Genomic DNA, 41,872 nt, shown 5'->3' with positions numbered 1-41,872 from the left:
CCCCCCCCCCCCCCCCCCCCCCCCCCCCCCCCCCCCCCCCCCCCCCCCCCCCCCCCCCCCCCCCCCCCCCCCCCCCCCCCCCCCCCCCCCCCCCCCCCCCCCCCCCCCCCCCCCCCTCGAACTCAGCGCTGGTGGCGAACCTTGTCAGGCGTCCGTGGAGACACACTTCACGGCGTCACCCGTAGCTGCACCGGCAGTCTCCGGTGCTCAGCTCTCGGAGCCGGAGATGTTGACCTGCCAGACGATGCCGAAGCGGTCGGTGAAGCTGCCGTAGACGTCGCCCCACATCTGCTTCTCCAGCGGCATGGTGATGGTGCCGCCCTCGGAGAGCTTCTCGTAGGCGCTGCGCAGCACGGCGTCGTCATCGCCCATGAGGGACAGCGTGACGTTGTTGCCCTGGACGAAGCCCTCGGGGGACATGCCCTCGATGACGTCCGAGACGTAGAGCTTGATGAGGTCGGTGACCTCGAGGCTGCCGTGCATGATCTTGTCGGCGCTGGGGTCGCCGTCCGGGACGGCTCCGAATTCTCCGAAGGTGGCGAACTGGGGCGTGGCCCCGAGGGCCGAGCCGTAGAACTCGAAGGCCTCCCGGGCGTTGCCGGGGACGTTCAGGTAGGGGTGCAGGGCTGCGGGCATGATGTCCTCCTCCACGAAGGGCGCCGACGCGGCGTCGTGCGCTCACCGGAAGCGTAAGCGCGGGGGCCGACGGGCGGAGGAGTTTTCGGGCAGCACGAGCCGGAACGGTAGGCGACGCGCCGTTCCGTTCCACTGATCCGTGCCGCTCGCGGCATGTTTCGGTGGAATGGGCGCGTAGGGCCGCGTGTCGTGCTGGTGGCGGGGCACGCTGAGCCGCGTGTCGTGCTGGCGGTGGGGGCGCTGGGCCGCGGGGCGCGCTGAGCGGCGGGGGCGCGCTGAGCTGTGGGTAGCGCTCGCTCTTCCGGGCGCTCAGTCCTCCGGGCCCTGGCCGGCGTCGAAGTTCTCCTCGTACACGCGCTCGGCCTCCTCGAGCACGGAGGGCTCCAGCCGCGCGATGGGCTCGACGTTCGTCATCAGCGGTTCGCAGTCCGGCCCGTTGCCGACGCGCTCGCCGCGCAGCACCCACGCAAAGCGTTCCGGGTTCTTCTCCGCCAGATCCTTGTACTGGCACAGCTGCCGGGCCAGCCAGTCGGTGACGGGCCGGGTCCACCACGACTCGGGATGCATGGGGTTCACGGACAGCCCCGGCATCTCCAGCCCACTCTCACTGTCCATGCTGCCGCCCTCCCGGTCCGCATCGGGACCCTCTGAGTAGCGCAGGAAGAGCTCGGGATTCTCGCGCAGCTCTGCCTCGAGCTCGTCGAGCGACCCGATGCGCCGCATCTCGGTGGACATGTGACCTCCAGGTGTCGTTCTTCTGCGGGCCGCCGAGCGCGGGGCGGGGCACCGTGATGATCAGAGATTCTGACTCAGACCCCGGCCCGCGCGCGAGACGGGAGACGTGCCGGAGCCTCCGAGCGGGCCGGGAGCTGACAAGGCCGCCCCGGGGCCCGAAGGCACCGGGGCGGCCCCGAGGGCTGGCTGCTCAACCCTGCGAGTCACCTTCGGCCTGCGAAGGCCGCAGCGGGTCCGGATCGAAGTGCTCGCCGTCGTCCTGCTCGGTGGGCTCCGGCTCGTCGCTGGCGTCTCCCGCCGGCATCAGGTCCTCGTCCGGTTCTCCTTCGGCCTGGGACGGCCGCGTGGGCTCCGGATCGGTATGGCCGTACTGGTTCTCCGTCATGACTCTCCTTCCCACTGGTTCGCACAGCGCGGGCGGCGGTGCGTGGTCACTGCTTGTTGAACGTGTCCTTGACGGCCCCGGTGGCCTTCTCGATCGGGTTGGGCTTGTCGGTGGTGCCGTACAGCCGCGGGTCCGGGCGGGTGGGCTCCGGCATCGGCGCGGAGGTCGTCGGCCCGTCGTGGTAGCTGAACTCGCCCTTCCCGTCGGGCGTGGGGCCACTGGCCCAGGAGCCCTCGGAGGCCGCCTGACCGTCGGAGAAGTTCTGGTACTGGTAGGACGCCTCGCGGTACTCGTCATTGATCGGGAAGTTGCTCGGAACAGGCATCTGCTCGAGGCCCTCCTCCTGCAGCTCACGGGCCGCCGCGGTCCACTGGTTCTGGTGCATCGTGTCCCTGGCCAGCAGGAACGAGAGCAGATCGCGCACGCCCGAGTCGTCGGTCATGTGGTACAGCCGAGCGACCTGGGTGCGGCCCTGCATCTCGGCGTTGGCGTTGGAGGTGAAATCGGCCAGCAGGTTGCCGCTGGCGGTGATGTAGCTGCCGCTCCACGGGTTCCCGTTGCTGTCCACGGGGCGTGCCCCGGCGCCGGCGACGATGGCGTGCTGGACATCCATCCCGCCCACGACGGCGGCGATCGTGGGATCGGACTGCACCGCGTCCTCGGTCACGCCCATCGGAGCCTTCTCCAGCAGCTGGGCGATCATGGTCGCGAGCATCTCGACGTGCCCGAACTCCTCGGCGCCGATCCCGTAGAGCAGGTCGCGGTACTTGCCGGGGATGTGGGTGTTCCAGGCCTGGAAGCCGTACTGCATGGCGACGGTGATCTCGCCGTACTGGCCGCCGAGCACTTCCTGGAGCTTGCGGGCGTAGACGGCGTCGGGCTTGTCGGGAGTGGCCTTGAACTGCAGTTCCTGCTTGTGGAAGAACACGGATCTTCTCCTTCAGGGGCGATTCTTTCGATCCAGTCGCTTCGCCGGCGATCCGCGCCAGGCGTCGTCGGCGAAGCGGTCAGTGGTGCGCCCGCGAGAGCGGGGCACCGACGAAGAAGTCAATGCCGCCCGTGCTCAGCGCCTCCGTACTGGGTCGCGGTGGCGGTGCGGCCGGGCCCGTGGCGGGGCAGGAACGACAGGCCGATCATGGAGACGCCGAGGATGAAGTGCAGCCAGTCATCGGCCGTGTTCAGCGGCACGAAATTGGCCATCGAGTGGTCGCCGATGACGAGCCCGTAGATCCACAGCACCAGGTATACGGCGCCGCCGACGAGGAAGTAGAGGCGAGCCAGGGAGGGGCGGCTCGCCAGCGCGAGGCCGGCGATCCCGTAGAGCAGGTGCACGACGTTGTGCAGGATCGAGACCTGGAAGATGCCCATCAGCATCGCCTCGGAGTGGTGCCCGGCCAGCTGCATGGAGCCGACGTCGGTGGTCAGGCCGGGGATGAATCCCGCGATGCCGACGAGAAGGAAGATCACGCCGTACACCAGGGAGGCGATCTGGATGGGGGAGCGGCCGGTGCCGGGGGTGCGGCCGGCGGATGAAGCGGGGTCGGGTCGGGCTGTGGTCATGATCGGTCCTCTGCGGAATCGAGTCATCGTGGGTGTCGCGGTGCGGCGTCGACGTCTCGGGAGAGGGGCCGGCTCCGACGGGTCTGCGTCGGGGGCTGGTCCCATTCGCCAACGTAGCCACGCCGCGAGGGGCCGCCAAGGGTTCCCGACCGGTCGGACCGGATATCGGCAGGAGACTGGCCGGGGCGCGCCGGGCGGGGTATGTCAGCTCGATGAGGTCGAGGCCAGCGGCGAGAAGTGCTCTGCGGCTCGTGGCCGTGGTGCCGTCGGCCGGCGGTCGACGTGCGGGTTCCGCCGAGATGGCCGGGGGCATAACGGTCGGTCGTGGGGGTTGAGAAGCGGCTCTCACTGTGCATAACGTTTTGGTCACGAGCAGATAGCTCGGCCGGCCGTCGGCCGGCGGACATGAAGGGAGTTCATCATGGCTGATCAGAACAACCCCGGGCAGTTCGGCAATCGGGACGACACGGAACAGCAGGCCAGCCAGGGCGGTCAGCAGAGCTCGGGCAGCTTCGGCCAGCAGAACTCGGCCGATCCCAGCCAGGCCGGCCAGCAGGGCGGCCAGGAGAGCTCGGGCAGCTTCGGCGAGCAGAACTCGGCCGATCCCAGCCAGGCCGGTCGCGAAGGCGGCCAGCAGAGCTCGGGCAGCTTCGGTGAGTCGAACTCGGCCGATCCGAGCGAAGCGGGCCGCCAGGGTGGCCAGGCCAGCTCGGGCAGCTTCGGCGAAGAGAACTCCGCCGATCCCAGCCAGGCCGGCCGTCAGGGCGGTCAGCAGAGCGGCAACAACTGATCACTCCCGAGGGCCGCAGCGGCCCTTGACCCCGAAAGGGGACGGCCATCCGGTCGTCCCCTTTCGCACGTCCCGCATGTCCACGCACCGAGGGTTACCGAGCGGTGGCCTCTCGCGCACGGAGGGAGCCCGGCCGACGATGGCCGGGCTCCCTCTGTGCGTGTGACTCACGTGCGCTGCGGTACGTGCTTCAGGCCGCAGCGCGGCGGGGGTCGGTCGGCGGGTTCCCTCTCAGCCCATCGCGGAGAGCAGGTCGGCGCACGCCTGCTCGCAGCGGCGGCAGGCCTCGGCGCAGACCTTGCAGTGCTGATGCATCTCCGCGTGCTTCTCGCACTCCTCGGCGCAGGCGGCACAGGCGGTTCGGCAGGCCTCGAGCAGCGAGCGGTTCAGCTCGACGTTCTTCCCGGTCTGACGTGAGAGCACCCGGCCGGTGGTCTCGCAGACGTCGGCGCAGTCCGAGTTCAGACGGATGCACTGACGCAGGTCCGCGACCATGTCCTCGGCCAGGCAGGCGTCGGCGCACGCGGTGCAGGTCTGGGCACATTCGAAGCAGGCCTCGATGCACTCGGCCAGCTTCTGCTGATCGATGCTGCCGAGGTCCTTCGGGTAGGTCTCTAGCATGGAACTGACGTGGTGGGTCATGATCTCGCTCCTTGTCGTGTCGTCCTTCCGAACGGGCGCTCGACGGCCCGCTGCCTGGACCGTAGTCAGCAACAGGTCAGCGGTGGAAGGTTCTGGGGCGGGACCTACCGAACGGTGGCGCGCAGGCGGACGGGGACGATGCCCATGCTGGCGCGGGCGATCACTGCGACAGAATCTCGAAGGCCAGGATTCCCGCCATCGTGATCATGAGGAGTCCACCGGCGGCGTGCACCCAGCGGAGGGAGTTCTCCGACCGCGATAGCCATCGCCGTGCCCGGTGGGCGCTCTCGACCCACGCAGTATCCAGCGCGACCCCCACGACAACAGGCACCGCGGTGAGGGTGAGCAGCTGCAGCAGGACGGGAATCCCCGACTGCGGCGGCAAGAATGCCGGTACCACCGTGGCGAAGATGATGACCGCCTTGGGATTGCTCACCCCGACGACGTAGCCAAGAGCAAGAGGACTCCGCGCCCGTCTCGGATTTCCCGCCGAAGTTGGCTGCTCCTGGACCTCGATGACGGCCCGGCCGGCTGCCTTGCGTAGATAGCCGACACCGAGAGCGCAGAGAACGACCGCGCCCGCGATCCGGAGCGCTGTGCTCACGACGGAGAACGTGGCCAGCATGGCGCCGAGGCCGACGGCGACCACCAAACCGACCGTCAAGGTCCCCAGGGCATTGCCCGCGACGCCCCGCAGCGCGGGCACTCTCCCATTCGTCAAGGCCTGGCCGACGAGGTAGAGGATGCTCGGGCCCGGCACAGCGATCAGGATCGCTGAGGTCACACCGAGTCCGATCGCGGCGGACAGCATCTATCTACTCCTTCGCGTCATCGTGGCCATTTCCCAGTGTGCGCCATCGCGCCGCTGTGAAGATCGTGGCCAGGGCTAGAGCGAGGGCCGGAAGGAGCAACAGTCTGTCGACGCCGAGGGGTCCTGCGAGCACGCCGGCGAGCGCGTTTCCCGTCGCCCCGAACACCAGTCCGACGGCGACGAGCAAGGAATAGCTCCTTGCGATCGCCGGTCCCGCCGCGACGACATCGAGCAACGCCGACTTCACGATCGAGCTCGGCGCGCCGGTCAGACCCGCCCCGAACATGGCCAGCACGACCAACCATGGCTGCCCGGAGGCAAGAAACACCAGGAGCGCGAACGCGGTCACGGTGGCTTGAGCGAGTGACAACTGCCTGCTGCGGGGACCCGGCCATGTGCGTGCGCCGAACGCGAGAGCGCCGAGGACCTCGCCGAGTGCGAGGGCGGCGAAGGCGATGCCGGCCAGCCCGGCGAGACCGGCGTCGGTCATGATGCCGGGGATGGCGACGGCGGTCATCCCGGCGGCGAGTCCTTCGAGGCTTGCCGCGGTCAACAGAGTGTGCAATCCGGGCGAACTTGCGGAGCGAACCACCGGGCTCTCGTGCGAGGCTGCTCCGCGCCGGTCGCTGGTCAGTGCGTACATGGCCGTGGCTGTCAGGATCATCAGCGCCGCGATGCCGACGGCCAGGACGGGTCCGTGAAGGAGCAGTGACAGCGAGACCAGGACCGGACCGATCGTGACGGCGCCCTGGAACAGTGCCGAGAGCAGCGCATAGGACGTGCCGCGCAGCGTTTCGTCGGCCAATGCGTGCGGCAGCCAAGCGCGCACGGCCGTGGTGATGGCCGGGATGGCGACCCCGGCGATCCCGGCCGTCGTTGCCACGACCCATATCGGACCGGCCAGCTGCCCCGCCGCCCCGAAGGCGAGAAGCGCGGCGGTGCAGGTTCCGCCCGCGGCGAGGACGATCGGACGGGACCCGGCCCGGGCCATCAACGGGCCTTGGGCGGTGAGGCCGGCGGCGTTGCCGAGACCGAAGAGGCCGCTGACCACGCCGGCGGCGCCCAGCGTGCCGGTCCACTCCTGGACGCACAGCACGATCGTCAGCGAGAGCATCCCCAGCGGTACTGCACTGAGGAACACGGCGATGAGCCGGGGTGTGACGTGGCTGGTCAGCAGGACATTCGAATAGGGTCCGAGCACGGCATGCCTCCATGGAGGATGCCCACCCACCCGGGAGCCGAACTCCCTGAACTGACGAGGCGCCGGTCGGCGCTCGTGGTGAGGACGAGACTAGCGCGCCACGGTGATGGTGGCGAGAGCCAGGGGAATGTTCCTGTGAAGGATCCGCCGCGGGAAGGTGCTTGCGCCGTGGAGCGGACCTACAGCGCCGTGGGGCCGAACAGCGCGCTGACCGAGTCGCCGCTGTGGATCCTGCGCACGGCCTCGGCGAAGGCCGGGGCCACGTTGAGCACGCTGAGCTTGGGGTGGTCCTTGCCTTGGCGCGGAACCGTGTCCGTGGTGACGATCTCGTCGACCTCCTCGGCGGCGCCGATACGGTCGAGGGCGCCGTTGGAGAAGATCCCGTGGGTGCACACGACGCGGACCCGCCCGGCACCCGCGTTGCGCAGATGCTCGAGGATGGCGATGACCGTGCTGCCGTTGGCGATCTCGTCGTCCAGGACGATGATGTCGCGGCCGGCGACGTCGCCGATCAGGGAGGTGATCACGACCCGGTCGTCCTCGAAGCGCTCCTTGGCGCCCGCGGCGACGCGGGCACCGATCCGGCGCGCGAACGCGGTGGCGCTCTTGGCGTTGCCGAGGTCGGGGGAGACGACGGTCGTGTTCGAGTGGTCCTCGCCGGAGAAATGATCGGCCAGTTCCCGCAGCGCGTGAAGCTGATCGGTCGGCATCCGGAAGAAGGACTGGACCTGCGGGGCGTGCAGCGTCATCGTCAGCACCCGATCCGCTCCCGCGGTGGCCAGCAGGTCCGCGACCAGGGGGCCGCCGACGGAGATGCGCGGGGCGTCCTTCTTGTCGGAGCGGGCGTAGGCGAAGTGCGGCATCACCACGGTGATCCGTGAGGCGCTGGCCCCGCGCGCCGCGTCGATCATCAGCAGCAGCTCGACGAGGTGCTCCTGGACCGGGGCGGCGATGGACTGGACGAGGTAGACGTCCCGCTCCCGGCAGTTGTCCATCAACTGCACTTCCAGGCAGTCATTGGCGAAGCGCTGCAACCGGGTGTCGCTGAGCGGCACGCCGAGCCGCTCGCACATCAGGGCCGCGAACGACTCACTGGCACGGCCCGCGAACACCCGGATATCGCTCATACGGCCCACGGTACAGACGTCGCGGTGCCGGCCGCAGATGGCCGGTTGGGGGCGGCCCCTCGCTCCAACTCGTCAGGCCCGCATGGGCGTACCGCGAGCGGACCAACCGCTAGGTCCACGATGGCTTTGCGACATGCCCGCTCCCGTCCGGGCCGGTGCATACCTTTATGGCCTGGGCTTTCACGGTACCGCGATCGTGGAGAGGGGCGACTGCGGCCAACGCATCGCTGGGTCGGTACGTGAATCGCCGACGCACAGGGCCATAGACTCCGGGCGATCTGTTCCCGGCCGCGCGTCGATGACCGCGAGATGAGGACCTCAATGCGCCCGCTGACGTGCCCGCCCACCGTTGCGCGACCCGCTGCAGCGCCACGGATGTTCGTCGGAACCGGGAGCGAGCGATGCTGACCCCCACGGCGCGCGGACCCCTCAGCGAAGCGGTCCTGGACGCGATGCGTTCGGGGGAGACCGCACGGGCGGGGTCGGTTCCCGAGGCCGACGGCCCTGACGACGTCCAGATCGCCCTGTGGTCCCTGTTCGAGCTGCACCACCGCGGCTTCGACGATGTGGCCGATGAGCTGGAATGGGACCCGCATCTGATCGGCCTGCGACGACAGCTGGAACACCGCTTCGAACAGGACCTCCGCGACCGCGCCCCTGAATTCCCCGAGCCCGGCGACTTCGCCGAGAACTTCTTCGCCTTCGTCGCCGGCCATGACGGCCCGTCGGTCGTGGGCCACCTGCAGAGCGCGGCCACGGCGGACCAGATGCGCCAGTTCCTGCGCCACAAGTCGATCTACACGCTGAAGGAATCCGACCACACCACGTGGACGATCCCGCGGCTGACCAACCGGGTCAAAGCGGCCGTGGTCGAACTGCAGTACGACGAGTACGGAGGCGGCGACCCCAACCGCCTGCACGCCCAGCTCTTCGCGCGTGGCCTCGAGGCCAGCGGCCTGTCCTCCGAGTTCGGCGCCTACATCGATGAGGCCCCGCTGGAGATCCTCGAGCAGGACAACGTCATGAGCATGTTCGGCCTGAACCGCCGGCTGCGGGCGGCGTCCCTCGGCTTCCTCGGCGCTTTCGAGGCCACCAGTTCCGCGCCCTCCCGCAAGGTCGCCCGAGGTCTGGAGCGCCTCGGATTCCCCGCGGAGATCATCGAGTACTACACCGAGCACGTGGAGGCCGACGCGGTCCACGAGCAGCTCGCGATCCGGAACGTCTGCGGCACCTTGTTGGAGGAGAACCCCGACCAGTACGAGAACATCTACTTCGGCGCCTGGGCCTCGATGCACGTCGACGATCGCTACGCCGAGCGGATGCTCGCGGAGTGGGCCGCATGAGCGCCGAGGCGGAAGACGCTCACCCCGACGTCGTCCTGTGCCCGGGCGGCCCGATGCTGCTGCGCGGGGAGCACGTCATCCAGGACGCGGACGGCGAGGAGCACCGCACCTGGCGACCGGTCAGCGCCGTGTGCATGTGCGGGGGATCGGCCATCAAACCGTGGTGCGACGGCACCCACAAGGTGATGCGGACGAAGCGGCCGTCGGCCTGAGAGCGACGCCTGAGGCCCGTAGAGCAGCGGGGCCAGCGTCGGTCTGTTCACGCTGCCTGAGGGCCCGATCAGGGCGCGACCACTGCGTCCGAGTGCGCCCCGGGGCGCACTGCGCCGTGATCCCGAGGCCCCGAATCGTGCGGCTTTCACGGCGACGCTGCGGCGGGACAAGCGTCATGGCCCCGGCCTCGCTCAGGGCCAAATACTTCGCCGGATGTCCACGTTGCAATCGCCTGGCTCGTTCCCCATGGTTGGCGCGAATCGGAGAGCCGGAGTCATCGGGTAACCAGGCGAACACAGCAGGTCAGACACTTCGAATGGGCGGTGAAGGCATAACTCGCCATCGGAGCTCACGCCACGGGATCGCGCAGGATGGTGCGCAGGGTCTCCTGCGGGGTCTCACGGGTGAAGCCGTCGAGATGGAGCTCATGATGCGGGCCACTGCGGTGAACCCCGCGCTCCTGCGCGAATGTTCCGAGGCGCTCGAGGGTCTCGAACTCGCCCGCGAAGGGGCCGTGGTGCATGACCTGGACGACGTCGTGCTCGGGCGTGGTGTGCAGCGCGATGACGTCTTCGCGCTGATCGTGAGTGCTCGCTGCACGAGTTCGCGCGGCGTTCAGATCCTCGGTCGTAGTGGTGTCGGGAATGGCCGCGAGCACTCGGTAGAGGAGTGAAGGCACGGGGTTGACGGTATAGAAGTCCGCGATCTCGACCGGGGCCGAGCTCTCCGGGTACCAGTACTGGATCTCGATCACGGGGCGCGACTCCCCGGTGACCTGGCGTGCGACGTCGCCGATGAGAAGCATCTTGCGGTAGAACTCGTCGGTCCCGGGGGAGCCGGTGCCGGCGATCGATACGTACGTCATGGCGGGAACGCGGACGACTTCGGGGTCGTCCGCGGCGTGGAGATGCGGGACTGTTGTCATGGGGTCGGTGCTCCGATGTTCGGTCCGCTCCGAACGGAGCTGTGGGACATGGGGTTCCTGGCGAGTTTCACTGGGAAGGATCGGTGGGGGCGGTGCGAGCGATCGTGGTGTCCAACCCGGCGCGAATGTTCGCCATGGTGTCGGTGAAGGCCTGGTCGATGTCGATATCGAGCCGCTCGGAGAGGACGAAGGCCCACCACAGCGTCTCGGCTAGCTTGTGCTTCAGCTCGGCTTCGCTGTCGCCGTCGATCTCCCACGTCCCCTCGTGTGCGAGAAGGAGGCGGCCGATGTAGCCCACGTCCTGCGAGAAGCCGAGCATGAGCTCGTGCAGAGACCATGTCTTGCCGTTGAAGCGCTGCTCGAGGATCTCGTAGAGGCGTCGAATCTCGAGTGCTTCGTCTCGGGCCGGGGCGAGGCGGGCTGATTCGGTCATGGGTGGTGCCTTTCGTCGTGGGGTGTGAGGCGGTAGTCGGGGGTCTTCACGGATCGGTCGTCCGGACGAGGGTCGACGCTCGCCGGGCCAGAGCCACCAGGTCGTGCCGCGATTCGCCGTCGGCCGCGCGAATGGCGAATCCGGTGGTGAGCGTGATCAGGAATCGGGCGAGCTCCTCGGCGTCCTCCTCCGAGGGGAGATCTCCCTCGTCGATCGCGCGCTGGAATCGGTCGGCGAGGCGTCCCTGGATCACCCGTCGGTTCTCCGCGAGCAGTGAGAAGGCCTCCGTCTCATCGGTGACCATCGCCTGGACGGACAGGCAACCAGGAGGTTGCCCGGGGGTCGTCACCGCCTTGGCGTTGCCGGTCAGGAACGCCTCGGCCACCTCCCTCGCGGTGGGTTCGGCCAGGGCCTGCTCGACGTACCCCATGTTGCGGGCGATATAGCGCTCGAGCGCTGCCCGGAACAGTTGTGCCTTGTCGCCGAATGCCCGGTACAGGGCGGGTCGACTGATGTGCATAGCGTCCGTGAGCTCTGCGAGTCCCGCCGCGTCGTATCCATGCCGCCAGAACGTCTCGACGGCAGCGTCTAATGCTGTTGCGGGCTCGAACGCGCGTGGCCGTCCTCCTGGCGCCATCAGTGCTCCTCCTCGGTTGCGTACCGATCAGTACGCAATCAGTGTTGCACAGAACCGGGCCAAAAGGGGCAAACACCCTCTGTGCGAGCGACGTGCCGCTGCGATGCAGCGCGCACTCCCTGCTGTGGACGGCTTCGCACAGACCGAGCAAGAGCGCCTGGAGGGCGCCATCTCGGCAGTATTGGCTCCCAGCAGCGCTGCCCAGGGGAAGGGTGTGAGGCGTCCGGGCAGACCTGGTACCGAGCTGGTAGCTGAGCTATGACAACGGCGGATTGCGGAGTTGCATCAGGGCCTCCGTCGCGCGTTGCCCATCGCTCGAACAGCATGTACAGCTCGGTCCGCAGCTTCTCGGCTCCACCCGACGTCCGACACGAACGTCTCCAGGGCGCTCTCGCAGGAGACCGAGGCGTCGAAGACCCTCTCGGGCAAAGCCCCGATGGGGTCGACGGGCCGGTACCAGGAGCTCACCTGCTCCTCGCTCACGTCCGCCACCAGCGGCTTGGTGCGATGGCGCCGCAGCGTCTCCTCCAGTGCGAGGTCATACCGGTAACAACGGCTGACTCCGCGGTAATCTGACACCAGTTGTTCGAGCATCGATCCGTAGGACTCGGAGTGCAGGATCCCTTCGACGACGACGTGCAGGCCATGGTCCAGTGCGAACCGGGCCGAGAGGTCGATGTACGCGACACTCAGGGCTCCGGGGTGGTCGCGTACGTGGAGGATCTCGCGGCGCAGGACGTCATGGCTGACGATGGCGATACCCCGGGGCCGTGCCTCGCGGATCGCATGGGCGAGCTGTGTCTTTCCGCTGCCGGAGTTTCCGCGGATGATGATCAGCCGCGAATCCCTCGTGCCGGTCATGGCCCGGTGTCATCCCTCGTTGGCAGCGTCCAGCGCCCGCTGGTGCTCCAGATAGAACTCGGCCTCGGCCGGCTCCGGTCGGTCCTGTCCGTTGAGCAGGCGGTGCCACAGCGGGTAGTAGGCCGGCTGCTGGGAGGCCAAGGTGATGCGGTCACGGGCCTCCTGGGGGAGGGTGAGGTCGGCGGCGTCGAGGTCCTCCTGGAGGTGCTCGAACGACCGGGCGGCGATCACCGTGCCGTCCACGCCGGGGCGATCGAGGATCCAGGAGATCACCACCTGGGGGATCGTCCAGCCCAGGTCCCCGGCAATCTCGTCGAACAGCTCGATGAGGTCATAGGCGCGCTCGCGGTCCGTCTCGTGCGGCTCCGGCCAGCCGGTGCCCTGCCTCGTATCCGACGGCGTCTGCTGGCCACGGCGCACCTTGCCATTGAGCAGGCCCTCGCCCAGCGGGCTCCACCCGAACGTCGCGACCCCCAGGTCACGGGCGGCCGGGATGATCTCGTACTCGATCTCGCGCGCCTCGGGCGTGTAGTAGACCTGCTGCGCGATCGGGGCCTCGAGCCCGGCCTGCCGCGCCTCGTACACCGTCTTGGTCAGCTGCCACGCGCTGTAGTTCGACACGCCCCAGTAGCGCACCTTGCCGGCACGGATCAGGTCGGTGACGGTCTGGATGGTCTCGAGGATCGGCGTCTGGCCGTCCCACTGGTGCATGTACAGCAGGTCGAGGTGGTCGGTGCCCAGGCGCTGCAGGCTGTCCTCGACCGCGCGGGTGACGTGCTGCCGGCTGGCGCCGGTGTCGTTGGGGCCCTCGCCCATGGACGTGCGGGCCTTCGAGGTGAGGATGATGTCCTCGCGGCGATCCCCCAAGGCTTCGCCGAGCACCCGTTCGGAGTCCCCGGCCGAGTAGATGTTCGCCGTGTCGATGAGGTTCACGCCCCGGGAGATGGCCTCGTCGAGCTGCCGGCGGGCATCGTCCACCGAGAGCCCGGCGATCTTCTCGAAGCCGCCTCCGGAGCCGAAGGGGATCGTCCCCAGCGCCAGACGGGACACATACAGACCGGAGTGACCAAGACGGATGTGATCCATGGGATGCCTTCCTCTCGTGCTGTGGCATGAGGTCGCCCGTGCGGGGCGAGCAGCGTGCTTCGACCGTACGTCACGGCCGACGGAGCCGGACACCCCGGCGCCCGCCGGGGAGCGGCGGCTTCGGGCGCTTCCAGCCGTGACCGCAGGTGGGGCCAGCCTCCAGCATTGGGCGCCGCAGTCGGGCGCTAGTGAATCGGGTTCAGAACCCGGGTACCAGCTCGAATGTCCAGGCCACCAGGGACGACTGCCCCGCCTTGGCGGCGTTCGTGGCGTCGGCCTCCCATGGATGCAGCTCCCAGATGCTCGGCGGGCCGGGGGTCAGCGGCGCTGCCTCGTCCTCGGGGCCGACGGTGACGTCGCCGCGGAAGGTCTCCTCGCAGGCCCGCACTACGAAACCGTGCGGTAGGGCGGCGCGCACCCTTCGAAGGAAGCGCGCCGCACGGACAGAGGCGCCACGGGTCACGGGCTGCTGCACGGGCGGCTCGCGTCGTTCGAGGCGAGCCGCCCGCGAGCAGCGGCTATCGACCGACGCTCGAGGCGCCCTCAGCTGCAGCGACTATGACGTCGGTGACCGCGTCGGCCTGCGTCACATACACGGCATGACTGCCCGGGACGGTGGCGATTGCGGCGCCTGCGCGCTCCGCCATGTGTGTGAGCATGGCCTGGTCGAACGCTTTATCCTCGGTGCCGAACACCGCCCAGCTCGGCTTCTGTCGCCAGGCTGCCTGCGAGACCGTCTGGGCGAAGACGGACATGTTGACGGGCACCTGCGTGTCGCGCATGAAGGCAACCTCTGCGTCGCTGGCGTCGGCGGCGAATCCCTTCTTGAACGCGTCGCGGTTGAGAAACCCGAATCCATCCGCGCCCACGTCGATGACGAAGTCAGGGGTTGCAGCGAATCCCTCGTACTGCTCGCTGGAGCTCTGGCCGGCGTCGGGCACAAGGGCCGCGACGTAGACCATGCCGGCGACCTTGTCATGGACACCGGCCTCGGTGATGACGGTGCCGCCCCACGAGTGACCCACCAGCATGGTCGGCCCGTCCTGGAGGTCCAGCACCCGACGCGTGGCGGCGACGTCGTCCTCCAACGATGTCAGCGGATTCTGGACGATGGTGACGCGGTAACCACGGTCGGTCAGGCGGTCGTAGACGCCACGCCATCCCGACCCGTCAGCGAACGCCCCGTGGACGAGAACTACGTTCACGACCATTCCTTCGATGGTGCTCATTGCTCTTCCTCATTTCTGCCGAATTCGGCGTGTGCGCGGTGATGCGCGAATGCGGTACTTCGGGGGATCGGTGCCATCAAGGGGGCGAATCTGCCTCGACAGCGGCCGTCGTGCTCGACGCGAGCTCTCGCAGCGTGTTCTCGGGATGGACGGTCACAGCAGCCTGTGAACCAGCGCCGGGACTATTCGACTCAGCCGATGGTCAGCTCGCTGATGAGGCCGTCGGTCAGGGTGAACCGGTAGGTGAGGTCTGCGACATTGCCGGGGAAGTCGCCCTCGATGCGGTTCACGACCTCCCAGTGAGCGTCGTCCTCACGCCGGGCGGAGATGAACTCGGTGGTGTAGGTGTACTGGCTGCCGGCATTGCGGAGGAAGGCGAGCACCTGCTCGGTACCGTGGAAGATCTCGCCGTCGTCGACGACGACGGCGTCGCGGGTGAACGTGCGCACCGCGGCGTCTGCCTCGCGGGCCGTGTGGGCTGCGAGGAACGCGCGGATCGTGTCCGGAAGCGCTGCGGAATGAATGGTCGGGGGAGTGGTGTGAGTCGTCATGCGACGACAGTCCCGCCTCCACGTGGTGGAGGGTCAAGCGCTGGACTCTCCCCCAGGGAGAGAGCGCATACTGCGAGAGTGCACAGTGGCTTCAGCATCGGAGAGTTCGCGCGACTGACCCACCTGAGCGTGCGGACGTTGCGCCGCTACCACGAGGCGGAGCTGCTGATTCCCGCCCACGTCGACGAACTGACCGGGTACCGCTACTACAATGCGGACCAGATTCCCACGGCGCAGGTCATCCATCGGTTGCGGGACCTCGATGTCCCGCTCGCCACCGTTCGGCGCATCCTCGAGGCGGCAGACCCTCAGGGCCGGTCCGACTTGGTCGCCGAGCACCTCCACCGTCTGGAGTCCGAGCTCGAGCGGACCCGGGCCGCCGTGAAGTCGCTGCGCCGCCTTCTCGCACCCGACCCCGCGCCGGTGCACGTCGAGGTTCGCCCCGTCCCTCCGACCACCGTCGCCGCTGTCGAGGGCGACGTCGATCTCGATGACGTCCTGGGCTGGTATGCCGGCGCGATGGCCGAACTCGACGCGACCCTGAGAGATCCTGACGGAACGCCGGGAGGCGTGTACGACAATGCCCTCTTCGCGGCAGGTCATGGACACGTGCTGGTGTACCGGCCGTCGCAGGACCCACCCAACAGGGGACGCGTGCACCCGGCGGTGTTGCCCACCGTCGAGCTCGCAGTCGCGACCCACGTCGGTGACCACGACGACATCGATGTGACCTATGGCGAGGTCGGCGCCTGGGTCGTCGCCAACGCACTCAGCGTGGCTGGTCCGGTCCGAGAGAGCTACCTCGTGGGACCTCGCGACACCCGGGACCGATCGCAGTGGCGCACCGAGATCGGGTGGCCCGTGTTCTCGGTGACCGACCTGACTGCTGTGACTCCCTGACTCCGGTCGAGAAGCAGTAGCTGGGGCGCGGCTCGCGGGAAGTGCCCGCGTCGCCGCATGGCAACACCCCGCCCCACCTTGGCACCCCCAGCCCGCCCAGCGCATAGTGGAGCGATGAGCGAGCAGACGACGACGATGCCGACCATCGAGCCGATCCCGGAGGGCCTGGCCGAACGCGCGGCCCTGCTGGGCGGTGCGGAGGGCACGCTCACCGACGAGCAGATCCGCCAGTTCGTCACCGAGCAGCTCGACGGCACCGACTACGACGGCAAGAGCGTCTGCCTGATCATCCCCGACGGCACCCGCAACGTGCCGCTGCCGAAGGTGCTGCCCGCGATCCACGACGCGCTCGCCGGCCGCGCCTCCTCCGTGACCGTGCTGATCGCACTCGGCACCCACGCCGCGATGAACCAGGACGCGATCGATGCGCTGCTCGGGGCCACCGAGCGCGGCGCGCAGGCAACCTATCCCGAGTGGAAGGTCGTCAACCACGCCTGGCACGACCCGGACCAGATCGCCGATCTCGGGGAGATCTCCGCCGAGCGCATCGCCGAGCTCACCGGGGGGCTGCTCACCGACGTCCCGATGCGCGTGCAGATCAACCGCCTGTGCGTCGAGAGCGACGTCAACCTCGTCGTCGGCCCCGTCTTCCCCCACGAGGTCGTCGGCTTCTCCGGCGGCAACAAGTACTTCTTCCCCGGCTGCTCGGTGCACGACGTCATCGACATCTCCCACTGGGTGGGCGCGCTCATCACCGCCAGCCGCATCATCGGCACCCTGGGGATCACCCCGGTGCGCCAGCTGATCGACGCCGCCAGCGACCTCATCGACGCCGAGAAGCACTGCTTCACCATGGACGTCGCCGAGGGCGGCGCGGACCTCGGCGCGATCGCCTACGGGGACCCGCAGGCCGCCTGGGCCGCGATGGCCAAGATCTCCGCACAGACCCACATCACCTACGTCGAGCGGCCCTACAAGCGCATCGTCGCCCTGGTACCGGAGATGTACGAGGACATCTGGACCGGCGCGAAGGGCTTCTACAAGTCCGAGCCGGTGTGCGCCGACGGGGGCGAGGTCATCATCTACGCCCCGCATATCACCGAGGTCGCCGCCATGCACCCCGGCCTGCGCGACATCGGGTACCACAACATCGAGTACTTCACGAAGCAGTGGGACCGGTTCAAGGACCACCCCTGGGGCGAGCTCGCCCACTCCACGCACGTGACCGGCCTGGGCACCTACGACCCGGTCACCGGCGAGGAGAAGCAGCGGGTGAACCGTTCCTTCGCCACCTCCATTTCGCCCGAGGTCTGCGCGGAGTACAACGTCGGCTACGTCGACCCGGCGAGCCTGGACATCGCGGCCCTGCGCCAGGACCCCGACACCCTCGTCATTGACCACGCCGGCGAAGTCCTCTTCCGCCTCGCCGAGGAGCGCGATTCCCAGTGACCGCCACCCGCACCCCGAGCACGAGCACGAGCGCGATCCCGGCCCCGGCTTCGCTGTTCCACCCCGGCCGCACCGACATCGATGAGCAGTCCATGACGCCCGGGGCGCTCAGCGGCGAGACCCTCCACCACGCCGACGAGATTGCCGCGCAGCTCAGCGGTATCGGCCGCCTCGGCGTCGCCTACTCCGGGGGCGTGGACTCCGCGACCCTGCTCGCCCTGGCCGTGCGCGCCCTCGGCGCCGAGAACGTGGTGGCCCTGCTCGGCGTCTCCCCGTCCCTCGCCCGCCGGGAGCGCCGCCTCGCTCACCGGGTCTCCCGGGTCATCGGGGCCCGCGTGATCGAGGTCCACACCCGCGAGGCCGAGAATCCCGAGTACGCGAAGAACGACGCCGCCCGCTGCTTCCACTGCAAGGACGAGCTGTTCACCCGCATCGGGGATGACATCGTCGGCGAGCACCGGCTCGATGCCGTCGCCTACGGGGAGAACGCGGACGATGCCACCCGCCGCGACCGCCCCGGCGCGGGCGCCGCCACCCGCCACCGGGTGCTGCGGCCCCTCTCCACCGCCGGCATGACCAAGCAGCAGGTCAGGGACGTCGCCCGTGCCCTGTCCCTCCCCGTCGCGGACAAGCCTGCCGCTCCCTGCCTCGCCTCCCGCGTGCCCTTCGGGCAGGAGGTCTCCCCCGAGAAGCTCCGCCAGATCGACGACCTCGAGGACGCCGTCTACGAGCAGGGCTTCAGCGACTGCCGGGTGCGCCATCACGGCGACATCGGCCGCATCGAGCTGCCCACGGACGAACTGCCCCGCGCCATGGAGCCCGGCATCCGCACCGCCCTGGTCCAGGCCGGCAAGGAGGCCGGGTTCCGCCACGTCACGATCGACCTCGACGGCATCCGCTCGGGACTGTTCTCCCTGCAGGTGGTCGGCAAGGGCGCGAGCGCTCATGGGTGAGCCGGGCCCCGGGGCCGACGGCGAGGCCCGCGTCGCCGACGGATGGATCGACGGAGTGGCCGAGCTGGACCTCGGCCGTGCCCGCCGCCGCGGCGCCCCGGAGGCCGTGCTCGCCGACGCCAAGAGCGTCGAGCAGGTCGGCGCCATCGCCGCGGAGTACGCCCGCCTCCACGCCGATGGCCGCGAGGATCTCGGCCCCGTGCTGTTCACCCGCGCCGACCGGCAGCGGGCCGAGGCCGTGCTCGCCGCGCTGCCGCAGGCACGCTATGAGGCCGACGCACGGATCCTCGCCTGGCCCGCCGAGCCGCCCGCGCCCAGCGGGGGAGAGGTCATCGTCGCCTGCGCCGGCACCAGCGACCTGCCCGTCGCCCGCGAGGCCGAGCTGACCGCCCGCTACCTCGGCCGGCCCACCCACCTGATCGCGGACATCGGCATCGCGGGCCTGCACCGTCTCCAGGCCCGCCTTCCCGAGCTGCGCCGGGCGGCCTGCGTGGTCGTCGCCGCGGGGATGGACGGCGCGTTGCCCACCGTCATCGCCGGGCAGATCAGCGCGCCCGTGGTCGCGCTGCCCACCTCCGTCGGCTACGGCGTGGCCGCCGGAGGCCACACCGCGGCGCTGACCATGCTCTCGGCCTGCGCCCCGGGGATCGGCGTGGTCAACATCGGCAACGGCTACGGCGCCGGGCACCTCGCCGCCCAGATCGCCCGCTGGGCGCCGGGTCCCGAGGACCACAGCTGACGCCTGGGTGAGTCCCAGGGCACGTCGGCGTCGGGCCTGCTTGCCTTACTTGCCTATCCGGTCGGTAAAGTATCCCCATGACCTCCCCCTCGCCGTCCACCACCATCACCGAGACCCGCCCCGCGCACCGCCCGTCGGCCCGCGAGGCCATGCTCGATGCCGCCGAGGCGCACCTCGGCGCCGACGGCACGTTGAGCCTGGAGGCCGCCGCCCGCGCCGCCGGGGTCTCCAAACCTGGCCTGATGTACCACTTCGCCACCAAGGAGGACCTGCTCGCGGCGGTGCTGGATCGTATCGCCGAGCGCTACGAGCAGGAGATGCTCGCCCGCATCACCGAGTCCGGCGGGCAGAGCGCCGAGGACCTCTCCGGCGTCCCCGCCCGCCAGCGCTTCCTCGCCTACCTCCAGTGGTCCTGCCAGGGCTCGCTGTCCCCGGCGGACCTCGTGATCTTCGCCGACCCGCGCCTGCGCGTGACCCTCACCGAGCGGTGGCAGGAGCAGCTGGACCGCTGGCTCGTCGTCCCGCCCGAGACCCCCGCGGACCTGCGCCGACGCCTGCTGGCCGTACGTCTGATGGCCGACGGGGTGTGGTTCGACCGTGCCAGCGGGCTGCTCGAGATCCCGGCCGACGAAGCCGCCTCCCTCGAAGAGACCGCCGCAGATCTGCTGGCAGGTGAATCGTGACGGCCTGGCTGCTGCTGGCCGGCGCGATCCTCAGCGAGGTCACCGCGACCCTGGCCCTGCGCGGCGCGCTGGACATCCCTGCGCTCTACGGACTCGTCGGCGTCGGCTACATCCTCTCCTTCGCACTGCTGGTCCTGGTGCTGCGCCGGGGGATGGGCCTCGGCGTCACCTACGGGATCTGGGGCGCCAGCGGCGTGGTGCTGACCGCGCTGCTCTCAGCAGCCCTGTTCGGCGAGCCGCTGACCTCGCTGAAGGCGACGGGCATCGCCCTCGTCGCGGCCGGGGTGGTGGTCGTCGAGCTCGGCTCCCAGCGCGCGCAAGCGGCCGACTCCTCCTCACCGGGCGCGCAGACCGCGGAGCCCGGCTCCGATCACGCCCGGCGCCCACCCGGGCCCGATGACTCACCGGAGGAGACGACATGAGCTGGCTGCTGCTCAGCGGCGCGATCGGATCCGAGGTCGCCGGCACCTTGTCCCTGCGGGCCGCCGCCACCGGCCATCGCGCCTGGTACGCCCTGGTGGTGCTCGGCTACCTCGGGGCCTTCGCCTTCCTCTCGGCGACGCTGCGAACGGGTATGCCGCTCGGGGTCGCCTACGGCGTGTGGGTCGCCATCGGCATCGTGCTGACCGCGCTGGCCTCCCGCGTGATCTTCCGCGAGGCCCTGACCCCGATGATGCTCGCCGGGATGGCGATGATCGCCGCCGGCGTGCTGCTCATCGAGCTCGGCGGCACGCACTGAGTGAGCTCGGCGGCGCTCGCCGAGCAGACAGTCATTCCCCAGCGGGTGCGAGCGACCCCTTACCGGGTGCGCCCCAGCAGGTCCATGATCTGCCCCGGCTCCCCGGGCCAGGAGTGGTACACGTTGCGCTGGAAGGCGCCCTCGCGCATCAGCGGGGTGCCGGCGCCGTAGTCGCTCTCGTTCAGCGCGGTGCGCGCCGCCTCGGGGAGGTCCTCCCAGTCGATCAGCGGGTGGAGGTCGCCGGGCTGGTCGTGGAGCCACATCGAGTGCGTGACCTTCTCGCCGTAGCGGCTGTAGCCGAGCATGGGCCGGCCCTCGTGGGTGAGCTCTTCCGACGGCTCCACCGTGAACAGCCTCCCGTGCTGGGAGTAGCTGAAGGAGATCATCTCGGCCTGTGCGTCGACGGCCCCGTCGGCCTGCGCCGCGCCCTCCGGCTCGCGCAACCAGACGACCGCGCCCTCCCAGTCGTGGCGGTGGCCGCGGCCGGGGGAGGGGCAGTCCTTGGGGAAGTACCAGGCGTAGACGATCGCGCGGTACCCGGGCAGCGCGGCCGAGCGCGAATACGCCTGGCCGCGGGAGTCGCGCCCGCCCTCGTCCACCGAGTCCGTGGGCAGGCCGGCGCTGATATTGCCGTCGGCGTCGACCCCGGGGTGGGGGACGCAGCCGGTCAGCGGCGCCAGGTAGGGCTGGAACCGTTTCGCCAGGATCTGGCGCGGCTCGAGGGGGTCGACCTCCTCGAAGCCGACGATCTGGTCGTACGGCAGGGTCGGGATATTCATGCGGTGCGCTCCTCGCTCTCGCGCAGACGGGCATCGAGCCGCTCCAGCAGCGGGAGCAGCTCGGCGGGCGTGTCGATGACATGGTCGGGGCACTCCAGGGCGGCCTCGGAGACCCGCGGATAGCGCGACGTCCACGCCAGATGGATGCTCGTGATGCCCAGAGCGTTCGCGCCGGCGATATCGCGGGCCAGATTGTTGCCGACCATCACGCAGCGGCCGGCATCCTCCGCCGCCAGATCCAGCGATCCCAGCGCCGCTTTGAACATGCGCGGGCTCGGCTTCTGATGACGCACCGCGTCCGAACAGGTCAGCGATTCGAAGACGTCGAGCACCCCGTGCTGGGAGAGCAGGTTCTCGAAGGAGACGTACCTGCCGTCGGCGACCAGGGCGAGCCGGAAGCCGGCGGCATCGAGATCGTGGAGCATCTGCTTCGCGCCGGGGAGCATGTCGCCGGAGACGACGATGCCGTCGTCATCACGGATCTCGGTGCCCTCGTCGATGAGGGTGTCTCCGCAGTCGAGCAGTGCGATGAGGCGTCGTGGTCTCACGGGAATCCTGTTCTGAGGGCTGTGACGGACCACGGTATCTGGCCCGCACGGAGACGATAAGGAGCCACGATGGCCGCGGATTGAACGCAGGCGGTGACGCCAAGTGAATCCCGGCCCGGAATTTATGGCCGCTTATGCTTCGCCGGCCGGCCGGAATGAACGCTGCGTGAACACCGCTGAAGGCGTGCGGTGAAGGCGCGGAATCCGCGTTTTCCTCCTCTAGCATCTCAGCGGCTGTCACGGAACGCGATCCGAGGTTTCAGGAGGAACTGCCGATGTCCCACGCTCTGCGGGTCGCCGTCCTGGGAGCCTGGCACGTCCACGCCCGCGACTACGCGCGCGCCCTTCTCGCGCACCCGGACGTGGAGGTGGTGGGACTCTGGGATGAGGACGCCGACCGCGCCGGGCAGCTCGCCGAGCAGCTGGGGATCGACGTCGCCGCCACCCGGGACGAGCTGCTGGGGCGAGCGGACCTCGAGGGTGTCGTGGTCACCACGGCCACCCGCGACCATGACGAGGTGATCGCCGCGGCGCTGGACGCCGACAAGCATGTGTTCACCGAGAAGCTGCTCTCGCCCACCGTGGCGGGCTGCGAGACGCTGATCCGTCTCGCCGACCAGCATGAACGCGTACTGACCGTCTCCCTGCCGCGCCTGGCTCTGGGCTGCGTGACGGCCCTGAGGCAGGTCCTGGAGGAGGGAGTGCTCGGCACGGTGGTCACCTCCCGTGTGCGCCTGGCCCACGGCGGCGCCCTCACCGGCCAGCTGCCCGACTGGTTCTACGACCCCGACGAGGCGCTCGGCGGCGCCCTCACCGACCTGGGAGCACACCCGGCCTGCATCACCCAGCTGATCCTGGGCGACGAGTTCGAGAGCGTGAAGGCCACCTACGCGCACGTCACCGGCCGAGCCGTGGAGGACAGCGCCGTCGTCACGGTCGCCACGGTCGGCGGCGCGATCGGCGTCATCGAGACCGGGTTCGCCACCCCGTCGGGCCCACTGAGCTTCGAGGTCCACGGCACCGAGGGATCCGTCTTCTACGGCACCTACCCCGGCGGCGGCGATCCCGGCGGCGCCGGCCCCGACGGCGATGCCACTGGCGGCGCCCCCGTGCCCCGCATGTTCCTGCGCACCGCCGACGGATGGTCCGGGATCGAGATCCCCGAGAACGGACCAGCGCCCCTGCAGCAGTGGGCCGAGGCGATCCGACGGGGACAACCCACCACCGAGAACCTCGCCCGTGCCCGCGCCCTGACCGCACTGGTCGTCGCCGCGAACGACTCCGCCCGCTGACCCCCCGCTCCCCGAGGAGACCTGACATGACCCCCACCTCCGCACCCCTGCGCGTCGGCCTGATCGGCGGCGGCAACATCGCCGACTCCCACCTGCGCGGCTACGCCGCGCACCCCGACCGCGTCCAGGTCACCGCGATCGCCGACGCCGACCCCGAGACCCTCTCCCGCCGCATCACCCAGACCGGCGCCGAGGGCTACGCCGACTTCCACGCCCTGCTCGCCGAGGCCGACGTCGATGCCGTCGACATCTGCCTGCCCCACCACCTCCACCGCAGCGCGATCGTCGCCGCCGCGCAGGTCGGCCGGCACATCCTGTGCGAGAAGCCGCTTTGCCTGACCGCCGAGGAAGCCGTCGCCGTGCGCGAGGCCGTGCAGGAGGCCGGCGTGACCTTCATGTGCGCCCACAACAAGCTGTTCCTGCCGTCCGTGGCCCGCGCCAAGGAGCTCGTGGACTCCGGGGCGCTGGGCACCGTGTACGAGGTGCGCACCACCGATGCGTTCTACAACGACTTCGACCCCTCCACCATGGGCTGGCGCGCGAACGCCGCCACCTCGGGCGGCGGGGAGTTCATCGATACCGGCTACCACCCCACCTACCTGATGATGCACCTGGCCGGAGCCCGGCCCAGCTCCGTGTTCTCGATGATGTCCACGCACCGGCTGACGTTCATGGAGGGCGAGGACTCCGCCCAGGTGCTGGTGCGGTTCGAGGGCGGAGCCGTGGGCCAGATCCAGACGTCGTGGGCGTACCCGCGGGTGCCGGGCGCCGAACGCTTCGCCGTGATGGGGGAGAAGGGGTCGCTGAGCTCCGACGGCATGACACTGCGCGTCTCACTCCGGGACCAGGAGGCCGAGCAGGTCTACTCGACCAAGCTGCGCGACCCCTTCGCTGCGCAGATCGCCGCCTTCGTCGACTGCGTCCAGGACGGGCGCCGACCGTTGCACGGCGTGCAGGAGGGCATCGACGTCCTCGGCATCATCCTGGCCGCGTACGCGAGCGCCGAGTCGGGCCGGGCCGAGGAGGTCGTCGCGATCTGATCTGTGCACCGGGCAGAGGCCCTGGGAGCCCCGAGGCCTGATCGACGGTAAGTCACCCGAGCACAGTCGCTCTGTGCCGAGGCGTGCGAAGAATCGTCGAGTCTGGGTAAGCGGCTCGTCTGGCGCGGCCTCAATGGTCGCCACCCCGTGCGTGGCCTCAGGTATCGCGTGCAGGAAGCGCGTCGTCCGATCCTGATGAGGAGTAGCATCGCGCTGCGTAGAGAAGAGGGAGCGCATGAACATAATCGGTATAACCCTCGTAGAGGCCGGGACCCTACTCGGCCTTGTCGCGCTCGTCGGTGCAGCCGTCGCTACCTGGAGACGCTGGCGGACAGCTGGCGTGCGTGCGCGGAAAGCAGGGTCCACAAGAACCTGAGTGCCTCTGCGGCCCGGCCCACTCGGGATGCCGGCGCCCGCGTCTCGCTCTCGGGGACGATCCGCCGGCGGGGAGCATCCGGGTATTGCTATGTCGAAACCGACCGTTTATGACGCAGTGGCCAGACGGGGGCGCGCAGGGTCTAGTGGCAGACTCTGAGCATGGAACAGCGCCTCAGCTTCATCACGCTCGCCGTTGCCGACCTGGACCGAAGTCGAACCTTCTACGTCGACGGGCTCGGGTGGGAGCCGATCTTCACTGGCGGTGACGTCCTCATGCTGCCGATTGCTGATCGGCTGATCCTGTCGCTTTGGTCCTTGGAAGGCTTCACCGCGGAAGTCGGTGAAGCACCAGCATCTGGCGTGGCGCCGATCACTCTCGCGCACAACGTCGCGGCGCCTGCCGAGGTCGACGCCGTGCTGGCCGAGGTGGCGGCGCTGGGCGCACCGGTGAGCGCCGGCCGCCACCGTGAGTGGGGCGGATACTCGGGATACTTCTCCGATCCCGATGGGTTCCGATGGGAGGTCGCGGTCAACCCTGGCGTGACCGGTGCTTTTGTGCTGCCGCACGTGTCAAGCACCACCACACCGCAGGGGTAAGCCGCCCCAGACCAGATTCGACCGTTTCTGGCACAGAATCGTTGTACGCTCACGCGATGCGCAGCGTCGCCGTCCGACTTCCCACGACCTTGGTGGCTCGATACAGAGCCGTGGACAGGGAGGCCGTGGGTTCTGCGCTGGTCGATACTCCTGCGCACCTCGACCGTCTCACATCAGACATCGGACAGCGAGGCATTTTCGTGCCGCTCAATCTCAGGTTCAACCAGAAGTTCGCAACCCTCGATGGGAACCACAGAATCGCGGTGGCTCTACGGCTCGGTCGGGATCACGTACCTGTAGCGCTCGATCAGTTGCCTGCATATCCGAGACCCGGCCACGCGAAGCCGATGGCCGACGCCGATCACCGAGTGCTCATCGACGCGTGGGAAGCCCTGGAGCGCTGACCCGTCTACTGCCGTTTGTGGGTCCCGGGGCCGTGGCAACGTGATCCCATGAACTTCCAGCAGGACGATGATGTTGCGCTGGCGCACCGGCTGGCCGACGCAGCCGACACGATCAGTGCTCGACACTTCCAGCAATCGCCTGCCACGGCACGAAAGAGCGACGGAACCGTGGTCAGCGCTGCTGACCTTGCCGTCGAGGTAGCGCTGCTCGAGATCCTGCGTGTTCACCGACCCGATGACGGCGTGGTGAGCGAAGAGAGCGGGACGGTAGTTGCCGGAGCTCATCGGCAGTGGATCCTTGATCCGATTGATGGCACCGAGCCGTTCTTGGCCGGTCAGAGATCGTGGGGAACTCACATCGCCCTCACCGTGGACGGTGAGCTGGACGTTGCCATGATTACCCGGCCGACCGAGCGGAGGCGCTGGTGGGCCGCCCGCGGACGTGGCGCCTGGTCCGCCCCCGTGGGGCAGCCAGAGCACCTCCTCACTTCGCTGGCGGTCTCACACGTCGACGTGCTCTCCGACGCACGTATCGGCGGCTTCGTCGCCCCTGGATCCGAACTGGCCACCGCGATTGCTCGTCATGGGCACTGGGTCGCCGACTCCCTTGGGGACATCGTCGCTCTCATTGAGGGCCGCGTCGATGTCGTCATCGCCCCAGCAGGAGAGATCTGGGACCACGCTCCACAGGTACTGCTCACTACCGAGGCTGGCGGGCGATACACCGACAAGTTCAAGGGCACGAGCGTCGACGCGCGGGGAGGCATCTACACGAACGGTCGGCTGACTGAGCAGGTGTGGGCCGTCCCCGACCTGTGTCGGCTGGACTGATGCTCGGTGGATACCGCCTCACGAGGGGCCGCCGCGCCGCCCGCTTGCTACGGTGTCGATCGTGCCGACGTCCAACCCTGTGAAGCTGAGTCCCCTGGCCCAGCTGACTCTCGACGTCGCGATGTACTCGGCCGTCGGTGCCCTCCCCGTCGGGCGCCTGCACGGTCGTCAGGTCCTGCTCCTGGTTACGGCGTCCGCAGTCGCCAGCGCGGCCGTCACGTACCTCGCCCTCCGAGCTCTCGAGAGAGCTCGGACGACCACGCCCGACGGCTGGATGCCGTGGACCCCTCACGCCGCACCCGGGGCGACGGGCGGCGACGGAGGCCGCCCCCGGGGCCGGGAGGACCGGGCGATTCTCTTTCGCCGAGCGGCCATAGCCGCCGTGGCGGGGACAGTGTCGGCCGGTGTCACGGCGATCGGGGTGGCGGCCGACAGGCGGGCGGAACGGTTCTTCACGAATCGGGGCGCGCGGCATCCGAGACTCGCCGTGGGCCTGAGCCAAGGCGTCTGCTTCGGCGTGCTGACCAACGTCGCCGTGGCCATCGCCGACTCCCGTGATGAGTGAGGAACGCACCGCAATGGCCGCACACCACCCGCCTTCCAACAGCCAGTACGTCCCGCGTACTCACGCCTCCGACGACGAGCTGTCCCGATGGAGGGAACAGCGAGCTCGCGTCGGCGCGCGCGTAGCGGAGCTGGCCGAGAAGGGCATCTGCTACCAGTGCGAAGAACTCTCGACGGGACTCGTGCTCGGCCCGCAGTCCCTCGTCCTCGACGAGCCGGACGTGCGAGTCGCGCTGGCCGCAGACCCTCGCGCGCCCGGACACACCATCGTGGTGTGGAAGCCCCACGTGCAGGACTTCACCTCGCTGGAGGACGCGGACGTCACCAGGCTCTTCACGGTGTGCCGCGACGTGGCAAAGGCGCTTCGCGCCGCGCTCTCCGGAGTCGAGCGCGTCTACCAGGTCTCGATGTGCGACGGACCGGTCAACCATCTCCACATTCAGCTGATCCCGCGCTACTCCGATGTGCCCGTCGGATCCCAACGTCTCGTCGACCCCCGGGGACCGCTTCTTGATGGCCCGCAGATCGCAGACCGTATCCGCGGTGCACTTGGGACGCTGACGCGCTGAGTGCTCGGCAAAGGTCGATCTGCGGCACCCAGCTTCCTCCGGCGGTCGCACGCGCCGACGAGCCGGAGGAACCCAGCTTCCTCCGGCGGTCGCACGCGCCGACGAGCCGGAGGTGCGACATGCTGTGTCCATGGCGCACCTGGATCTGACCTTAGACGTCGGCACCCTCTCGCGAACGGACTTGAAGGAGGCTCTCGCCCATCGGAATGTCGGTCTCAATGAGCATGCGCAGACGCTGCTTGCCCACGACGTGTTCCGCGAACCTGTCGCACAGTCCGTGCACGTGACGTCCGTTGCTGTGAGCGATCTGGGTTTCCGCGGCGGAGCGCGGCTCGATCAGATTCACGCTGCTGCACAGGAACGCGGGCTGGCACTCTGCCCACCGGACACGGGACCGTACCTCCGCTTGGTGCTGACGGAGCAGGAATCGGCACCCGACACGGTGATGTCGGCCGGCCGCGCACCGACCGGTGCGACCACAGTGGCCTCGTGGCCGTTGCATGAAGACGACGACTACCCGAAGGGGTTCTACCTGCGCGTGGTCGATGGGCGCCCGTGGCTACGTGGCTACCGGTGTGACAGTGAGTATCTCTGGTCGGCCGAGGACGTGTTCGCCGTTCAACGGCCTGCCGAGTAGCCGGCCGTCAGGATGCCGGAGCCGGTGACGGTACGGTCGCCGGCTCCGGCGCCGCCGCGACTCCCGGCTGTCCGGCGATGCCGCGCAGCGGCAGGTCCTGGGCGTAGTGGCACGCCGAGAAGTGCCCGTCGGCCGCTTCCTGCAGGGGAGGGGTCGTGGTGCGGCACAGCTCGGTCGCGTAGTGGCAGCGGGAGGAGAACAGGCAGCCCTCGGGACGGTCGGTGGGGCTGGGCACCTCGCCCTTGGGGACGATCCGCCGGCGGGGAGCATCCGGATCCGGCTGGGGGACCGCCGAGAGCAGCGCCTCGGTGTAGGGGTGCCGGGGCCGGGAGAACAGGCTCTCGGTGTCCGCCAGCTCGACGATGCGGCCCAGGTACATCACCGCCACCCGATCCGAGATGTACTCGACGATCGAGAGGTCGTGGGCGATGAACAGGTAGGACAGCCCCAGCTCGTCCTGCAGATCCTTCAGCAGGTTGATGATCTGGGCCCTGATCGACACGTCCAGCGCGGAGACGGCCTCGTCGGCCACGATCACCTTCGGCTCGGTGATCAGCGCGCGGGCGATCCCGATGCGCTGACGCTGGCCGCCGGAGAAGCTGTGCGGATAGCGGCGCAGGTGGGAGGGGTCGAGCCCCACCTTCTCGGCGATCTCACGGACGCGGCGCTGCAGCTCATGCTTGCGGGGCCGGCGGGTCGCCCGCAGCGGCTCGGCGATGATGTCGAAGACCGTCATCCGCGGGTCCAGGGAGGACATCGGGTCCTGGAAGATCATCTGGATATCCGGCCGGTGCGTGCGCAGAGCGCGGCCCCTCAGAGCGAGGAAGTCGATCTGGCGGCCGCTCCCGGCCCGGCCGTCACCGCCGGGGCGCTCACCGGCCGAGCCCTCACGGGCGGGGCGCTCGCCGGCCGGTCCCTCGTCTGCGGTGCTCTCGGCGTTGCGGCCGCCCCGGTCGCCGGTTCCCTCTGGATCGTAGAGCACGGCCCCGGAGGTCGCCTCGATGCCGCGCACGATCACCCGGCCCAGCGTCGACTTCCCGCAGCCGGATTCGCCGACGACGGAGAGCGTCTCGCCCGCCTCGAGGGTGAGGGAGACGTCGTCGACCGCGGGAAAGGACTCCGTGCGCGAGACGCTGAACTCCTTGGTCACGTGCTCGATCTGCAGCAGCGCACTCATGCGGGGGACTCCTCGGGGTGGGCAGGGGTGCCGGGGACAGCTGAGACGGCGGCAACGGCGGAGGCACGGGTCGGCTCGCTCGCCGCGGAGCCGACGAGCCGATCCGGCTCCGGCGCATCCGGGTCGTGCAGGAAGCAGCGCACGTGGTGGGCCTCGGTCAGCTCCAGCAGACGCGGCTCGGCCGTCTCGCAGACCCCTTCGATCCGCGCGGTGCAGCGGTCGCGGAACGAGCACATCGGCGGCAGGTCGATCGCCTGCGGGACGGTGCCCTCGATGGCGTGGAGCCGTTCGTCCCGGCCCATGCCCAGCCGCGGGATCGAGCGCAGCAGGCCGCGGGTGTAGGGGTGCTGAGGGGAGGAGAACAGCTCGCGCACCGGGGCCTGCTCGACGATCCGACCCAGGTACATCACCGCCACCTCGTCGCACATCCCCGCCACGACGGCGAGGTCGTGGGTGATGAACACGATCGCCATCCCGGTCTCCTCCTGCAGCTCCTGCATGAGCTCGAGGACCTGCGCCTGGATGGTCACATCCAGAGCCGTGGTGGGCTCGTCGGCGATCAGTACCTCCGGCTCGCACGAGAGCGCCATCGCGATCATGGCGCGCTGGCGCATGCCGCCGGAGAACTGGTGAGGGTACTGGTCGATGCGGCGCTCGGCGTCCCCGATGCCGACCCGCAGCATCCACTCCAGACAGATGTCGCGGGCCTCGGCTCGGTCGCTGGTGCGGTGCAGCAGGATCGCCTCCATGATCTGGTCGCCGATCGTGTGCAGCGGGCTGAACGCCGTCATCGGCTCCTGGAAGATCATGGCGATCCGTCGCCCGCGCACCGCCCGGATCATCGGGCCGTCGGCTCGCAGCTCCATGAGGTCCAGCGCGTCGGCCCCGTGCAGCCGCACCGTCCCGGATTCATGGAACCGGGCCGGATTCAGGCGCAGCAGCGTCTTGGCGGCCACGGACTTGCCGGAGCCGGATTCGCCGACGATGCCGAGGGTCTGCCCCGCGCGCACCTCGAAGGAGACGCCGTCCACGGCGCGCAGCAGGCCGTGCTCGGTGGGCAGGTGGACCGCCAGGTCCTGGACGCTCAGCACCGGGGTGCCGGGGGCGGTGTCATCAGCGGTGATCGTCATCGGGTGCCTCACTTGTGGGGGTCGGCGGCATCGCGCAGGCCGTCGCCCAGGAAGTTGAAGGCGAGCACCGTGATGATGACGAAGCCCAACGGGATGAGCTTCCACGGATAGATCGCCACGTTGGTGATGTCCTGCGCCTCCTGCAGCAGCACGCCCCAGGAGGTCGCCGGAGCCTGCATGCCCAGGCCCAGGAAGCTCAGCGCGGTCTCGCCGATGATCATCCCCGGCACCGCCAGGGTCACGGCCACCACCAGGTAGGAGAGGAAGCCCGGGATCAGATGCGTGCCGATGATCCTCAGCGGGCGCACGCCCGCCACCCGGGCGGCCATCACGTAGTCCTCCTGCTTCAGCGAGATGAACTTCGAGCGCACCACCCGGGCCAGGCTGGTCCACTCGATGAACGCCATGATCACCGTGATGTACAGGAACATCGTGATCACCGGGACCCGCGAGGGGATCGCCGCGGCCAGCGCCATCCACAGCGGCAGCGTCGGGAACGAGCGCAGGATCTCGATGAGGCGCTGGATGAGGAAGTCGGTGGTGCCGCCGAAGTACCCGGCGATCGAGCCGATGACGATGCCGAGCACGAAGCTGATCGCCACGCCGACCAGCGGGATCGTCAGCGAGACCTGCGAGCCCAGCAGGATCCGGGAGAAGATGTCCCGGCCCAGGCTGTCGGTGCCGAACAGGAACACGCGACCGCTGCCCTCGGCGCCGAACAGGTGCAGGCTGGAGTTGAACAGCCCGAAGAAGGACCACTCCGAGCCCTGCGTGAAGAACTGCAGCTGGTGGATCTGCTCGCGGTCGGCCACGAAGATCGGCCGCAGGGTCTCGGGGTCCCGCTCGAAGCTCAGGCCGTACACGAACGGGCCGACGAACCGGCCCTCGTGGACGAGGTGGATCATCGTCGGCGGAGCGTCGACGTAGTCGGAGTCGTAGCTGCCCAGCGAATACGGCGCGAGGAACCCGGCGAAGATCGCCCCGAGGTACAGCAGCGCCAGCAGCACCATCGAGATCTGCGCCAGGCGGTGCGCGGAGAGCTTCGCCCACATCAGCCGCCACTGACCGGCGGCGTAGTAGTCCTCCCGGCGTGCCGCGGCGGCCTCGAGCGAGGGTGCACGACGGCCGCGGAGCCGTCCCAGGGCGGGGGAGATGACGCTCATGCCAGGGCCCTCCTCTCGTCACGGATGCGGGGGTCCAGCCAGGCCAGGAGGATGTCGGAGATCAGGGTGCCGATCACCGTCAGGATCGCCATGAACCCCAGCCAGGCGCCCGCGAGGTACATGTCCTGGGCCATCAGCGCGGAGAGCATCACCGGGCCCTGCGTGGGCAGGTTCAGCACGATCGCGGTGATCGTCGAGCCGGTGAAGATCGCCGTCAGCGACCACCCGATGGTGGAGACGATGGGGTTCAGCGCGGCCCGCAGCGAGTACTTGCGCAGGTTAGTGGACTCCTTGACGCCCTTGGCGCGGGCGGTCAGCACGTGCTGCTTGGTCATCTCATCGAGCATCTGCCCGCGCATCACCCGGATCAGCTCGCAGGTCGAGGCGGTCCCGATCACCACCACCGGGATCACCAGGTGGCTGAGCATGTCCGCCACCCTCGCCAGGCTCCAGCCCTGGCCCGAGAACTCCGGGGACTGCAGGCCCAGCATGGGGTCCCCGAACCAGACGTAGGACAGATACATGAGGATGATGGCCAGAAGGAAGTTCGGCGTCGCCATGCCAAGGAACCCGACCGTGGTGAAGACGTAGTCGCCCAGCGAGTACTGCTTCACGGCGGAGTACACGCCGATCGGGACCGCCACCAGGTAGGTGAAGGCCATGGAGGCGACGGCCACGATCAGGGTCGTGGCCATGTACCGCTCCATCACCGCGAGCACCGGCTGGGAGTAGGCGAAGCTGTAGCCGAGGTCGCCGCGGGTGAGGATGCCCCAGATCCACGCCAGGTACTGCACGTACCAGGGGTCGTCCAGGCCGTACCGGTCCCGCAGCGCCTGCTGCTCGACGCGGCTGAGCTGCTCGCCCTCCTGCTGCAGCTCCAGGACCCGATTGGAGACATAGTCCCCGGGAGGCAGCTGGATGATCCAGAAGACGATCACCGAGATGACCAGCACCACCGGAATCATCGTCAAGGTGCGCCGAAGGATGTACGTCAGCACCTGGGCTCCTTCCGCGCGGGCGCACCGTGCCTCACGCCGTCTCGACCTCCGGATCGATGAAGGTGAACTGCGCGGGGCGGCCGTGGCCGAGGTCGCGGAACTCATCGGCGTAGGTGGTCTCGGTGGGCACGTTGGCCATGTTGTTGCTGACGGCGAACAGGCGCGGGACCGGCCCGGTGTAGCCGAGCGCCCAGAGGTTCTTCTGGTGCAGCTGGATGATCTGCTCGGCATAGGTGTCGATCTGGGCGGTGTCCGTCTGCGCAGACATCTCCCGATAGATGGTGATCAGCTCCATGATGTCGCCGGTGGGCTCGACGCCCTCGGCCCCCTCGGAGGCGTACCAGGTGCCGTACTGGGTGTGCCAGGGCGTGCCGGCGCGCAGCGGGACCACGGTGTCGGGGCGGAAGATCGGGTGGATGCCGCCGATCGCGCCGCGCGTGGTCAGCTGCAGCCGGCCCGAGTCGTTCAGATCGCCGTAGCGGCCGCGGTCGACCAGCTGCACATCGATCTGGATGCCGATCTCCTCGAAGTGATGCTTGAGCAGCTCCTCGAACTGGCCGGCCTGCGGCGCCTCCGACTCCTGGGTGATGACCAGGCGGAGCGGCTCGCCGTCGGGGCGGACGCGCCAGTCGCCCTCACGGGTCAGCCCCAGCTCGTCCAGCAGCTCGCCTGCGCGGTCGACGTCGTAGCTCGCCCATTTCTCGGCCCAGCCGTCCTGGTAGAAGGGACGGCCCTCGGCGATGGAGGACTGCTGCGGGGCTCCCAGGCCCAGCGTCAGCTGCTCGGAGAGGGCCTCACGGTCCACGGCGACCGAGAGGGCCTCGCGGAACCGCTCGTCGTGGAAGAGATCGCGCAGGGTCTGGTCCTCGGGCTCCATGTTGAACTGGATGCCGTTGGAGAACCAGTCGGCCGTCTCCCACTGGGCGACCGTGTAGTCGCCCTTCTCGGCGTTCTCCTGCAGCAGGGTGAAGGAGCCGAACTCGAACTGGGCGATGTCGAAGTGGCCCTCGAGCACCTGCAGCTCGACGTGGCTGGGGTCCTGGTAGGTCTCCAGGGACAGCTCGTCGATGTAGGGCAGCTGGTTGCCCTCGGGATCGGTCTTCCAGTAGTAGGGATTGCGCTCCCAGGTGACCTGCTCGGGGCCGGCGTCCTCGGTGGGGATCCAGGCGCGCAGCATCGGGCGATCCGACCAGAACCAGTAGTAGTAGCAGGCCGACTCGTACCAGCCCTCGAGGTCCTCGTAGCCGCGCTCCTTCGCGATGGCCAGCGCCGCCTCCTCGCCGATGAACTCGTCGAGGACCTCCTCCATCCAGTGCGCCGGGGCGAACATCCACTTCGCATCGATCGCGACGCGCTCCAGGAACATCGGGCGCGGATGCTGGAAGGCGACCTGGACGGTGTGGTCGTCGACCGCCGAGAATTCGGCCATCGCCCGCTCGCCGGTGGCGGGGTCGGTGGACCAGAAGGCGTCGTAGACGCTGCGGCCGAAGATCTCCGGGCGCATGATGTGCTCCCACCACATCATCACGTCCGCCGAGGTGAAGGCGTGGCCGTCGGACCACTTCATTCCCTTGCGCAGGTGGATCGTGTACTCCGTGAGGTCGTCGTTGACGTCGAAGCCCTTGGCGACGTTGGGCTCGACGCCGTCACCCTCGGGGGTGAAGCGGAACAGCGCCTCCTCGGTGGGCTTGCCGATGTCCCAGGGGCCCTCCTGGGCGGACTTGGTCGGGAAGTTCCAGGTGCCGCCGTAGGCACCGATCTGCTCGTGGACCGGCTCGACCATGATGTCGGCGAGCTCGGGCATGCGCTCGGCGACGGGCGGGAGCTCGCCGGCCTCGACGCGCTCGGCGAGCATGGGCGGCTCGGTCAGCGAATCGGCCGAGGTGATCTCATCGACCTCGTTGATGGCCTCGACGTCCCCGGAGGCAGAACCCTCGGAGTCGTTCGCGCAGCCGGCGAATGCGACCAGCCCCATTCCTCCCAGGGCCCCGAGAGCGGTGCGGCGACGGATTTCGACGGGGGTGCGGGTGCGGCTGGGAATGGCCATCTGATTCTCCTCCGAGTAGGCATGCGACGTTCCCCGTCGAGCTCCGGGGCATCTTCGGAAGATGACCGTACGGTGCGAATTCGTCCGGCCGGTGAACACGATTCACGGCCACGGTGAACGGGCGCGAGGAAGGCGTGTGATATGTGCTTTATTCAGCTCCGGCGAGTACTGAATTCAGTGAGGAGCACTCCCGCAGGGTGACGCGAGGGTGAACGCTCGAGGAAGAGCCCTGGTCACGAGGTCTCGCGGCGTCGAGGCGGCTGGTGGCCGGCGCTACCCTTCGAAGTCATGGCCCAGCAGACCGGCAAGCTCACCCTCCAGGACGTCGCCGCGCGGGCAGGCGTCTCCAGCACGGCCGTCTCCCTGGCCCTGCGGGACCGCCCGGGCGTCTCGGAGGGGACCCGCGACCGGATCCTGGCCGCGGCCGAGGAGATCGGATATCGCGCCGTGCGTCGTGGCCCGAACCGTACGGCCCCGGGCACCGTCGCCGTGCTGCTGCGCGACATCGTCAGCGTCTTCTCCCACGACGTCGTCTCCGGGATGGAGGAGGCCGCCGGCGACGCGGGGCTGCGGCTGATGTTCTTCGACGGGCGCGGCGACCTCGAGCACCTGCGCACCGAGTTCGAGGAGCTCAGGGCCGAGAAGCTGCGCGGCATCGTCACCTTCGGCACGGCCATTCCCGCCGAGATGCTGCAGAAGGCCGCTCAGCGCACGCCCGTCGTCCTGGTCGGCAAGGCGGAGCGCGCGGTTCCCGGCGTGGACGTCGTCAGCAACGACGACGTGCTCGGGGCGCGCCTGGCGGTGGAGCACCTGGTGGGCCTGGGCCATGAGCGCATCGCCCACCTGGCCAAGGGCAGCCTCCGCGCCGAGGGGTACACCCAGGGGATGCGGGACGCGGGTCTGGAGCGGCACCTCCAGATCGAGGGCGGCAGTGTGGAGACCCTGAAGCCCGCGATCCGCTACCTGCTGTTCTCGATCCTGCAGGAGGAGAACTCCCCGACCGCCGTGTTCGCCGAGACCGACGGGGTGGCCATCGATTTCCTCGGGGCCGCGGTCGATGCCGGCCTGCGCGTGCCCGAGGACATCAGCGTGGTGGGATACGACAGCACCCGCCAGACCGAGATGATCCGGCCGCGGCTGACCTCGGTGCGCCAGCCCCGCCACCAGATGGGCGTCTCGGCGATCCGGCTGCTGCAGGAGCGGGCCGACGGCCGGAACGAGGACCGCGACCTGATCCTCGAACCCGGCCTGGACGTGCGCGAATCCTCCGTCGCCCCGCGCACCGCCAGCTCGGTGGTGGCCCCCTCGTCGCTCAGCGCCCGGTACCGCAGGCTCCGGCTGCACTGAGGGCGGCGGTCCCGTCGGCGTCCACGGCGCGGGCAGTTGCCGCTGGTTGCCGACCGCCCCGGTAGAGTCTCCTGCGGATCTCTTCAGAACGGGCAGTGCCGAGAGGGCAGGAACGGAGCCGGATACGTGGCGGACGATCGCGTGACCATCTACGACGTGGCCAAGGCCGCCGGGGTTGCGCCCTCCACCGTCTCGCGGGCCTTCTCCCGTCCCGGCCGCGTCAGCGCCGCCACCCACGCCAAGGTGATGGCCTCGGCCAAGGCGCTCGACTACCGCACCACCGCCCCGGCCACGCAGGAGCGCGGGGTGCGGCACCAGCGTCTGGGCATCGAGATCGCGGACCTCACCAACCCCTACTTCGCCGAGCTGGTCTCCGGGATGCAGGAAGCGGCCCAGGAGCAGGACTTCCTGCTGCTCCTGCTCGACACCGTCGAGGACGTGGACCGCGAGCGCGCCAGCCTCGAGAGCGCCCTCGACGTCGTCGACGGAATCATCCTCTCCGGCACCCGGCTCTCCGACGCCACCCTCAACCACCTCAGCAAGCGCCTCCCCGTGGTGGTGCTGAACCGCCGGGTCGCGGGCCTGGACTCCGTCACCCCCGACTACGAGCACGGCATGGGCCAGGCGATGGCGCACCTGGCCGAGAACGGCATCCGCACCGTCACCTACGTCGCGGGCCCGGTGAACTCGTGGTCCGACGGGGAGCGGTGGCGCGCGGCCCGCACCGCCGCCCGCTCCCATGACCTGCTCGTCCATCGCCACGGCCCGTTCGCCCCCACCATCGCCGGCGGCGAGCAGGCCTTCGAGGACCTGCGGGAGAAGCTGCCCCACGCGGTGGTCTGCTACAACGACCTGGTGGCCTTCGGCTTCCTGGTCGCCGCGCTGCGCGCCGGGGTGAAGATCCCCGCCGAGCTGTCGATCATGGGTCACGACGACATCCCCCTCTCGCGCTACCTCGGGGGCGGCCTGACCACCGTCGTCACCCCCAAGCGCGCCCAGGGCAGCGCCGCCATCGAACGGCTGATCCGACGCATCGAGAACCCGTCGGCCCACCGCACCCCCGTCGAAGGATCGCTGCCGGTGCGGCTGGTCCCGCGCGGCACCACCGGGCCGCGCGGGCAGGCCTGAGCGGGCCGACTGCTGGCAGGCCTGGCCGGAGCTCCTGCGGACTGGCCTGGCCGGAGCACCTGCAGTCCGGCCTGGCCGGACCGCGCTGACCGATGCCCTGACCAGCGGCAACCCATGACAACCGTGGGCCGCCCGAGGCCGCCCCGCGCCACCATGGCGCCATGAGCAACGACGCCTTCGTGCCCCACCCCGACCGCCTGCTGCCCGCCGATCCCACCGTCCGGGACCTCGCGCGCGGCCTCTACGAGCAGATGAAGGACCAGCCGATCGTCTCGCCGCACGGCCACGTCGATCCGCGCCTGCTGCTCGAGGACGAGCCGTTCCGCGATCCCACCTCGCTGTTCATCACCCCGGACCACTACGTCAACCGGCTGCTGCACGCCCGCGGCGTCGACCTCGCGGACCTCGGGGTCGGCCGCGGCCCGCTGGAGGAGAAGGACTCCCGCGCCGCCTGGCACCTGCTGGCGACGCACTGGCATGCCTTCGCCGGCACCCCCTCGCGCTACTGGATGGAGCACGAGTTCCACGACGTCTTCGGCCTGGAGACCGTGCTCTCCCCGGCCACGGCCGATGCGATGTACGACGAGATCGCCGACAAGCTGACCCGGCCCGAGTTCCGCCCGCGCGCCCTGTTCGACCGATTCCAGATCACGGTCATGGCCACCACCGACGATCCCGTCGACGACCTCGCCCCCCACGACGCGCTCGCCGCCGACGACGCCTTCACCGGCCGCGTGATCCCCACCTTCCGGCCGGACAAGTACCTCGAGCCGGCGCGGGCAGATTTCGTCCAGCTCACCGACGTCCTCGGTGCCGCGGCCGGCGTGGACACGAGCACGTACGACGGCCACTACGAGGCGATGCGCATCCGCCGCGAGTACTTCCGCGACCACGGCGCCGTCTCCTCGGACCACGCCCACATCGACCCCGGCACCGCGCGGCTGGAGGAGAACGAGGCCCGCCGCCTCTACACCGCCGCCCGCGAGGGCCGCATCGACGAGGACTCCGCCGTCGCCCTGCGCCGCCACCTGCTGGCCGACCAGGCGCGCCTGGCCGCCGACGACGGCCTGGTGCTGACGATCCACCCCGCCGTCCTCCGCAATCACCACCAGGCCACCTTCGAGCGGTTCGGGCCCGACGTCGGCTTCGACATCCCGGTGCCGGTGGACTACGTCCACTCCCTGGCCCCGATGCTCAACGACGTCGGCCTCAGTCCGAACTTCCGCACCGTGCTGTTCACGATCGACGAGACCGTCTTCTCCCGCGAGATCGCCCCGCTGGCCGGCGTGTACCCCTCCGTCTACGCCGGCGCCCCGTGGTGGTTCATCGATGCCCCCGACGCGATCCTGCGGTACCGCCGCGCCGTCTCCGAGACCATCGGATACTCTCGCACCAGCGGTTTCATCGACGACACCCGCGCGTTCTGCTCGATCCCGGCCCGGCACGACATGGCCCGCCGGCTGGACGCCACCCACCTCGCCGGCCTGGTCGCCGAGCACCGGATGCGCCACGAGGACGCCGCCGAGCTCGCCGTGACCCTGCCCGAGCAGCAGCCCCGGGGCGTCTTCCGTCTCGGACCGGCCGCTGGAGAGGACCCCTCCTGATGCCCCAGCCCATCCCCGCCACCGGCGCCGCCGCCGCGACCGACGAGGGCCGCCTGGTCCACCTCGGCATCGGCAACTTCGCGCGCGCCCACACCCTGGTCGCCACCCAGCGCGCCGGCAACTGGTCGGTCAGCGCCTTCACCGGCCGCTCCGCCGCCATGGCCGACGCCCTGAACGCCCAGGGCGGCCGCTACGGCCTGATCGTCCGCGGCGCCGAGGGCGACGAGGTGAGCATCGTCGACGTCATCGACCAGACCTACCCCGCCGACGACGTCGACGCCCTGGTGCGCCTGCTGGCCGATCCCTTCACCGGCGTGGTCACCCTGACCATCACCGAGAAGGGCTACGCCGCCGGCACCGACCCGGCAGTGTCCGTCCCCGCCCGGATCGCCCTGGGCCTGAAGGCCCGCCGCGAGGCCGGCGTCACCGAGCCCATCGCGCTGGTCTCCTGCGACAACCTCAGCGGCAACGGCGAGGTCCTGCGCGCGGCCGTGCTCGCCGCGACCGACGAGGAGACCCGCTCCTGGTTCGAGGACCACGTCGATGTCATCTCCTCGATGGTCGACCGGATCACCCCGTCGGCCGATGACGCCGCCGGGGACCTCGTGCTGGAGCGCACGGGGCTGCCGGACACGGTTCCGGTGGTCACCGAGCCCTTCACCGAGTGGGTGCTCGAGGACCGCTTCCGCGGCCGTCGCCCCGAATGGGAGAAGGCCGGCGTCCAGTTCACCGACGACATCGGCCAGCACGAGCTGCGCAAGCTGCGCCTGCTCAACGGCGCCCACACCCTGATGGCCTACGCCGGCCAGCTCGCCGGCTGCGACCGGGTGGACGAGGCGATCGGTCACCGCGAGGTGCGCGCCCTGGTCGAGCGGCTCTGGGACGAGGCCCGCTCCACGCTGCCGCTGCCGCCGACCGACCTCGATGCCTACACAGCGGCCCTCGAGGAGCGCTTCCGTAACCCGCGCCTGGCGGACAACCTGATCCGTATCGCGGCCGACGGGTCGGCCAAGCTGACGGTGCGCGCCCTGCCCGTGATCGCCGAGCGCGGGGGCCCGGAGCAGGCCCCCGGCGAGGTCGCGGCCGTGGCCGCCTGGACCGCCTGGGTCACCGAGCGGATCCGCGCCGGCGAGGAGGTCAAGGACCCCCGGGCCGACGAGATCGCGGCCGCTGCGCAGCTCGACAAGGACGCGGAGCGGGTCACCGCCCTGCTGGCCCTGCTCGACGTCGCCGCCGACGACCCGCTGGTACCCGCCGTCCTCGACCAGGAGATCCGCCTCCCGCGCCCCTGACCCGGCCAGCACCAGTTCTGGGCCGTTGGCCCCGGCCGGCCCGGCCCTGTTTCCAGTCGTCTGGCACGAACATGTAGCTGACGGGCGTTGTCAAGCTGGTTGGAGTCAGTGGCTGTTCTGGGTCAGGCTGTTTGCACGAGGTGGTTGATCCCGACCGTAGCTGGTGGGGACGGCGTTTTGGGTTTTGCTCGGAAGCGCTCGGGATGGGACTCGTAGTACCGCTGTAGGGTCGCTTCGCGCCTTGCCCACACTGTGCGCCATGTACCAAAGTGCACTTGCGACGGCGTGAAGTGGGCGACGCCAGAGTGGTACTGCTGATTGTTCACCCACACGGTATATGCGTGGTCGAACTCACGAGCGTTCTGCAAGCTCTCGAAATACTCCGGGTATGACGAGCGGCTTTTCATTGTGCTGAACTCGGCCTCAGAGTACGGGTTGTCATTGGAGACATATGGCCGACTATTGCTGGCCCCGATGCCGTGCTCATCGAAAAGGTTCATGAGCGCGGTTGACTTCATTGTCCCACCGTTGTCTGAGTGGATCACTCGAGGGGCACCCTCCCTTGCGATGGCTTCGGTAAACATTTCAACGGCGTGACATCCTGCCGAGTCGAACTCAACTCGACTCGCGATGCGATACCGGGAAAAGATGTCAATAACCGAGTACATTTTGAAGGTGATGCGCGAGTAGGTTGATTTCAACTCGGTGATGTCCCAGCTCCACGCCTGCCCGGGCCCAGATGCCACGACGACCGGTAGCTGCCTCGAGTTCCGGGGGCGGTTCGAAGTGCCGGCCCCGACGTCTGGTGGACCGGTGAGCTTGCCTCCGACGCGATGCCAGGTGCTCTGGCTGCCGTGCATGCGCCCCTCGTCCCAGGTGCTGTAGTACGCCTGCTGCACCGAGAGTCCTTCGCCGCGAGCGGTGTCTATGCGCGAGCTGATCGCCTCGCGCTCCTCTGTGGAGACCCGATTGGGGTAATGACGCTCGCGTTGATGGATGGGAGAGACTTTGGGCGGACGCGGGTTAATCCGGTAATGCCACGTGCTCCGACCCAAGCCGGTCAGCTTCAGAGCTTGTCGCTGAGAACCGTAAAGTCTTGTCAGCTCTCTGACGAGCTGGTTTTCGTGGTGGAGGAACCGTCGGGACTCGTCGCTTCCGGGCTGCCGTCTGGCCTCTGCGCGCTGTAATTGTGCAGAAGCCCGATAGCTTTTCCCAGAGCATCATTCGCCTCTCGCAGACGCTTGTTCTCGTCTTCGAGTTCACAGACTCGCTTCTCAGTGTTTCGAAGGGAGTGTTCGTGCGCCATTCGCCTACGCTCCTTGATCGAGGTTGAAGGACTGATGTCATCACGAGGAATCAAACCTCGAGACAGATCTCCTTCATGAACAGAGCGACGCCAGCGGCGAAGTTCACCTAACGAGAAGGGCTGCGCTTTCACCCACTCCAACTTCGCGCCGTGAGGAAGGCACTCGTAGTGGTAAACCATCTCACGGATCTCGTCCTCGGTATAGCCGGGGCTGATCGACACGGGCTTCTCCTCTCCTGACGCGGCCACACCGCGGCTACGCCTCCATGACTCACAGCCAGCCTGACCTGAGTTGGACCTCTTGAGCGAGGATCTGGTGGTTCAGCTGGTGTTCGTGCTGGTGAGGGGCTCGCGGTTGGCCGGGGTGACACACTAATGGGATGGTGTTTCTGCGGAAGGTGAGGACGGCGTCG

General features: G+C 69.2%; 48 protein-coding genes. 22 read left to right on the top strand and 26 right to left on the bottom strand.

The annotated features are described in order from the left end of the window. Window positions 1–207 precede the first annotated feature (207 nt). The 5 genes from AC5020_RS14395 to AC5020_RS14375 all read right to left on the bottom strand — a co-directional run bounded on the left by AC5020_RS14395 (window position 208) and on the right by AC5020_RS14375 (window position 3,316). Window positions 208–636 carry a VOC family protein gene (locus tag AC5020_RS14395; RefSeq protein WP_464988780.1) on the bottom strand — a complete coding sequence of 143 codons (429 nt, stop codon included), beginning with the start codon at window positions 634–636 and terminating at the stop codon, window positions 208–210. Between the two features lie 309 nt (window positions 637–945). Continuing rightward, window positions 946–1,371, bottom strand: coding sequence for a DUF6098 family protein (locus AC5020_RS14390; RefSeq protein ID WP_377017822.1), 426 nt, complete (start codon window positions 1,369–1,371; stop codon window positions 946–948). Between the two features lie 190 nt (window positions 1,372–1,561). Continuing rightward, window positions 1,562–1,756 carry a hypothetical protein gene (locus AC5020_RS14385; protein ID WP_464988779.1) on the bottom strand — a complete coding sequence of 65 codons (195 nt, stop codon included), beginning with the start codon at window positions 1,754–1,756 and terminating at the stop codon, window positions 1,562–1,564. A gap of 46 nt (window positions 1,757–1,802) precedes the next feature. Further along, window positions 1,803–2,684 carry a manganese catalase gene (locus AC5020_RS14380; RefSeq protein ID WP_377017818.1) on the bottom strand — a complete coding sequence of 294 codons (882 nt, stop codon included), beginning with the start codon at window positions 2,682–2,684 and terminating at the stop codon, window positions 1,803–1,805. Window positions 2,685–2,803: 119 nt separating this feature from the next. Next, the gene (locus AC5020_RS14375) at window positions 2,804–3,316 is read right to left on the bottom strand and encodes a DUF4383 domain-containing protein (protein ID WP_464988778.1); all 513 of its coding nucleotides are present in this window, start codon (window positions 3,314–3,316) and stop codon (window positions 2,804–2,806) included. A gap of 421 nt (window positions 3,317–3,737) precedes the next feature. Here AC5020_RS14375 and AC5020_RS14370 point away from each other — a divergent pair, with 421 nt between their 5' ends. Beyond that, window positions 3,738–4,106, top strand: coding sequence for a hypothetical protein (locus AC5020_RS14370; RefSeq protein ID WP_464988777.1), 369 nt, complete (start codon window positions 3,738–3,740; stop codon window positions 4,104–4,106). A 231-nt stretch (window positions 4,107–4,337) separates the two neighbouring features. Here AC5020_RS14370 and AC5020_RS14365 read toward each other — a convergent pair whose 3' ends face one another. The 4 genes from AC5020_RS14365 to AC5020_RS14350 form a co-directional block, all read right to left on the bottom strand. After that, window positions 4,338–4,748, bottom strand: coding sequence for a four-helix bundle copper-binding protein (locus tag AC5020_RS14365; protein WP_377017812.1), 411 nt, complete (start codon window positions 4,746–4,748; stop codon window positions 4,338–4,340). Window positions 4,749–4,908: 160 nt separating this feature from the next. Further along, window positions 4,909–5,559: a LysE family translocator gene (locus AC5020_RS14360; RefSeq protein ID WP_464988776.1), complete on the bottom strand. Its 651-nt coding sequence runs from the start codon at window positions 5,557–5,559 to the stop codon at window positions 4,909–4,911. Between the two features lie 4 nt (window positions 5,560–5,563). Next, window positions 5,564–6,760: an MFS transporter gene (locus AC5020_RS14355; protein WP_464988775.1), complete on the bottom strand. Its 1,197-nt coding sequence runs from the start codon at window positions 6,758–6,760 to the stop codon at window positions 5,564–5,566. 179 nt (window positions 6,761–6,939) lie between these two features. Next, the gene (locus AC5020_RS14350; RefSeq protein ID WP_377017808.1) at window positions 6,940–7,887 is read right to left on the bottom strand and encodes a ribose-phosphate diphosphokinase; all 948 of its coding nucleotides are present in this window, start codon (window positions 7,885–7,887) and stop codon (window positions 6,940–6,942) included. Window positions 7,888–8,288: 401 nt separating this feature from the next. Here AC5020_RS14350 and AC5020_RS14345 point away from each other — a divergent pair, with 401 nt between their 5' ends. Both AC5020_RS14345 and AC5020_RS14340 read left to right on the top strand, forming a co-directional pair. Next, window positions 8,289–9,230: an iron-containing redox enzyme family protein gene (locus AC5020_RS14345; protein ID WP_464988774.1), complete on the top strand. Its 942-nt coding sequence runs from the start codon at window positions 8,289–8,291 to the stop codon at window positions 9,228–9,230. Next, on the top strand, window positions 9,227–9,442 hold the full coding sequence (locus AC5020_RS14340) for a CDGSH iron-sulfur domain-containing protein (RefSeq protein WP_464988773.1): 216 nt from the start codon (window positions 9,227–9,229) through the stop codon (window positions 9,440–9,442). Before AC5020_RS14345 ends, AC5020_RS14340 begins: the two co-directional genes overlap by 4 nt. A 350-nt stretch (window positions 9,443–9,792) precedes the next feature. Here AC5020_RS14340 and AC5020_RS14335 read toward each other — a convergent pair whose 3' ends face one another. The 8 genes from AC5020_RS14335 to AC5020_RS14300 form a co-directional block, all read right to left on the bottom strand. Continuing rightward, on the bottom strand, window positions 9,793–10,368 hold the full coding sequence (locus AC5020_RS14335) for a GyrI-like domain-containing protein (protein WP_464988772.1): 576 nt from the start codon (window positions 10,366–10,368) through the stop codon (window positions 9,793–9,795). 67 nt (window positions 10,369–10,435) lie between these two features. Beyond that, entirely contained in the window at window positions 10,436–10,801 is a 366-nt protein-coding gene (locus AC5020_RS14330) for a nucleoside triphosphate pyrophosphohydrolase family protein (RefSeq protein ID WP_464988771.1), read from the bottom strand. Window positions 10,802–10,847: 46 nt separating this feature from the next. After that, entirely contained in the window at window positions 10,848–11,438 is a 591-nt protein-coding gene (locus AC5020_RS14325) for a TetR/AcrR family transcriptional regulator (RefSeq protein WP_464988770.1), read from the bottom strand. A gap of 285 nt (window positions 11,439–11,723) precedes the next feature. Then, window positions 11,724–12,299, bottom strand: a complete 576-nt coding sequence (locus AC5020_RS14320) for a P-loop NTPase family protein (RefSeq protein ID WP_464988769.1) — start codon at window positions 12,297–12,299, stop codon at window positions 11,724–11,726. Between the two features lie 9 nt (window positions 12,300–12,308). Then, window positions 12,309–13,385 (bottom strand): aldo/keto reductase, encoded by a 1,077-nt coding sequence (locus AC5020_RS14315; RefSeq protein WP_464988768.1) that lies wholly within the window; start codon window positions 13,383–13,385, stop codon window positions 12,309–12,311. A 199-nt stretch (window positions 13,386–13,584) separates the two neighbouring features. Next, complete coding sequence (locus AC5020_RS14310) at window positions 13,585–13,803, bottom strand: hypothetical protein (RefSeq protein WP_464988767.1); 219 nt, start codon at window positions 13,801–13,803, stop codon at window positions 13,585–13,587. 100 nt (window positions 13,804–13,903) lie between these two features. Continuing rightward, window positions 13,904–14,614, bottom strand: a complete 711-nt coding sequence (locus AC5020_RS14305; protein WP_464988766.1) for an alpha/beta fold hydrolase — start codon at window positions 14,612–14,614, stop codon at window positions 13,904–13,906. A 191-nt stretch (window positions 14,615–14,805) separates the two neighbouring features. Continuing rightward, window positions 14,806–15,165, bottom strand: a complete 360-nt coding sequence (locus AC5020_RS14300) for a nuclear transport factor 2 family protein (RefSeq protein WP_377792348.1) — start codon at window positions 15,163–15,165, stop codon at window positions 14,806–14,808. A gap of 78 nt (window positions 15,166–15,243) precedes the next feature. On the opposite strand from AC5020_RS14300, the gene AC5020_RS14295 reads away from it, so the two are divergent. The 7 genes from AC5020_RS14295 to AC5020_RS14265 all read left to right on the top strand — a co-directional run bounded on the left by AC5020_RS14295 (window position 15,244) and on the right by AC5020_RS14265 (window position 20,628). Next, on the top strand, window positions 15,244–16,065 hold the full coding sequence (locus AC5020_RS14295; protein WP_464988765.1) for a MerR family transcriptional regulator: 822 nt from the start codon (window positions 15,244–15,246) through the stop codon (window positions 16,063–16,065). 114 nt (window positions 16,066–16,179) lie between these two features. Next, window positions 16,180–17,514 carry a lactate racemase domain-containing protein gene (locus AC5020_RS14290; protein WP_464988764.1) on the top strand — a complete coding sequence of 445 codons (1,335 nt, stop codon included), beginning with the start codon at window positions 16,180–16,182 and terminating at the stop codon, window positions 17,512–17,514. Next, window positions 17,511–18,467, top strand: coding sequence for an ATP-dependent sacrificial sulfur transferase LarE (larE, locus tag AC5020_RS14285; RefSeq protein ID WP_464988763.1), 957 nt, complete (start codon window positions 17,511–17,513; stop codon window positions 18,465–18,467). Before AC5020_RS14290 ends, larE begins: the two co-directional genes overlap by 4 nt. After that, window positions 18,460–19,206 carry a nickel pincer cofactor biosynthesis protein LarB gene (gene larB, locus AC5020_RS14280; protein WP_464988762.1) on the top strand — a complete coding sequence of 249 codons (747 nt, stop codon included), beginning with the start codon at window positions 18,460–18,462 and terminating at the stop codon, window positions 19,204–19,206. Before larE ends, larB begins: the two co-directional genes overlap by 8 nt. Window positions 19,207–19,283: 77 nt before the next feature. Continuing rightward, complete coding sequence (locus AC5020_RS14275; RefSeq protein ID WP_464988761.1) at window positions 19,284–19,889, top strand: TetR/AcrR family transcriptional regulator; 606 nt, start codon at window positions 19,284–19,286, stop codon at window positions 19,887–19,889. Continuing rightward, on the top strand, window positions 19,886–20,311 hold the full coding sequence (locus AC5020_RS14270; RefSeq protein ID WP_464988760.1) for a DMT family transporter: 426 nt from the start codon (window positions 19,886–19,888) through the stop codon (window positions 20,309–20,311). The genes AC5020_RS14275 and AC5020_RS14270 overlap by 4 nt, the downstream gene beginning before the upstream one ends. Continuing rightward, the gene (locus AC5020_RS14265) at window positions 20,308–20,628 is read left to right on the top strand and encodes a DMT family transporter (protein ID WP_464988759.1); all 321 of its coding nucleotides are present in this window, start codon (window positions 20,308–20,310) and stop codon (window positions 20,626–20,628) included. Before AC5020_RS14270 ends, AC5020_RS14265 begins: the two co-directional genes overlap by 4 nt. 59 nt (window positions 20,629–20,687) lie before the next feature. Here AC5020_RS14265 and AC5020_RS14260 read toward each other — a convergent pair whose 3' ends face one another. Then, a complete protein-coding gene (locus AC5020_RS14260) occupies window positions 20,688–21,407 on the bottom strand; it encodes an NPP1 family protein (RefSeq protein ID WP_464988758.1) in 720 nt (239 codons plus the stop codon). Beyond that, entirely contained in the window at window positions 21,404–21,955 is a 552-nt protein-coding gene (locus tag AC5020_RS14255) for an HAD family hydrolase (RefSeq protein WP_377017764.1), read from the bottom strand. Before AC5020_RS14255 ends, AC5020_RS14260 begins: the two co-directional genes overlap by 4 nt. A gap of 275 nt (window positions 21,956–22,230) precedes the next feature. On the opposite strand from AC5020_RS14255, the gene AC5020_RS14250 reads away from it, so the two are divergent. The 8 genes from AC5020_RS14250 (at window position 22,231) to AC5020_RS14215 (ending at window position 28,267) form a co-directional block, all read left to right on the top strand. After that, complete coding sequence (locus AC5020_RS14250; protein ID WP_464988757.1) at window positions 22,231–23,247, top strand: Gfo/Idh/MocA family protein; 1,017 nt, start codon at window positions 22,231–22,233, stop codon at window positions 23,245–23,247. A gap of 26 nt (window positions 23,248–23,273) precedes the next feature. Beyond that, the gene (locus tag AC5020_RS14245; RefSeq protein ID WP_464988756.1) at window positions 23,274–24,287 is read left to right on the top strand and encodes a Gfo/Idh/MocA family protein; all 1,014 of its coding nucleotides are present in this window, start codon (window positions 23,274–23,276) and stop codon (window positions 24,285–24,287) included. 537 nt (window positions 24,288–24,824) lie between these two features. Further along, the gene (locus AC5020_RS14240) at window positions 24,825–25,262 is read left to right on the top strand and encodes a VOC family protein (protein WP_076807926.1); all 438 of its coding nucleotides are present in this window, start codon (window positions 24,825–24,827) and stop codon (window positions 25,260–25,262) included. Between the two features lie 56 nt (window positions 25,263–25,318). Further along, complete coding sequence (locus AC5020_RS14235; RefSeq protein WP_464988755.1) at window positions 25,319–25,666, top strand: ParB N-terminal domain-containing protein; 348 nt, start codon at window positions 25,319–25,321, stop codon at window positions 25,664–25,666. A 48-nt stretch (window positions 25,667–25,714) separates the two neighbouring features. Beyond that, window positions 25,715–26,497, top strand: a complete 783-nt coding sequence (locus AC5020_RS14230) for an inositol monophosphatase family protein (protein ID WP_464988754.1) — start codon at window positions 25,715–25,717, stop codon at window positions 26,495–26,497. A gap of 61 nt (window positions 26,498–26,558) precedes the next feature. Further along, on the top strand, window positions 26,559–27,062 hold the full coding sequence (locus tag AC5020_RS14225; RefSeq protein WP_464988753.1) for a hypothetical protein: 504 nt from the start codon (window positions 26,559–26,561) through the stop codon (window positions 27,060–27,062). Between the two features lie 13 nt (window positions 27,063–27,075). Then, window positions 27,076–27,630: an HIT family protein gene (locus AC5020_RS14220; RefSeq protein ID WP_377804741.1), complete on the top strand. Its 555-nt coding sequence runs from the start codon at window positions 27,076–27,078 to the stop codon at window positions 27,628–27,630. A 130-nt stretch (window positions 27,631–27,760) separates the two neighbouring features. Further along, window positions 27,761–28,267 carry a hypothetical protein gene (locus AC5020_RS14215; RefSeq protein ID WP_377804740.1) on the top strand — a complete coding sequence of 169 codons (507 nt, stop codon included), beginning with the start codon at window positions 27,761–27,763 and terminating at the stop codon, window positions 28,265–28,267. Window positions 28,268–28,274: 7 nt separating this feature from the next. On the opposite strand, the gene AC5020_RS14210 is transcribed toward AC5020_RS14215, so the two are convergent. Genes AC5020_RS14210 through AC5020_RS14190 form a run of 5 tightly spaced genes read right to left on the bottom strand, consistent with a single transcriptional unit; the run spans window position 28,275 to window position 34,782 of the window. After that, window positions 28,275–29,444, bottom strand: coding sequence for an ABC transporter ATP-binding protein (locus AC5020_RS14210; RefSeq protein WP_464988752.1), 1,170 nt, complete (start codon window positions 29,442–29,444; stop codon window positions 28,275–28,277). After that, complete coding sequence (locus AC5020_RS14205; RefSeq protein ID WP_464988751.1) at window positions 29,441–30,574, bottom strand: ABC transporter ATP-binding protein; 1,134 nt, start codon at window positions 30,572–30,574, stop codon at window positions 29,441–29,443. The genes AC5020_RS14210 and AC5020_RS14205 overlap by 4 nt, the downstream gene beginning before the upstream one ends. 8 nt (window positions 30,575–30,582) lie before the next feature. After that, window positions 30,583–31,737 (bottom strand): ABC transporter permease, encoded by a 1,155-nt coding sequence (locus AC5020_RS14200; protein WP_464988750.1) that lies wholly within the window; start codon window positions 31,735–31,737, stop codon window positions 30,583–30,585. Beyond that, window positions 31,734–32,735, bottom strand: coding sequence for an ABC transporter permease (locus tag AC5020_RS14195; protein ID WP_464988749.1), 1,002 nt, complete (start codon window positions 32,733–32,735; stop codon window positions 31,734–31,736). The genes AC5020_RS14200 and AC5020_RS14195 overlap by 4 nt, the downstream gene beginning before the upstream one ends. Window positions 32,736–32,766: 31 nt before the next feature. Further along, window positions 32,767–34,782: an ABC transporter substrate-binding protein gene (locus AC5020_RS14190; protein ID WP_464988748.1), complete on the bottom strand. Its 2,016-nt coding sequence runs from the start codon at window positions 34,780–34,782 to the stop codon at window positions 32,767–32,769. 288 nt (window positions 34,783–35,070) lie between these two features. Here AC5020_RS14190 and AC5020_RS14185 point away from each other — a divergent pair, with 288 nt between their 5' ends. The 4 genes from AC5020_RS14185 to AC5020_RS14170 all read left to right on the top strand — a co-directional run bounded on the left by AC5020_RS14185 (window position 35,071) and on the right by AC5020_RS14170 (window position 40,153). Continuing rightward, a complete protein-coding gene (locus AC5020_RS14185; protein ID WP_464988747.1) occupies window positions 35,071–36,129 on the top strand; it encodes a LacI family DNA-binding transcriptional regulator in 1,059 nt (352 codons plus the stop codon). A 126-nt stretch (window positions 36,130–36,255) separates the two neighbouring features. Beyond that, window positions 36,256–37,257, top strand: a complete 1,002-nt coding sequence (locus AC5020_RS14180) for a LacI family DNA-binding transcriptional regulator (protein ID WP_464988746.1) — start codon at window positions 36,256–36,258, stop codon at window positions 37,255–37,257. 161 nt (window positions 37,258–37,418) lie between these two features. Continuing rightward, a complete protein-coding gene (gene uxaC, locus AC5020_RS14175) occupies window positions 37,419–38,861 on the top strand; it encodes a glucuronate isomerase (protein ID WP_464988745.1) in 1,443 nt (480 codons plus the stop codon). Beyond that, window positions 38,861–40,153 (top strand): mannitol dehydrogenase family protein, encoded by a 1,293-nt coding sequence (locus AC5020_RS14170; protein ID WP_464988744.1) that lies wholly within the window; start codon window positions 38,861–38,863, stop codon window positions 40,151–40,153. Before uxaC ends, AC5020_RS14170 begins: the two co-directional genes overlap by 1 nt. Before the next feature lie 122 nt (window positions 40,154–40,275). Here the strand turns inward: AC5020_RS14170 and AC5020_RS14165 are convergent, their stop codons facing one another. Further along, the gene (locus AC5020_RS14165; RefSeq protein ID WP_464988743.1) at window positions 40,276–41,052 is read right to left on the bottom strand and encodes a transposase; all 777 of its coding nucleotides are present in this window, start codon (window positions 41,050–41,052) and stop codon (window positions 40,276–40,278) included. 200 nt (window positions 41,053–41,252) lie between these two features. Further along, entirely contained in the window at window positions 41,253–41,681 is a 429-nt protein-coding gene (locus AC5020_RS14160; RefSeq protein WP_464988742.1) for a hypothetical protein, read from the bottom strand. Window positions 41,682–41,872 lie beyond the last annotated feature (191 nt).

It is taken from the genome of Brachybacterium sp. SYSU DS0246, from assembly GCF_059391765.1.
This window is presented reverse-complemented; position numbering and strand designations above follow the sequence as displayed.

Excerpts from the sequence above, each read along its gene's own strand:
- AC5020_RS14190 (WP_464988748.1), bottom strand. The coding sequence starts at position 34,782 with ATGGCCATTCCCAGCCGCACCCGCACCCCCGTCGAAATCCGTCGCCGC.
- AC5020_RS14385 (WP_464988779.1), bottom strand. The coding sequence starts at position 1,756 with ATGACGGAGAACCAGTACGGCCATACCGATCCGGAGCCCACGCGGCCG.
- AC5020_RS14240 (WP_076807926.1), top strand. The coding sequence starts at position 24,825 with ATGGAACAGCGCCTCAGCTTCATCACGCTCGCCGTTGCCGACCTGGAC.
- AC5020_RS14220 (WP_377804741.1), top strand. The coding sequence starts at position 27,076 with ATGGCCGCACACCACCCGCCTTCCAACAGCCAGTACGTCCCGCGTACT.
- AC5020_RS14200 (WP_464988750.1), bottom strand. The coding sequence starts at position 31,737 with ATGAGCGTCATCTCCCCCGCCCTGGGACGGCTCCGCGGCCGTCGTGCA.
- AC5020_RS14345 (WP_464988774.1), top strand. The coding sequence starts at position 8,289 with ATGCTGACCCCCACGGCGCGCGGACCCCTCAGCGAAGCGGTCCTGGAC.
- AC5020_RS14360 (WP_464988776.1), bottom strand. The coding sequence starts at position 5,559 with ATGCTGTCCGCCGCGATCGGACTCGGTGTGACCTCAGCGATCCTGATC.
- AC5020_RS14265 (WP_464988759.1), top strand. The coding sequence starts at position 20,308 with ATGAGCTGGCTGCTGCTCAGCGGCGCGATCGGATCCGAGGTCGCCGGC.
- AC5020_RS14330 (WP_464988771.1), bottom strand. The coding sequence starts at position 10,801 with ATGACCGAATCAGCCCGCCTCGCCCCGGCCCGAGACGAAGCACTCGAG.
- AC5020_RS14335 (WP_464988772.1), bottom strand. The coding sequence starts at position 10,368 with ATGACAACAGTCCCGCATCTCCACGCCGCGGACGACCCCGAAGTCGTC.
- AC5020_RS14325 (WP_464988770.1), bottom strand. The coding sequence starts at position 11,438 with ATGGCGCCAGGAGGACGGCCACGCGCGTTCGAGCCCGCAACAGCATTA.
- larB (WP_464988762.1), top strand. The coding sequence starts at position 18,460 with ATGGGTGAGCCGGGCCCCGGGGCCGACGGCGAGGCCCGCGTCGCCGAC.
- AC5020_RS14235 (WP_464988755.1), top strand. The coding sequence starts at position 25,319 with ATGCGCAGCGTCGCCGTCCGACTTCCCACGACCTTGGTGGCTCGATAC.
- AC5020_RS14290 (WP_464988764.1), top strand. The coding sequence starts at position 16,180 with ATGAGCGAGCAGACGACGACGATGCCGACCATCGAGCCGATCCCGGAG.
- AC5020_RS14305 (WP_464988766.1), bottom strand. The coding sequence starts at position 14,614 with ATGAGCACCATCGAAGGAATGGTCGTGAACGTAGTTCTCGTCCACGGG.
- AC5020_RS14320 (WP_464988769.1), bottom strand. The coding sequence starts at position 12,299 with ATGACCGGCACGAGGGATTCGCGGCTGATCATCATCCGCGGAAACTCC.
- AC5020_RS14375 (WP_464988778.1), bottom strand. The coding sequence starts at position 3,316 with ATGACCACAGCCCGACCCGACCCCGCTTCATCCGCCGGCCGCACCCCC.
- uxaC (WP_464988745.1), top strand. The coding sequence starts at position 37,419 with ATGAGCAACGACGCCTTCGTGCCCCACCCCGACCGCCTGCTGCCCGCC.
- AC5020_RS14275 (WP_464988761.1), top strand. The coding sequence starts at position 19,284 with ATGACCTCCCCCTCGCCGTCCACCACCATCACCGAGACCCGCCCCGCG.
- AC5020_RS14365 (WP_377017812.1), bottom strand. The coding sequence starts at position 4,748 with ATGACCCACCACGTCAGTTCCATGCTAGAGACCTACCCGAAGGACCTC.
- AC5020_RS14205 (WP_464988751.1), bottom strand. The coding sequence starts at position 30,574 with ATGACGATCACCGCTGATGACACCGCCCCCGGCACCCCGGTGCTGAGC.
- AC5020_RS14315 (WP_464988768.1), bottom strand. The coding sequence starts at position 13,385 with ATGGATCACATCCGTCTTGGTCACTCCGGTCTGTATGTGTCCCGTCTG.
- AC5020_RS14185 (WP_464988747.1), top strand. The coding sequence starts at position 35,071 with ATGGCCCAGCAGACCGGCAAGCTCACCCTCCAGGACGTCGCCGCGCGG.
- AC5020_RS14210 (WP_464988752.1), bottom strand. The coding sequence starts at position 29,444 with ATGAGTGCGCTGCTGCAGATCGAGCACGTGACCAAGGAGTTCAGCGTC.
- AC5020_RS14230 (WP_464988754.1), top strand. The coding sequence starts at position 25,715 with ATGAACTTCCAGCAGGACGATGATGTTGCGCTGGCGCACCGGCTGGCC.
- AC5020_RS14370 (WP_464988777.1), top strand. The coding sequence starts at position 3,738 with ATGGCTGATCAGAACAACCCCGGGCAGTTCGGCAATCGGGACGACACG.
- AC5020_RS14395 (WP_464988780.1), bottom strand. The coding sequence starts at position 636 with ATGCCCGCAGCCCTGCACCCCTACCTGAACGTCCCCGGCAACGCCCGG.
- AC5020_RS14250 (WP_464988757.1), top strand. The coding sequence starts at position 22,231 with ATGTCCCACGCTCTGCGGGTCGCCGTCCTGGGAGCCTGGCACGTCCAC.
- AC5020_RS14170 (WP_464988744.1), top strand. The coding sequence starts at position 38,861 with ATGCCCCAGCCCATCCCCGCCACCGGCGCCGCCGCCGCGACCGACGAG.
- AC5020_RS14215 (WP_377804740.1), top strand. The coding sequence starts at position 27,761 with ATGGCGCACCTGGATCTGACCTTAGACGTCGGCACCCTCTCGCGAACG.
- AC5020_RS14340 (WP_464988773.1), top strand. The coding sequence starts at position 9,227 with ATGAGCGCCGAGGCGGAAGACGCTCACCCCGACGTCGTCCTGTGCCCG.
- AC5020_RS14390 (WP_377017822.1), bottom strand. The coding sequence starts at position 1,371 with ATGTCCACCGAGATGCGGCGCATCGGGTCGCTCGACGAGCTCGAGGCA.
- AC5020_RS14350 (WP_377017808.1), bottom strand. The coding sequence starts at position 7,887 with ATGAGCGATATCCGGGTGTTCGCGGGCCGTGCCAGTGAGTCGTTCGCG.
- AC5020_RS14245 (WP_464988756.1), top strand. The coding sequence starts at position 23,274 with ATGACCCCCACCTCCGCACCCCTGCGCGTCGGCCTGATCGGCGGCGGC.
- AC5020_RS14300 (WP_377792348.1), bottom strand. The coding sequence starts at position 15,165 with ATGACGACTCACACCACTCCCCCGACCATTCATTCCGCAGCGCTTCCG.
- AC5020_RS14260 (WP_464988758.1), bottom strand. The coding sequence starts at position 21,407 with ATGAATATCCCGACCCTGCCGTACGACCAGATCGTCGGCTTCGAGGAG.